Source organism: Pseudonocardia sp., assembly GCF_025965585.1.
In the GTDB taxonomy this organism is placed as follows: domain Bacteria; phylum Actinomycetota; class Actinomycetes; order Mycobacteriales; family Pseudonocardiaceae; genus Pseudonocardia.
The window spans coordinates 1-50,229 of sequence record NZ_JAOPWR010000078.1 but is presented as its reverse complement, the minus strand read 5'-3'; the positions used below and the strand labels follow the sequence as shown (position 1 = coordinate 50,229).

General features: G+C 74.2%; 43 protein-coding genes. 20 read left to right on the top strand and 23 right to left on the bottom strand.

The features are described 5' to 3' along the window. The coding region (locus JWR81_RS05145; protein ID WP_297647184.1) for a PucR family transcriptional regulator ligand-binding domain-containing protein at window positions 1-738 on the bottom strand (738 nt) is incomplete at its 3' end. A gap of 113 nt (window positions 739-851) precedes the next feature. On the opposite strand from JWR81_RS05145, the gene gabT reads away from it, so the two are divergent. After that, entirely contained in the window at window positions 852-2,213 is a 1,362-nt protein-coding gene (gene gabT, locus JWR81_RS05140; RefSeq protein ID WP_297647181.1) for a 4-aminobutyrate--2-oxoglutarate transaminase, read from the top strand. A 10-nt stretch (window positions 2,214-2,223) separates the two neighbouring features. On the opposite strand, the gene JWR81_RS05135 is transcribed toward gabT, so the two are convergent. Continuing rightward, window positions 2,224-2,616, bottom strand: a complete 393-nt coding sequence (locus JWR81_RS05135; RefSeq protein ID WP_297647178.1) for an STAS domain-containing protein — start codon at window positions 2,614-2,616, stop codon at window positions 2,224-2,226. Between the two features lie 10 nt (window positions 2,617-2,626). Then, on the bottom strand, window positions 2,627-7,675 hold the full coding sequence (locus tag JWR81_RS05130) for a SpoIIE family protein phosphatase (protein WP_297647175.1): 5,049 nt from the start codon (window positions 7,673-7,675) through the stop codon (window positions 2,627-2,629). A gap of 114 nt (window positions 7,676-7,789) precedes the next feature. On the opposite strand from JWR81_RS05130, the gene JWR81_RS05125 reads away from it, so the two are divergent. The 3 genes from JWR81_RS05125 to JWR81_RS05115 are packed head-to-tail and all read left to right on the top strand — an operon-like array spanning window position 7,790 to window position 10,877. Beyond that, window positions 7,790-8,773, top strand: coding sequence for an acyl-CoA dehydrogenase (locus tag JWR81_RS05125; RefSeq protein WP_297647172.1), 984 nt, complete (start codon window positions 7,790-7,792; stop codon window positions 8,771-8,773). Next, window positions 8,770-10,062: a bifunctional PIG-L family deacetylase/class I SAM-dependent methyltransferase gene (locus JWR81_RS05120; RefSeq protein ID WP_297647169.1), complete on the top strand. Its 1,293-nt coding sequence runs from the start codon at window positions 8,770-8,772 to the stop codon at window positions 10,060-10,062. Before JWR81_RS05125 ends, JWR81_RS05120 begins: the two co-directional genes overlap by 4 nt. Continuing rightward, complete coding sequence (locus JWR81_RS05115) at window positions 10,059-10,877, top strand: glycosyltransferase family 2 protein (protein ID WP_297647166.1); 819 nt, start codon at window positions 10,059-10,061, stop codon at window positions 10,875-10,877. The genes JWR81_RS05120 and JWR81_RS05115 overlap by 4 nt, the downstream gene beginning before the upstream one ends. 4 nt (window positions 10,878-10,881) lie before the next feature. On the opposite strand, the gene JWR81_RS05110 is transcribed toward JWR81_RS05115, so the two are convergent. Genes JWR81_RS05110 through JWR81_RS05100 form a run of 3 tightly spaced genes read right to left on the bottom strand, consistent with a single transcriptional unit; the run spans window position 10,882 to window position 12,864 of the window. After that, complete coding sequence (locus tag JWR81_RS05110) at window positions 10,882-11,376, bottom strand: peroxiredoxin (RefSeq protein ID WP_297647164.1); 495 nt, start codon at window positions 11,374-11,376, stop codon at window positions 10,882-10,884. A gap of 37 nt (window positions 11,377-11,413) precedes the next feature. Further along, window positions 11,414-12,211 (bottom strand): enoyl-CoA hydratase-related protein, encoded by a 798-nt coding sequence (locus tag JWR81_RS05105; protein WP_297647161.1) that lies wholly within the window; start codon window positions 12,209-12,211, stop codon window positions 11,414-11,416. Beyond that, window positions 12,208-12,864: a TetR/AcrR family transcriptional regulator gene (locus tag JWR81_RS05100; RefSeq protein WP_297647158.1), complete on the bottom strand. Its 657-nt coding sequence runs from the start codon at window positions 12,862-12,864 to the stop codon at window positions 12,208-12,210. Before JWR81_RS05100 ends, JWR81_RS05105 begins: the two co-directional genes overlap by 4 nt. A gap of 145 nt (window positions 12,865-13,009) precedes the next feature. On the opposite strand from JWR81_RS05100, the gene JWR81_RS05095 reads away from it, so the two are divergent. Next, entirely contained in the window at window positions 13,010-14,212 is a 1,203-nt protein-coding gene (locus JWR81_RS05095) for a CoA transferase (RefSeq protein ID WP_297647193.1), read from the top strand. A gap of 5 nt (window positions 14,213-14,217) precedes the next feature. Here JWR81_RS05095 and JWR81_RS05090 read toward each other — a convergent pair whose 3' ends face one another. Beyond that, on the bottom strand, window positions 14,218-15,645 hold the full coding sequence (locus tag JWR81_RS05090) for an MFS transporter (RefSeq protein ID WP_297647155.1): 1,428 nt from the start codon (window positions 15,643-15,645) through the stop codon (window positions 14,218-14,220). 206 nt (window positions 15,646-15,851) lie between these two features. Here JWR81_RS05090 and JWR81_RS05085 point away from each other — a divergent pair, with 206 nt between their 5' ends. The 3 genes from JWR81_RS05085 to JWR81_RS05075 all read left to right on the top strand — a co-directional run bounded on the left by JWR81_RS05085 (window position 15,852) and on the right by JWR81_RS05075 (window position 17,105). Beyond that, complete coding sequence (locus JWR81_RS05085; protein WP_297647153.1) at window positions 15,852-16,103, top strand: hypothetical protein; 252 nt, start codon at window positions 15,852-15,854, stop codon at window positions 16,101-16,103. A gap of 94 nt (window positions 16,104-16,197) precedes the next feature. Further along, window positions 16,198-16,794 (top strand): DUF5134 domain-containing protein, encoded by a 597-nt coding sequence (locus JWR81_RS05080; protein WP_297647151.1) that lies wholly within the window; start codon window positions 16,198-16,200, stop codon window positions 16,792-16,794. Window positions 16,795-16,898: 104 nt separating this feature from the next. Next, window positions 16,899-17,105 (top strand): hypothetical protein, encoded by a 207-nt coding sequence (locus JWR81_RS05075; protein WP_297647148.1) that lies wholly within the window; start codon window positions 16,899-16,901, stop codon window positions 17,103-17,105. 51 nt (window positions 17,106-17,156) lie between these two features. Here the strand turns inward: JWR81_RS05075 and JWR81_RS05070 are convergent, their stop codons facing one another. Further along, complete coding sequence (locus JWR81_RS05070; protein WP_297647146.1) at window positions 17,157-19,205, bottom strand: glycosyltransferase family 39 protein; 2,049 nt, start codon at window positions 19,203-19,205, stop codon at window positions 17,157-17,159. 208 nt (window positions 19,206-19,413) lie between these two features. On the opposite strand from JWR81_RS05070, the gene JWR81_RS05065 reads away from it, so the two are divergent. After that, a complete protein-coding gene (locus tag JWR81_RS05065) occupies window positions 19,414-20,133 on the top strand; it encodes a VIT family protein (RefSeq protein ID WP_297647190.1) in 720 nt (239 codons plus the stop codon). A 9-nt stretch (window positions 20,134-20,142) separates the two neighbouring features. Here the strand turns inward: JWR81_RS05065 and JWR81_RS05060 are convergent, their stop codons facing one another. The 4 genes from JWR81_RS05060 to JWR81_RS05045 form a co-directional block, all read right to left on the bottom strand. Continuing rightward, on the bottom strand, window positions 20,143-20,628 hold the full coding sequence (locus JWR81_RS05060; RefSeq protein ID WP_297647143.1) for a hypothetical protein: 486 nt from the start codon (window positions 20,626-20,628) through the stop codon (window positions 20,143-20,145). A gap of 64 nt (window positions 20,629-20,692) precedes the next feature. After that, the gene (locus tag JWR81_RS05055; RefSeq protein WP_297647140.1) at window positions 20,693-20,974 is read right to left on the bottom strand and encodes a YggT family protein; all 282 of its coding nucleotides are present in this window, start codon (window positions 20,972-20,974) and stop codon (window positions 20,693-20,695) included. 77 nt (window positions 20,975-21,051) lie between these two features. Beyond that, the gene (locus tag JWR81_RS05050) at window positions 21,052-23,583 is read right to left on the bottom strand and encodes an HAD-IC family P-type ATPase (protein WP_297647137.1); all 2,532 of its coding nucleotides are present in this window, start codon (window positions 23,581-23,583) and stop codon (window positions 21,052-21,054) included. A gap of 19 nt (window positions 23,584-23,602) precedes the next feature. Then, entirely contained in the window at window positions 23,603-24,832 is a 1,230-nt protein-coding gene (locus JWR81_RS05045) for an Ig-like domain-containing protein (protein ID WP_297647134.1), read from the bottom strand. Window positions 24,833-25,111: 279 nt separating this feature from the next. Here JWR81_RS05045 and JWR81_RS05040 point away from each other — a divergent pair, with 279 nt between their 5' ends. From JWR81_RS05040 to JWR81_RS05030, 3 genes are all read left to right on the top strand, one after another. Then, entirely contained in the window at window positions 25,112-26,461 is a 1,350-nt protein-coding gene (locus JWR81_RS05040; protein WP_297647131.1) for an MFS transporter, read from the top strand. A gap of 121 nt (window positions 26,462-26,582) precedes the next feature. Next, complete coding sequence (locus JWR81_RS05035) at window positions 26,583-27,326, top strand: dienelactone hydrolase family protein (protein WP_297647128.1); 744 nt, start codon at window positions 26,583-26,585, stop codon at window positions 27,324-27,326. 3 nt (window positions 27,327-27,329) lie between these two features. Further along, on the top strand, window positions 27,330-27,602 hold the full coding sequence (locus JWR81_RS05030; protein ID WP_297647125.1) for a DUF6295 family protein: 273 nt from the start codon (window positions 27,330-27,332) through the stop codon (window positions 27,600-27,602). Window positions 27,603-27,618: 16 nt separating this feature from the next. Here JWR81_RS05030 and JWR81_RS05025 read toward each other — a convergent pair whose 3' ends face one another. Further along, entirely contained in the window at window positions 27,619-28,557 is a 939-nt protein-coding gene (locus tag JWR81_RS05025; protein ID WP_297647122.1) for a PHB depolymerase family esterase, read from the bottom strand. A 157-nt stretch (window positions 28,558-28,714) separates the two neighbouring features. Between JWR81_RS05025 and JWR81_RS05020 the strand changes: the two genes are divergently transcribed. From JWR81_RS05020 to JWR81_RS04990, 7 genes are read left to right on the top strand one after another with little or no spacing between them, the layout of a single operon-like run. After that, window positions 28,715-30,130 carry an AMP-binding protein gene (locus tag JWR81_RS05020; RefSeq protein ID WP_297647120.1) on the top strand — a complete coding sequence of 472 codons (1,416 nt, stop codon included), beginning with the start codon at window positions 28,715-28,717 and terminating at the stop codon, window positions 30,128-30,130. Then, the gene (locus JWR81_RS05015) at window positions 30,130-31,323 is read left to right on the top strand and encodes an acyltransferase (protein ID WP_297647117.1); all 1,194 of its coding nucleotides are present in this window, start codon (window positions 30,130-30,132) and stop codon (window positions 31,321-31,323) included. The genes JWR81_RS05020 and JWR81_RS05015 overlap by 1 nt, the downstream gene beginning before the upstream one ends. Next, complete coding sequence (locus tag JWR81_RS05010; RefSeq protein WP_297647115.1) at window positions 31,320-32,093, top strand: phosphosulfolactate synthase; 774 nt, start codon at window positions 31,320-31,322, stop codon at window positions 32,091-32,093. The genes JWR81_RS05015 and JWR81_RS05010 overlap by 4 nt, the downstream gene beginning before the upstream one ends. Then, a complete protein-coding gene (locus JWR81_RS05005) occupies window positions 32,093-32,491 on the top strand; it encodes a VOC family protein (protein WP_297647112.1) in 399 nt (132 codons plus the stop codon). Before JWR81_RS05010 ends, JWR81_RS05005 begins: the two co-directional genes overlap by 1 nt. Then, the gene (locus tag JWR81_RS05000; RefSeq protein WP_297647110.1) at window positions 32,488-33,048 is read left to right on the top strand and encodes a histidine phosphatase family protein; all 561 of its coding nucleotides are present in this window, start codon (window positions 32,488-32,490) and stop codon (window positions 33,046-33,048) included. Before JWR81_RS05005 ends, JWR81_RS05000 begins: the two co-directional genes overlap by 4 nt. Window positions 33,049-33,106: 58 nt before the next feature. Next, window positions 33,107-34,804: an MFS transporter gene (locus JWR81_RS04995; RefSeq protein WP_297647108.1), complete on the top strand. Its 1,698-nt coding sequence runs from the start codon at window positions 33,107-33,109 to the stop codon at window positions 34,802-34,804. 45 nt (window positions 34,805-34,849) lie between these two features. Then, window positions 34,850-35,680, top strand: coding sequence for an alpha/beta fold hydrolase (locus JWR81_RS04990; RefSeq protein WP_297647106.1), 831 nt, complete (start codon window positions 34,850-34,852; stop codon window positions 35,678-35,680). 14 nt (window positions 35,681-35,694) lie between these two features. On the opposite strand, the gene JWR81_RS04985 is transcribed toward JWR81_RS04990, so the two are convergent. Genes JWR81_RS04985 through JWR81_RS04975 form a run of 3 tightly spaced genes read right to left on the bottom strand, consistent with a single transcriptional unit; the run spans window position 35,695 to window position 39,954 of the window. Continuing rightward, the gene (locus tag JWR81_RS04985) at window positions 35,695-36,420 is read right to left on the bottom strand and encodes an SDR family oxidoreductase (protein WP_297647104.1); all 726 of its coding nucleotides are present in this window, start codon (window positions 36,418-36,420) and stop codon (window positions 35,695-35,697) included. After that, entirely contained in the window at window positions 36,417-37,361 is a 945-nt protein-coding gene (locus JWR81_RS04980) for a DMT family transporter (RefSeq protein ID WP_297647101.1), read from the bottom strand. The genes JWR81_RS04985 and JWR81_RS04980 overlap by 4 nt, the downstream gene beginning before the upstream one ends. 37 nt (window positions 37,362-37,398) lie before the next feature. Then, entirely contained in the window at window positions 37,399-39,954 is a 2,556-nt protein-coding gene (locus JWR81_RS04975; protein ID WP_297647098.1) for a WS/DGAT domain-containing protein, read from the bottom strand. 266 nt (window positions 39,955-40,220) lie between these two features. On the opposite strand from JWR81_RS04975, the gene JWR81_RS04970 reads away from it, so the two are divergent. Continuing rightward, the gene (locus JWR81_RS04970; RefSeq protein WP_297647095.1) at window positions 40,221-41,357 is read left to right on the top strand and encodes a glycosyltransferase; all 1,137 of its coding nucleotides are present in this window, start codon (window positions 40,221-40,223) and stop codon (window positions 41,355-41,357) included. 98 nt (window positions 41,358-41,455) lie between these two features. Here the strand turns inward: JWR81_RS04970 and JWR81_RS04965 are convergent, their stop codons facing one another. The 7 genes from JWR81_RS04965 to JWR81_RS04935 all read right to left on the bottom strand — a co-directional run bounded on the left by JWR81_RS04965 (window position 41,456) and on the right by JWR81_RS04935 (window position 50,083). Then, window positions 41,456-42,109, bottom strand: a complete 654-nt coding sequence (locus tag JWR81_RS04965) for a VC0807 family protein (RefSeq protein WP_297647092.1) — start codon at window positions 42,107-42,109, stop codon at window positions 41,456-41,458. Between the two features lie 105 nt (window positions 42,110-42,214). Beyond that, a complete protein-coding gene (gene hpnH, locus JWR81_RS04960) occupies window positions 42,215-43,219 on the bottom strand; it encodes an adenosyl-hopene transferase HpnH (RefSeq protein WP_297647089.1) in 1,005 nt (334 codons plus the stop codon). 2 nt (window positions 43,220-43,221) lie between these two features. Beyond that, window positions 43,222-44,751, bottom strand: coding sequence for a 4-hydroxy-3-methylbut-2-enyl diphosphate reductase (gene ispH / locus JWR81_RS04955; RefSeq protein WP_297647086.1), 1,530 nt, complete (start codon window positions 44,749-44,751; stop codon window positions 43,222-43,224). Then, window positions 44,748-46,724 carry a squalene--hopene cyclase gene (gene shc / locus JWR81_RS04950; RefSeq protein ID WP_297647082.1) on the bottom strand — a complete coding sequence of 659 codons (1,977 nt, stop codon included), beginning with the start codon at window positions 46,722-46,724 and terminating at the stop codon, window positions 44,748-44,750. Before shc ends, ispH begins: the two co-directional genes overlap by 4 nt. Before the next feature lie 49 nt (window positions 46,725-46,773). Then, window positions 46,774-47,790, bottom strand: coding sequence for a polyprenyl synthetase family protein (locus JWR81_RS04945; RefSeq protein ID WP_297647079.1), 1,017 nt, complete (start codon window positions 47,788-47,790; stop codon window positions 46,774-46,776). Next, window positions 47,787-49,196, bottom strand: coding sequence for a hydroxysqualene dehydroxylase HpnE (gene hpnE / locus JWR81_RS04940; protein ID WP_297647076.1), 1,410 nt, complete (start codon window positions 49,194-49,196; stop codon window positions 47,787-47,789). The genes JWR81_RS04945 and hpnE overlap by 4 nt, the downstream gene beginning before the upstream one ends. Continuing rightward, entirely contained in the window at window positions 49,193-50,083 is an 891-nt protein-coding gene (locus JWR81_RS04935) for a squalene/phytoene synthase family protein (RefSeq protein ID WP_297647187.1), read from the bottom strand. The genes hpnE and JWR81_RS04935 overlap by 4 nt, the downstream gene beginning before the upstream one ends. Window positions 50,084-50,229 lie beyond the last annotated feature (146 nt).

Genomic DNA, 50,229 nt, shown 5'->3' with positions numbered 1-50,229 from the left:
GGCGACGGCGCCGCGGTTGCCGGCGCCCCACGGCCGTGACGCGGACACCACCAGGTAGGCCCGCGGCCGCCCGGTCAGCCCGAGCGGCTGGACGAGCGCCCCCGCGGGCGGCCCGGACGCGCTGTCGGACCCCCGCAGGCCGGCCGGGCGCAGCCGGGCGATGCGCTCCCGGATCTCCGCAGGCAGGACCGGTCCCGGCCGGTCGCGCAGCCGCACGGCGCCGTCCGGGTCACAGATCACGGCGTCACCGTCGACGACCGCGGCGAGGGTCCGCAGGATCTCGGCGGGCCCCTCGGGGGTGGCGGCGGCACGGGTCAGCCGCCGCTGCACGGTCAGGGCGTCGCGCAGCGCCCGCTGTTCCTCCTGCTCGACGAGCCGCCCCACCACCCTGGTCACGGCGACGAACGGCACCGCCCTGGGCACCGCGAACAGCGCCAGCCCGGCGCCGGCGGCCGCCCGCTCCAGGGCCGCGGGGACGTCGTGGTGGGTGAGCCCGATGCCGAGTCCGAGCGCGACGACGCCTGCTCGGGCCAGGCGACCGGCGAAGCCGTGCCACTCCGCGTCCCAGCCCGCGGTGGTGAGACCGGTGGTCAGCAGGATCTCGCCGCCCTCGAGGAACGGCGTCGGGTCGCTGAGCTCGCTCGCCGCCACCCAGCGCACCGGCCGGTCCGGGTCGCCCGGCACGAGCACGCTCAGGTCGAGCGACGGGGTCCGGAGCACCTCGGCAAGGGTGGGCACGGGTGTCAGTCTCGCACCATTGATCATCACAGATGGTGCACACGGGACCCTGTGCTCGGACCGGGACCGGCCTACCGTCGTCCCACCGCATCGGCCCGTCCCGAGGAGACACCATGTCCGCCACCGTCACCGCCCGCGTGTCGACGACCGGCGGTCCCACTCTCCCCCAGGAGCGACGGCTGGTGACCGAGATCCCCGGGCCGCGCTCCCGTGAGCTGGCCGCGCGCCGGTCGGCAGCGGTGCCGGCGGGCGTCAGCGTGACCATGCCGGTCTTCGCGGCCGCGGCGGGCGGGGGAGTGCTCGTCGACGTGGACGGCAACTCGTTCATCGACCTCGGGTCCGGCATCGCCGTGACCAGCGTGGGCAACAGCGCCCCCGCCGTGGTCGACGCCGTGCGTGACCAGGTGGGGCGGTTCACCCACACCTGCTTCATGATCACGCCCTACGAGGGCTACGTCGCCGTGGCCGAGGCGCTCAACGCGATCACGCCCGGCGACCACGAGAAGCGCAGCGCGCTGTTCAACAGCGGCGCCGAGGCGGTGGAGAACGCCGTCAAGATCGCCCGCTCGCACACCGGCCGCCAAGCCGTGGCCGTGTTCGACCACGCATACCACGGCCGCACGTCGCTGACGATGGCGATGACCGCGAAGAACATGCCCTACAAGGAGGGCTTCGGTCCGTTCTCGCCGGAGGTGCACCGCGCTCCGATGTCCTACCCGTTCCTGGACGGGCTGGACGGCCCGGCGGCCGCGGGGCGGGCGATCGAGATCCTCGACCGCCAGGTCGGGGCCCACAACCTCGCCGCGCTGGTGATCGAGCCGATCCAGGGCGAGGGCGGCTTCATCGTCCCCGCGCCCGGCTTCCTGCCCGCGCTGCGCGACTGGACCCGGGCGAACGGCATCGTCTTCGTCGCCGACGAGGTGCAGACCGGCTTCGCCCGCACCGGCGCGATGTTCGCCTGCGAGCACGAGGACGTCGTGCCGGACCTCATCGCCACCGCCAAGGGGATCGCCGGCGGGCTTCCGCTGGCCGCGGTCACCGGCACCGCCGAGATCATGGACGCCCCGCACGCGGGCGGGCTCGGGGGCACCTACGGCGGCAACCCGATCGCCTGCGCGGCCGCGCTGGCGACCCTGCGCACGATCCGCGACGACGACCTGGTCGGGCGGGCCCGGGCGATCGGCGAGATGCTCCTCGACCGCCTGCGCGCGCTGCAGGCGACCGACCCCCGCATCGGCGACGTGCGCGGGCGCGGGGCGATGGTCGCGGTCGAGGTCGTCGACCCGGCGACCGGTGGCCCCGACGCGGCCACCACTAAGGCGATCGCCGCCGGCGCCCACGCGGCCGGGCTGATCGTGCTCACCTGCGGCAGCCACGGCAACGTGCTGCGGCTGCTCCCGCCGCTCGCGATCCCGCAGCCCCTGCTCGCCGAGGCGCTCGACGTGCTGGCCGACGTCGTGGCGACCACCCGCTGAGGCGCGACGGTCAGCCCCGCCGTTCGGCCTCCGGCCCGATGAGAGCGTCCTCGACGTCGGTGTAGAGGCTCAGCAACCCGTCGAGCCCGGACGCCTCGATGGGCCGGACCACCGGACGGGTGTGGTCGACCACCACGCGCAGCGGCTCCCGGCGCGCCGCGGCGGTGCGGGCCGCGGCCACCAGGGCGGACAGGCCGGACGACCCGAGGAACGTGACGTGGGTCAGGTCCACCACCACCACGGCCGTCGGCTCGGCGAGCGCGGCCGCCGTGGCGTCCTGCAGCCTGCCTGCCGTGACCAGGTCCACCTCGCCGGTGGCGGTCACGACGGTGGCCTCGCCCTCGCGCCGGGTGGTGAGGGTCAGCAGCTGCTCCTGCTCGGGAGCCTGATCGGGATCGGACACGGTCGGCAACCTACCCAGCGAGCTCGGGGGCGGGTCCGATCGGTACGTGCCCGCCGATCCCGGTGAGCGCCAGGATGCGGTGCGGGGCGCCGTCCGGGTCGGTGAGCAGCCGGAGCCGCCCGCCCGCGGCGTGCGCCGCGCCGAGCACGAGCCCGGCGCCCGCGCTGCCGAGGAACGTCACCCCCCGCAGATCCAGCACCACCCCGGCGAGGGCCGTGCGCACCGTGTCGTCCACCTGCGCGGCGATCGGGGTCACGGTCGCGAGGTCGAGCGCGCCGGTCAGCTCGATCCGCAGGTCACCGCCGGGCTCGCGGTGGATGCGCAGCTCGCACGTGGCGGGAGGCTCTTCGCGACGGGCCGGCGTCGGCGCGGTGTCCCCGGCCCCCGCGGGAGCGGGCTCCGTGCGGCCGGGCACTGTGAAGCGGACGGTGGTGCCGCCGTCGTGGGTCTCGACCACCACGTCCTCTGTCAGGGCGCGGATCATCTCCAGCCCGCGTCCGCGGTGGCCGGGATCGGCGGGGACGGGACGCCACGTGCCCGTGTCCACGATCTCGCCCTTGACGTCGCCCGACGCGGTGCGTTCGAGGCGGTAGCGGACGGTGCCGGGAGCCTCGTCGCGGTAGGCGTGCTCGACGGCGTTGCTCACGGCCTCGCCGAGCGCGAACTGGAGGTCGTCCAGCTGCTCGTCGCCCAGCCCCGAGGCCACGCTCCACGCGCGGACCGCCCGTCGCATGCCCGGGAGCCCGGTCGCGAGGGCCGGCAGGTCCTCGACCAGGGCTCCCGGGCGCAGCCGCGCCACGAGCACGGCGATGTCGTCGGCGGGCCCGGCGCCGTCCACGACGTCGCGCAGCACCGCCGGGATGAGCATGGGTGTCGGATCGGACGCGTGGGCCCCGGCGGCGGCCGCGAGGCGGTCCAGCCCGTCGTCGATGATCTCGGTGCGCCGCTCGACGAGGCCGTCGGTGTAGAGCAGGACGCTCGCCCCGGGTCGCAGCACGGCCCCGCCCTCGGTGAAGGGCGGTGCCCCGGGCACACCGAGCACGCACCCCTCTGCGTCGTCGAGGTAGCGCGCGCCGGCCTCGTCGAGCACCAGCGGGGGCGGGTGCCCGGCCCGGGCCCAGCGCAGTACCCCGGTGCGGGTGTCGATCACCAGGCAGACCACCGAGCTGCCCCGGGCGCCGTCGATCCGCTGGGCGAACCGGTCGAGCAGCCGCAGCGCCGTGGCCGGCGGCTGCTCGTGGAGCAGGTGGGCGGCGAGCGCGCTGCGGAGCTGGCCCATGACGGCGGCCGCCGACGGGCCCTGGCCGACCACGTCCCCGACGACGACCGCCACGCGGTCGTCGTCGAGCTCCAGGACGTCGTACCAGTCGCCACCGGCCTTGCTGCCCCACGCGGCCGGCAGGTAGCGCGCGGCCAGATCGAGCCGGGACAGCACGGGCAGGGCGCTCGGCAGCAGGCTGCGCTGCAGGGTGTCGGCCACCTCGTCGCGCATGGCGGCCAGCGTGAGCCGTTCGAACGCCAGCGCCGCGCGGGAGGCCAGCGACCCCGCCAGCTCCCGCTCGTTCTCCTCGAAGCTCCGGCTCGTGGCGAAGGCGATCGACAACACTCCGACCACCCGCGTTCCGACGACGAGCGGCAGCGCCGCGTACCCGGCGAAGGCGATGCCGTCGTGCTCCGCGATCAGATGCGGGTACGCGGCGGCCCAGTCGTCGATGTCGTGCAGCCAGACGGCCGTGCCGGTGCGGGCGCAGTCGGCCAGCGGATGCGTCTCGTCGGCGCGCGAGAACTCGTACCGGGCGACGATCGAGGGGGAGAAGCCCACCTGGTGGACCAGCTCCAGCCCCCGGCCGGGCCGTTGGATCAGCGCGCCCACCGCCTCCGCGCCGAGCAGGTCGGCGATCCCGTGGACGAGCACGTGCGCGGCCTCGTCCACGGTGGCGGCCGTGCCCAGTTCGGCGACGATCCGGTGGACCTGGCGGTCCTGCGCCCGCGCCAGCTCGGTGTCGACCAGGCGGGAGACCCGGCGGCTGATCTCGGCGGCCAGCGCACGGTCGGCGGCGTCGAAGCGGTGCGATCCGGTGGCCGACAGGAAGGCGAGCGTGCCGAGCATCCGGCCGTCGGCCATCAGGGGGCTGAGCAGCGCGGTGCGGGTCGCGAGCGGCGCGTCGGGCGGCGCGTCCACGACGTACGGCTCGCCCTCGGCGAGGCGGGCCAGATCGTCGGCGGTCGCGCGCTGCGGCGGCAGCCCGAGCAGCTGCTCCTCGACCTCGGGGCGGTGCGGGTCGCCCGCCGCGAACGGTGTGAACGAGTCGTCGGGCCGGCGCAGGCCCAGGACGGCGGCGTCGGCCAGGACGGGTGCGGCGGCTCGCAGGATCGCACGGAGGCGGTCGGCCAACGTGCCCGCGTCGCCCTGCAGCCTGCCGATCTCCGCCAGCAGCTCGTTGGCCTGCTCGGCGCGCCGGGCCTCGGTGACGTCGCGCAGCGTCCCGACGCGCACGGAGCGTCCGGTGGAGGGGTCGGTGGCGACGTTGTGGACGGCCTCGACCCAGACGCGACGGCCGTCGCGATGGGCGAGAGGCGTGACGAAGCGGGTGCTGTACCGGCCGGCGGGCGCCTGCGCGGCGAGTGCGGCCGCCTCCGGGTCGACCTCGGACGACGGCACCCAGGGGTAGGGCATGCGGTAGGGCAGTCCCTCGGGGCCGTAGCCGAGGATCGCCCCGAAGGCGTCGTTGACCTCGATGACCGCGTCGTCGTCGTCGATCACGTAGAAGCCGTCCTGGAGTGCCGCCACCAGGGCGCGGCGCCACGACGTCTCGTGGTTGCGCAGCCGGGACAGGGCGATGTTGGACCGCACCCGCGCCAGTAGGTCGTGCGACGAGAACGGCTTGACGACGTAGTCGTCCGCCCCGGCGCCGAGGCCCTCGATCGCGGCCTCCTCGCCGGCGCGCGCCGACAGCACCACCACCGGCGTGGTGGCCGTCGCGGGGTCGGCGCGCATGGCCGTGAGCAGCGCGAAGCCGTCGACCCCGGGCATCATCACGTCGGTCAGCACGAGGTCGGGCACGGACTCGGCGATGCGGTCGAGCGCCGCGCGCCCGTCGGCGGCGAGGCGCACCGTGTAGTGCGGTTCGAGCAGCCGGGCGAGGAACGCGCGCAGGTCGGCGTTGTCCTCGACGACGAGCACCGTGGCCCCCGCGGCCGGTCCGGCGTCCACCGGCGAGAGCGGGAGCCGGTCCTCGACCGGCCCGCTCCACTGCAGCGCCTCCTCCCGGTAGAGCTGCGCCGAGGTGGAGGTGCGGTACGGCGCCGGCGCCTCGCCCGTCAGCAGCGACGGCGGGAGCGTGACGGTGAACGTCGAGCCCGTCCCGTGCTCGCTCTCCACGCCCGCGGTGCCCCCGTGCAGCGCGGCGAGCTCGGCGACCAGCGCCAGCCCGATCCCGGAGCCCTCGTGGCTGCGCCCCTCCGCGCCCCGGACCCGGTGGAAGCGCTGGAACAGCAGCGGCAGGTCGGCGGCGGGGATCCCGATGCCGGAGTCGGCGACCGCGAGCCGCACCCCGTCGGCCTCGCGGTGCAACGACAACCGGATGTGGCCCGCGAGCGTGTACTTCAGCGCGTTCGACAGCAGGTTGAGGACGATCTTCTCCCACATGTCCACGTCGACGGACACAGCCGATGGGAGCGGCGGGCAGTCGATGCTCAGTTCGAGACCCGCGCGGTGCACGGCGGGGGCGAAGGACTCCGCGAGATCGCGGGTGAGCCCGGGCAGGTCGACCGCGACCCGGTCGGAGGCGTCCGCGGCCCGCTCGAGGCGGGCGAAGTCGAGCATCACGTCGACGAGCCTGCGGAGCCGGCCGCTGTTGCGGTGGATGATCTCCATCCGGGTGCGCTGGCCCGGGGGGAGCGGCTCGTCGGTGTCGGCGAGCCCGTCCTCGGCGGGACCGGCGATCAGCGTCAGCGGGGTGCGGAGCTCGTGGCTGACCCCCGTGAAGAACTCCGTCTTGGCCCGGTCCAGCGCGGCGAGGTCCTCGTTGCGGCGCCGCTGCACCTCGAAGGCCCGCGCGTCGGCGATCGCGGTGCTGATCTGGCCTGCGATGAGGTCGAGGAAGCGCCGGTACTCGGTGTCCGGCGCCCGGAACGGGCTCAGGCCGGCGAACAGCACCCCGGCCCGGCCGCCGGCCGCCCCACCGGGAAGCGGGACGACGACGAGCGAGTCGGGCAGGTCGTCGCGCGGTGGCGGTGCGGTTGGCGCGTACAGGCCCGGGTGTGCGGCGGCGAGGCCGGTGAGCGTCCGGGTCCGCCCGGTGTCGAGCACGTTCCACGCCGGGGAGCCGGGATCGGTGGCGCGGTCGAGCCGTTCGGGGACCACCGAGGAGTCGTCGGCGACGCCGTAGTGGGCCGTGCGCAGCAGGACGCTCCCCGTGCCGTCGGACTCGGCGAGGTGGATCGCCGCGAACGGGACGTCTGCCCGACCGCGCTCGAGCGCGGCCAGCGCGGCCTCGCAGGCCGCCTCCACGGTCGGGGCGGTGACCGCGGAGATGTCGCCGAGCTCGCTGAGCGTGCGCAGCCTGCGCTCGCCGAGCACCCGCTCGGTGTCCTCGCTGACGACGCAGAGCATGCCCGTGACGTGGCCCGATCCGTCGTCGAGCGGGCTGTAGGAGAACGTGTGGTAGGTCTCCTCGGGGTACCCGCTGCGCTCCAGGAACAGCTGCAGGCCCTCGTCCCAGGTGGCGATGCCGGTGTCCATCACCGTGCGGATCCGCGGGCCGATGTCGGGCCAGATCTCGGCCCACACCTCGTGGGCGGGCCTGCCAAGCGCCCACGGGTGCTTCGCGCGGAGCGTGTCGCGGCGGTAGGCGTCGTTGTAGAGGACGGCCAGCTCGTCGCCCCAGCCCATCCACATCGCGAACTGCGAGGTCAGGAGGATGCGCACGACGCTGCGGAGGCCCTGCGGCCAGGTGTCGGGCGGGCCGAGGGGGGTGGCGGCCCAGTCGTGGTCGGCCATCACGCGGCCCATCTCGCCGCCGCCTGCGAAGAGTGACTCCGATGCTCTCTCGCTCACCGGCGGGACCTCCGTGGCATGACGGGCGACGGCGCACCGTACATCGGGTCCGTCGTCCACCGCACGCCGTGGAACGGGGGAGATTGAGATCTTCAGGACCGGGAACCCGGGACAGTGCCCCTGACGCGAGACACCGCTCACGCGCCCCTGCGCCACGCGGTCGAGGACGAGCTGCGCGCCCTGTTCGGCGCCGGCCGGCTCGACCTGCCCCTGCCCGGAGGTGGGGCGACCCCGCAGCGCTGGGACGCCCTGGCCGCGTTGGGTCGCGTCGACCTCGCGCTCGCCCGCCTCGCGGAGGGCCACGCCGACGCGGTGGCGATCCTCGCCGAGGCGGGGCGGACCCCTGATCCGGCCGCCCTGTACGGGGTGTGGGCGGCCCGCCCCGGCGACGTGGGCGCAGACCTGGGGGCCGGCCTCCTCCTCGACGGCACGGTCCGGTTCTGCTCCGGTGCCCACGCCGTGGACCGGGCACTGGTCGTGGCCGGGGACCCGGCCGGGCGGCGGCTGGTCGACGTAGCGGTCCGGCGGGAGGGGGTCCGTCCCGATCCCACGTCCTGGCGCAGCGCGGCGATGGCGGCGGCCGACACCCTCGACGTCCGGTTCGACGCGGTGGCCGTCGGCCGGGAGGACCTGGTCGGCCGACCAGGGTGGTACGTCGACCGACCGGGGTTCGCGATCGGGGGCGGCGGCGTGGCCGCCGTGTGGTGGGGCGGCGCCGCCGGGCTGCTGGACCGGGCCGTGACACACCTGCCGGCGTCCCCGGACGCGCACCAGCTGGCGCATCTCGGCGAGCTCGACGCGCTGCTCGACGCCACCGGCGCGCAGCTGTCGCGGGCGGCCGCGGGGGTCGACGCCGACCCCGCCGCCGACCACGCCCTGCGGGTGGCCCGCGTGCGGTGCGCCGTCGAGCGGGTGGTGCGGGAGGTGCTGGACCGGGTGCCGCGGATGCTCGGCCCAGGCCCACTGAGTACCGACGCCGACCTGGCCCGGACGCTCGCCGACCTGGGCATGTACGTTCGCCAGCACCACGGCGAGCGTGACCACGCCGGTCTGGGCGCGGCCCGCCTGGCCGCCGCGGGGCGCGGGGACGCGTCGTGAGCGCTACCCGCCCGATCACCTCGCCGCAGGCCTGGATGCCCGCACTGGACGGGCTCCCGGCGTTCGACGCCGCCGCGCACCGCCGGGTGGTGGTCGTCGCGGCCCACCCCGACGACGAGACGCTCGGCGCCGCCGGTGTGCTGCGGGCGCTGCACCGGGCCGGGGCGCAGCTCGCGCTGGTGGTCGCGACCGACGGGGAGGCCGCCTACCCCGGCCTCGACGCCCCGGCCCGCCGCGAGCTGGCCACCGTCCGGCGCGCGGAACTGGCCGCGGCGATGCGTGCGCAGGGGCTGGACGGCGTGCCGGTGACGTGGCTGGGCCTTCCCGACTCCGGGCTCGCCGACCGCGCCGACGCGCTCTGCACAGCCCTCGCGCCGCTGCTGGCCGGGGCCGACGCCGTCCTCGCCCCGTGGCCGGGCGACCCGCATCCCGACCACCGCGCCGCCGGTCTGGCCGCGATCGCGGCCGCCCCGGTGACCGCGCACGCGTGGTCGTACCCGATCTGGATGTGGGCGTGGACCGAGCCGGGTGACACGGGCATCCCGTGGGACCGCGCCCGGGCCGTCCCGCTCGACACCGCCGCGCGCCGGGCCCGCCGCGCGGCCGTGGACTGCTACGTGTCGCAGGTCGGGCCCGGCCCGGACGGCTCGCCCGCCGTGCTGGCGGCGGGCCTGCTCGACCACGTCGACCGCGCGGCCGACGTGGTCTTCCGCGAGCCGCGCACCGCCTCGGCACCGGTCGACCGGTTCGCCGATCTCTACGCGGGCGGCCGCGACCCGTGGGCTGCCGACTCCTGGTACGAGCGTCGCAAGCGGGCCGTCGTCGTCGCGTCGCTGCCGCGGGAGCGCTACGCGTCGGCGTTCGAGCCGGGATGCGGGGCCGGTGAGCTGACCGTCGAGCTGGCGGGGCGCTGCGACCGGCTCCTGGCGTCCGACCCGGTGGACGCAGTCGTCGAGCGCGCCCGGACGGCCACGGCGGGCCGGCCCGGCGTCGTGGTGCAACGCGCGGCGCTGCCGGACGGGGTACCGCTCGGCCCGCTCGACCTCGCGGTGTTCAGTGAGGTCCTCTACTACCTCGACGACGACACGGTGGCGGCCGTGCTCGACCGCACCCTCGCCGCCCTCGAGCCGGGCGGCGACGTCGTGGCGGTGCACTGGCGCGGGTGGCCCCCCGAGGCCCCGCGCGACGCCGCGGCCACCCACCGGATGCTGGCGGAGCGGCGTGAGCTGGAGCCGGTCATGGCCCACGTCGACGAGGAGTTCCTGCTGCAGGTGCTGAGGCGGCGGTGACTGCCACACCGATCGGCGCCGCCCGGATGAGCGCCGTCGCTGTGGTGGTCCCCGCGCGGGACGAGGAGCAGGACATCGAGGCGTGCCTGACCAGCATCCGGACCGCGCTGGGCCGGCTGCCGTCCGGGGTCGCGACCGCGGTGACGGTGGTGCTGGACCGGTGCACCGACCGCACGCCGCAGCAGGTGGACGCGATCCTGACCGGCTGGGCGGGCGCCGTCGCGCTCCACGTGGCGGCCGTCGGCGGTCACCGCGGGCCGGCCCGGGGCGCGGTGACCGCGCACATCGTCGCCGGCTCCGGGGTGGGCGCGCTGCGCGACCTCGGCGTGCGTGACGCCCTGCGCCGGCTGCGCCCGCACCCGCCGCGGTCGGTCTGGGTGCTGACCACCGACGCCGACACCACGGTGCCACCGGACTGGGCGCTGGCCCACCTCGCCCGCGCCGGTCGCGGAGCTGTCGGCGTGGCCGGCATGGCCGACCCGGTGGCCCCGGTCGGCGCGGACGGCCCGTCGCCGCGGGCGGCGCTGCGGCACGAGATGATCGTGCGCAACGGCATCGACCACGCCGACGGTGAGCGGCATCGCCACGTCTACGGCGCCAACCTCGGCGTGCGCGGCGACGCCTATCTCGCCGTCGGCGGGTTCCCGCCGGACGGCCCGGGGGAGGACCACGGCCTGTGGTCCCGGCTGCGGGCGACGGGCCACCGGTTGGAGCAGCCCACCGCCGTGCGGGTCCGCACGAGCGCCCGGACCGTCGGCCGCGCCACCGGCGGCCTGGCCGACCTGCTGCGCGACCTCGACGAGCCCGGCGCGTGAGGGGTCAGACCTTGAGCAGCAGGTTCGAGCAGGTGGAAAGGTCGATGCCTGTCTCGTCGACGTCGATGCTGGTCACGACGCCGTCCTGGAGGACGGCCGCGTAGCGCTTCGAGCGCTGGCCGAGACCGAAGCCGCTGCCGTCGAGCAGCAGGCCCATGGCGGTGGTGAACTCCGCGTTGCCGTCGGCGAGCATGAGGATTCCGTCCCCGACGCCGTGGGCCTTGCCCCAGGCATCCATGACGAAGGGGTCGTTGACGGCGACGCAGGCGATGGTGTCCACGCCCTTGGCGCGGAGCTCGTCCCCGCCCTCGACGAACCCGGGCAGGTGGACGTTGGAGCAGCCGGGGGTGAAGGCGCCGGGCACGGCGAAGAGCACGACCTTGCCCTTTCCGAGGATCTCCGAGGAGCGCACGGTGGTCGGACCGTCCGCGGTCATGACCCGCAGGTCGGTGTCGGGGATGGTGTCGCCGACGGTGATGGGTCCAGCAGTGATCGTCATGCCCGGGAATCTATCCCGGCGCCCCGCGACCGGGTGGCTAGCGGCCCCGGAACGCGGCGGGGCGCTTCTCGACGAACGCGGCGCGTCCCTCGGCGTAGTCGTGGGTGGGCCCGTGCTCCTGCTGGAGGGTGGCCTCCAGCTCGAGCTGGTCGGCGAGCCGGGCCTGCGCCGCGGCGTTCAGGGCGCGCTTGGTGTTGCCCAGCGCCACGGTCGGGCCCGCCGCGAGACGTTCGGCGAGGGCCCGAGCGGCGGACGGCAGCTCGGCGCGCGGGTGCACGGCGTTGACCAGGCCCCAGTCGAGCGCCTGCGCCGCGGGCAGCCGGTCGCCGAGCATGCACAGCTGGGTGGCCCGGGCCAGCCCGACGCGTTCGGTCAGGAACGCGGTGGTGCCGCCGTCGGGCATCACGGCGATGCGCACGAACGCCAGCAGGAGGTAGGCGTCGTCGGCGGCCAGGATCAGGTCGCAGGCCAGCGCGAGCGACACGCCCAGCCCCGCGCACGCCCCCTGCACGGCCGCGACGAACGGTTTCGGCGCCGCCCGGATCGCCAGGACGATCGGGTTGTAGATCTCGCGCAGCCGCGTGGAGAGGTCGGGATGGCCCTCGGGGGTGGTCTCGCGCGGGTTCTTCACGTCGGCGCCCGCGCTGAACGCCCGGCCCGCACCGGTGACGAGGACGGCGCGCACGGCCGCGTCGTCCGAGACGCGGCGCACCGCGTCGAGTAGCTCCCGGCCCATCGCGGGCGTCCACGCGTTGAGGGCGTCGGGCCGGTGCAGCTCGATGTGGGCGACGCCGCCCTCGACCTCGTAGCGGATGTCCTGGTAGGTGTCGGTCACGGGCGCAGGGAGTGCAGCACCATCGACTGCGCCGTGCGGATGACCTCGTCGAGCGGGCCACCCTCGGGGTCCCACCACTCCGCCGCCCAGTTGAGCGCGCCGAGCACCATCATCCGGCCGACCGCGGGATCGACGTCGGGGCGGAGCTCGCCGGCCGCGTCGAGATCGGCCACCAGCACGCGCCACACGTCGTTGTAGGCGGCGATCTCGGCGAGCGCGCGGCGGCTGACCTGCTCCGGGAGCTGGTTGGCGTTGCGGATGATCGCCGTGGAGTAGTCGGAGATCTCGAGCTCGTGGCGCAGGTGCGCCTCGACGGCGGCGGCGATCCGGTCGGCGGGCGTCGCGGTGGGCGGCAGCGCGTCGAGCGCGGCGGCGAGGTGGGTACGCATCGCTGCGGCCCCGACGTACATGACCTCCTCGATGAGGTCCTCGCGCGACGGGTAGTAGTAGTAGATCGCCGGGGCCTGCACGTGGGCCTGCTCGGCGATGTCGGCGAGCCGGGTGCCCGCGAAGCCCTTGCGGCTCAGGACCTTGGCGGCCGCGTCGAGGAGCCGGCCCCGCGTGCGGGCGGACTTCGACGTGGCGGTGTCGGCGCCACCAGGGACGTCGGGCCCGGGGACGGGCATGGGGTGGTCAGGAGTGCTGCGGGGCACGTCGGGAAGCCTAGGGGACCTCGTCACGGCCGGTGCCGCTTCGCCCCGTCGCGTCCGATGAGCTCCTTCACGATCTCCATGCCGCACCGGCCTTCCTCGCCCACCATGTTTTGAACTCGGCGTAGATTATCAGGGAGCGGTCATGATGGGGCGCGTGAACCCACTCGCAGGCCTGCAGGTCGTCGAGTGCGCGAGCTTCGTGGCCGGCCCGACCGGCGGCATGACCCTCGCGCAGCTCGGCGCCGACGTGATCCGGATCGACCCCATCGGCGGTGGCAGCGACCACCTGCGCTGGCCCGTGGCGCCGGACGGGGAGAGCTACTACTGGGCGTCGCTGAACAAGGGCAAGCGGTCGGTGGCCGTGGACATGCGCTCGGACGAGGGCAAGGAGCTGATCACGGCACTGATCACCGCGCCGGGCCCGGAGCGCGGGGTGCTCGTCGACAACGTGGTGGGGCGGCGCTGGATGGCCCACGACGCGCTCGCGGCCCGGCGCGCCGATCTCGTGCACGTGCGCGTGCAGGGCTACCCGGACGGGCGCCCGGCCGTCGACTACACGGTGAACGCCGAGGTCGGGCTGCCCGGCATCACCGGCACCGAGGAGGGCGGGGCTCCGGTCAACCACGTGCTGCCGGCCTGGGACCTGGTCACGGGCCTGAGCGTGTCGACGGCGGTGCTGGCGGCGCTGCGCGACCGCGACCGGTCGGGCCGCGGCGCGTTCGTGGAGCTGGCGCTGTCGGACGTCGCGCTGGCCGGGGTGGCGAACCTGGGTTGGCTGTCGGAGGCGTCGTCGCGCGGGGTGGAGCGGCCGCGGCACGGCAACCACGTCTACGGCAGCTTCGGCGTCGACTTCGCGTGCAGCGACGGGCACCGGGTGATGGTGGTGGCGCTGACCGAGGGGCAGTGGGCGGCGCTGTGCTCGGTGACGGGCACGCGGCAGGTGTTCGACGCGCTCGAGGTGGCGATGGACGCCGACCTGACGAAGGAGGCGGACCGCTACCGGTTGCGCGAGACGATCGCGGCGATCCTGCGCCCGTGGTTCGCGGCGCGCGACCGCAAGCAGGTCAGCGACGAGCTGGACGCCGCGCGCGTGCTGTGGGGTCGCTACCAGGGCATGACCGAGGTGGTGGACGCGCACCGCCGCGGCGACCACGCGGTGCTCGCCGACATCACGCTGCCCGGCGAGGCCGACGCGATCACCGCCCGCTCGCCGCTGCGGTGGAACGGCCGGTACTCCGAGGCGGGCCTTCCGCCCGCGCTGGGGCGGGACACGGCCGAGGTGCTCACCGAGGTCCTGGGCCTGAGCGACGCCGAGATCGGCCGGCTCGTCTCGGCGGGGGTGGTCTGAACCGGTCAGCCCGTCCGGCCGGTCACCACGTTCCCGGCGGAACGGGGGAGCCGCAGCCCCTCGATCGCCGGGCCCAGCAGGACGACGGCGAGCAGCACGAACGCCACCCGGAACGGCCGGTCGGCGCCGCCGCCCAGGCCGACGGCAGCGGCCACCGGATCGCCCAGCCGCACCAGCAGCGCTCCGACCGCCACACCGAGCCCCGCGCCGAGCTCCTGGAGCGTGGACATCAGCGTGTTGGCCGGCGTCATCTGCGCGGCCTCGACGTCGGCGAACGCCACGCTGTTGTACGCGGTGAACCCGATCGACCGGAACACCCCGCTCAGCACGAGCAGGGCGAGCAGGGCCGGCAGCGGGGTGGTCGGCTGGACCGTGGCGATGCCCACGAGGCACGCCGACGACGCCACGACCGCCCCGACCATGACGGTCCGGATCCCGAGACGGCGCATCAGCGGCGTGGTGGCCGGCTTGATCGCCACGTTGCCGGCGAACAGCGCGACCACCACCAGGCCGGCCTGCGCCGCGGTCCACCCGAAGCCCAGCTGGAAGAACAGCGGCAGCAGGAACGGGATGGCGCTGATCACGGCCCGGAACACCGAACCGCCCGACGCCGTCACGCGGTAGGTGGCGACGCGCAGGATCCGGAGGTCGAGCAGCGGACGCGGGGTCCGCAGCAGGTAGAGCACGGCCGCGACGAGTGCCACGGCCGCGACGCCGAGCCCGACCGCGACCACGGCCCACTCGGGGTCGGTGCCGCCGAGGCTCTCCATCCCCACGACGAGCGCGGCCACCCCCAGTGCGCTGAGCGCGAACCCCCGGACGTCGAGGCCGCGGGCGGGCCCGCGCACGTCCGGCACGATCCGGCGCGCCAGGACCAGGGCCACGAGCCCCAGCGGGATGTTGATCACGAAGATCCAGCGCCACGACGCGTAGGTGCTGAGCACACCCCCGAGCGCGGGGGCGATCACGGGCGCGACGAGTGCGGGCCACGTGAGGTAGGCGATGGCCGTGACCAGCGCGGACTTCGCCGTGGTGCGCAGCACCACCAGCCGCCCGACGGGCACCATCATCGCCCCGCCGACGCCCTGCAGCACGCGCGTGGCCGTCAGCATCGGCAGGTTCACCGCGAGTGCGCAGCCCGCGGACGCCAGCGTGAACAGCGCGATCGCCACCACGAAGACCCGGCGCGCGCCGAACCGGTCGGCCAGCCAGCCGCTGATCGGGATGAGCACCGCGAGCGTCAGCACGTAGGCCGTGATCGCGACGTTGACGCCGACGGCCGGCATGCCGAAGTCGGCCGCGATGCGCGGGGCCGCGGGCGCGATCATCGTGCCGTCGAGGATCTCCATGAAGAACGCGCCCGCCACGAGCAGGGCGAGCCCGCGGGAGACCGGGCCGGTCGGCTCGGCGGCGTCGTTCCCCGCTCCCGCCATCCGATCCCCCCTGTACCGCCGTCACCGTGCTGACGACCCGGAGCTTGCCACGGCCCGGTCTGCCGGTTCACCATGGTCGGATGGACGTGACTCCGTCGTCCCTCGAGCGCTTCTGGCCGTCGCGCCGGGGTCTGGCGTTCGACGAGTTCTGTCGCTGAACCGCCCCGGTTCGCCTGCTCGTCCACCCCTTCCTGCCTGGAGTCACCATGACCGCACGCCTGTCCCTGCCCCTGTTCCCGCCCGCCGACGTCCGCCCCACCCGGGACCAGCGCCGCGCCGCTGCGGCCGAGCGGTTGCTGTCCGCGCTGGAGAACCTCGTCCGGCGCCACCGGGCACTCGCGCTCGACGGTGAGTACGACGGCCTGCACGCCGAGCTGATCGCCGCCGAGGTCGCCCACGAGCTCGCTGTGACCCGCAGCGCGCTGCAGCGCCACCCGGCGGTGCCGCCGCCCCGTTGAGGAGCCGCCCACGGGTGCCCCTACCCCGTCACGGTATGGATTCGGGGCGCTCCGTCCGGTTAGCGTGATACCGACCGGGCGAGGGGAGCAGGCCGTGGGGCTGGGTGTGATGTGGCTCGACGTCCCCTTCGGGGTCGCCTGCCTGCTGGCCGGCCTGCACCACCTCGGGCTGGCGGTGGGCGGGCGCGCCCCCGCGGTGTCGGCCCTGGCGTACGCGCTCATGGGGCTCGGGATGGCGTCGATGTTCCTTCCCGCCGCCGATCCCGTGCCGCCGCCGGTGTGGGTCGCGGTGTTCGCGGCGTCGCTCGTGTGGTTCGGGGTCGGCGTGGTCCGCCGCGGCGGGGGATCGCTGTTCGGCGACGCCGGCCACCACGTCGTCGGCGCCGCCGCGATGCTGTTCATGCTGCTCGCCGACCCGCACGCGACGATGGGCACGAGCGGCTCGGGGCTGCTCACCTCGGCCGTCGCTCTCGCCCTCGCGGCCTGGTTCCTCTCCGACGTCGTCCGGCTGCTGGCCCACCCCGTCACCGCGAACGTGCCGGCTGCCGAGCCCGCCGTCGCCGCGGCGATGGGGGGCCCGGGCGCGGCGTCGCCCGCTGCACCCGCGTCCCACGCCCTCGTGCGGGGCGTGCCCGTCGCGTGCCTGGCGATGGACACGGCGATGGTGCTGATGCTCGTCGTGATGGCCTGAGGCTGGCCCGCCGGCGGCCGATCTGTCTACGCTTGATCCGCGTGACCGTCCGACCACTGTAAGTGACCCAACAGATGTAAGTGACCCAACAGAGAGGCTCGTCCATGCGCCACATCGCCACCTTCTGCGGCAACTGCAACTGCGGGTGCCCCGAGCTCTACGTCGACGACGCCGCGGCACCCGAGCGCCGCGTGGTGATCACCGACGACTTCGGGCAGCGCATCCAGATGAGCCTGGAGCAGCTGGCCGACCTCGTGGCCGACGTGCGCAAGGGCGTGCTCGACGAGGTGCTCGCCCCCGCCGGGAGCTGATCCGGGTCCCAGTGTCGACGCCATCGGGCCGGCTCCGGGCCGCCCGACCGCTCAGGCGGTCGGGCGGCTCAGGTCGTAGACGGTCTGGCCGCCCACCGTGGTCGCCGTGAAGTGCTGCTGCACCCACGTTGCGATCTGTCCGCCTGTGCCCCGCCCGCCGCGTCCGCCCGTGGACCCGAGGAAGTACCGCACGTCGCCCGCCGCGACGTACTGCTCGAACTCCTGCAGCGTCGGCGCCGGGTCGCTGCCGCTGAACCCGCCGATGGCCATCACCGGGCCGGCTCCGGCCAGCTCCAGCGCTGCGGCCCCCTGGGAGCCGACGGTAGCGGCGCTCCAGCGCGTGCCCGCCGCCTTCAGCATGCTGACGAGCGCGGGGGATGCGGTGGGCCGGTCGCCGAAGCCACCCCCGAACCAGCCCGCGCCGAAGCCGCTCGCCCCGGCCGCGAGGGCGCCCGTGGTGCCCGCCGTGGTGCTGCCGTCGCGCGCCCGTCCGGTGCCGCTGAACGTGCCACCGGCTGTGCCGCCCGTACCGCTCCGGGACATGGCCCGCCCGCTCGTCGCGCCGAAGCCGGCTCGACCCGTGGCCGCGGGTCCGGCGCTGACCCCGCCGCCCGTGTGGGCCGTGCCCACCGTCTCCGCGGCGTACGCGGCCGGCCCCGCCAGCCCGGTGGCCATCGCGACCGCGACGACCACCGCCCCGGCCCGCCGCCCTCCCGCCGGCACGATCAGCCCGAGCACCGCCACCACCCCGACGACGAGCACCGCCCACCGCAGCCACGGCAGGAACGTCGGTGTGCGGTCCAGCAGGACGAACGCCCACACCGCGGTCAGCGCGACCGCCACCGCGAGCGTGATCCGCCCCGCCGTGCGCTGCCGCCACGCCACGGCCCCGCCGATGCCGATCAGCGCGGCGATCCCGGGGGCCATCTCGATCGTGTAGTACGGGTGGAAGATGCCCTGCATGAAGCTGAACACCACGGCGCAGGCCACCGTCCAGCCGCCCCAGAGCAGCAGCGATGCACGCGTCGGGTCGGTACGCGGGGCGCGCCGGGTCGCCCACAGCGCCGCCACGAGCAGCAGTACGGCCGCCGGCAGCAACCACGCCACCTGACCACCCACGGCGTCGCCGAGCATGCGGGTGGCCCCGGCCTGGCCGCCGAGACCCCCGAACCCGCCCGTGGCGAACCCCGCGACCGGCCGGGCGGCATCGGCGAGCCGGCCGCCTGCGGCTCCGCCCGCGAACCCGCCCCCGTGTCCGCCGCCCAGGATCCGGCCGAATCCGTTGTAGCCGAACGCCAGCTCCAGCGAGCTGTTGTCGGTGGAGCCGCCGATGTAGGGACGGTCGGCCACCGGCCAGAGCCATTCGACCACCAGCCACCATCCGGCGGCGACGACGAGCGCGACGCCCGCGAGGAGCACCTGCCGGATCCGGCGGCCGAGCCCGCCGGGCGCGGCCCAGACGTAGGCGAGCAGCAGCCCCGGCGCCACCACGAACGCCTGCAGCATCTTGCTCAGGAAGCCGAACCCGAGCAGCACCCCGGCCAGCACGAGCCACCGGGTGCTCCCGCCCTCGATCGCCCGCACCGTGGCGTATGCGGCCGCGACGACGAGCAGCACCAGCATGGCGTCGGGGTTGTCGAAGCGGAACATCAGCACCGCGGTGGGCGTCAGCGCGAGCACCACACCCGCCACGAGCCCGGGCACGGGCCCGGCCACGCGTCGCACGGCGCCGTACAGCAGGCCGACGGACGCCACGCCCATCAGTGCGTCGGGCACGAGCATGCTCCACGGCAAGAAGCCGAAGATCCGGCCCGACAGCGCCATCATCCACAGCGACGCGGGCGGCTTGTCCACGGTGATGAAGTTGCTCGGGTCGAGGCTGCCGAACAGGAACGCCGTCCAGTTCTGGGTGCCGGCTTGGACCGCGGCGGCGTAGAAGGCGTTGCCGTCGCCGTTGATGCCCAGGTCCCACAGGTACAGCGCGGCGGTGGCGGCCAGCAGCAGGCCCAGTGCGGGCCATTCCCACCGGGCTCGCGTCGAACGGGCAGGCGGGGTTGCCGCCGCGGGCGACGGGCACGCGGGGCCGAGCGTGATGGTCATGCGGGGAGTCTCCGTGCTGGGTCGGACGGGGGGAGCGTGCCGACCCTGACGCAGCGGACTGTCCCGGCGCTGTGGCGCACCTGTGCCTGGGCTGTGTGGTGGACGCGATCGAGTGACGCGGTGCACCCAGGTGAGGCTCAGTTATCTGGAATCATTCCAGAAAACGTGCTTGGCTGGTCCCATGCCCGAGAACGAGATGCTCGACGACATGGCGACCGCGCTGCCCGACCAGGCCTTCGAGCCGCACGGCCGGGCCCTGGGGGGGCGGCTGAACTGGCTGCGCGCCGGCGTGCTCGGGGCCAACGACGGCATCGTGTCGGTCGCGGGCCTCGTGGTCGGCGTGGCGGGCGCCACCCTCGAACGGGGCCCGATCCTCACCGCGGGCATCGCCGGCCTCGTCGCCGGTGCCGTCTCGATGGCGCTGGGCGAGTACGTGTCGGTGAGCAGCCAGCGCGACACCGAGCTGGCCCAGCTCGCCCAGGAGAAGCGGGAGCTGACCGAGGATCCCGAGGCCGAGCTCGCGGAGCTCGCGGCGATCTACCGCGCCAAGGGCCTCAGTGCGGCGACGGCGCAGACCGTCGCCGTGGAGCTGACCGCCCACGACCCGCTCGCGGCGCACCTCGACGCCGAGCTCAACCTCGACCCCGACGAGCTGACGAGCCCGTGGCAGGCGGCCTTCGCCTCCGCGCTGTCGTTCACGCTCGGCGCGCTCCTGCCGCTGCTGGCGGTCCTGCTGCCCCCGCCCGGGCTCCGGGTGCCGGTCACGGTGGTGGCGGTGCTGGTAGCGCTGGCGCTCACTGGCCTGCTGAGCGTCCGCATCGGGGGCGGCGGCGCCCGCCGTGCCGTGCTCCGCGTGGTGATCGGTGGTGCGCTCGGTCTTGCGGTCACCTACGGCATCGGGCACCTGGTCGGCACCGCGATCGGCTGACCGCCGCCCTCAGGGCGTGGGGGTCGGCGTGGCGGGCGTGACCGCCGACCTCGCGACGGCCGACCTGAGCGTGCGCAGTGCGGACTGGATCCTCTCCAGGGCCGGCCCGCACGTCGCCGCCGACGGTGGGACCTGGCTGGGCGAGGCGACGCACCCGTCGCCGGTGAAGGCCGACGCGGCGTCACCCAGGGTGGTGGCGGCGGCCTCGAGCTGCGCCGCCCCCGGGCGCCCGGGGGCAGCGCCCTTCGCCGCGATCGCCGCGTTGCTCACCTCGGCGATGAAACGGGGGCAGTTCGGGAACACCGAGGCCGCGGGCTTGATGGCGCAGTCGTCCTCCGCGATGAGATCGATCTTGTTCTGGATGTCCGACAGCGAGCCGTTCACGCCTGCGCGGACCGGGGTGTTCGATGGTGCCGACGTGCCACACCCCGCGAGCGGGACGGCGAGCGCCGCGAGCACGGCGAGGGGGGCGAGTCGGCGGGTCAATGGTGGCACCGCGCCACCGTATGCCCGCCGCCCGCGCGTCTCGCGACCGCCCGCCGCGCCGGTCGCCGGCGGCTCAGAAGCCCCCGACGATCGCCCGCAGCACGAGCACGAGGATGAACACGACCGGCAGCGCGAGGTCGAAGCCCATCGACCCGGCCCGCACCGGCGGCAGCACGCGCCGGACGGGCGCCAGTGCCCACTCCGTAGCCCCGTGGGTCACGCGCCGCGCCTGCTGACGCCACGCCGGTGCGGGACCGGGCGAGAGCACGTCCACCCAGTCGACGACGACGCGAACGATCAGTACGAGCTCGAACAGCAGCAGCAGGACCCCGAGCACCGATCCGATGGCACCCATGTAGCACTCCTCAGGTAGCGGCCGGTGTCCCCGCGCCGTGACCGGGCAACGCGCGAGGGACGCCGGACGTGCCCGGGTCAGGAGCGAGAGGCGACCCCGTGCGGCAGCTCGCCGATGCCGAGCAGCCGGTCCAGCACGCGCCAGCGGTACGCGGCGCTCAGCGCCACGAACCAGAGGACCAGGGCCGGGATCACGGCCACCACCATCGGCCGCGCCGGCCCGGTGAGCCCGAAGTAGTCCGACAGGAACGGCGTGTAGAGCACGCCGACGAACGCCACGAGCAGCGCGGTCACCAGGATCGACGGGCGCCGGTCCGGGTTGGGCGCCGTCCAGGCGGCGAAGAAGCGGGTGCGCGGCTCGAGGAACAGGATGAGCCCGAACGACGCGAGCGTCACGAACGTCGACAGGCCGGTCTGCGCCCCGATGGTGGCCGAGGCGGTCGTGAAGTCGGCGTCGGTGTAGGTGAGGCCGGTGTAGCGCTGGAAGTCCTCGATCACCCCCTCGGGCACGCTCGAGCTCGACAGGCCCTGCATCACCCGCGTGTAGATGAACGTGTAGACGCCGACGCCGCACGCCGCCGTGATCACGGCCGCCGGGATCACGAACCGCGCGAGCGAGGCAAGCAGGTTGTGGTCGGGCTCGCGGGGCTGCGCCCAGAACGTGAGGAACAGCGTCGGGACACCGACCGTGAGCAGCGTCAGCCCGACCTGCGTCGGCTCGTAGGGGAACCCGAGCCCGAGCAGCGTCACGGTGAGGATCACCAGGGCCTGCGTGCCGACGCGCGCCAGGAACACGTACATCGAGGTGGCGATGCCGTCGATGATCCGGCGGCCCTCCCGCCGTGCCGGCAGCAGCGCGGCGAACGAGTCGTCCACCAGGACGACGTCGGCCACGTCGCGGGTGACGGGGCTGCCGCTGCGCATCGCGACACCCACCTGCGCGTGCTTGAGCGCGCGGGCGTCGTTGACGCCGTCGCCGATCATGGCGACGTAGCGGCCCTGCCGGCGCAGCGACTCGACCACGCGCTCCTTGTCCTCCGGCGACACCCGCCCGAACACCGTGGTCCGCGCGACGAGCTCGTCGAGCGCTGCGTCGTCGATGCCGCCGAGGGCACTGCCCGCGACCGGCACGCCCACGGCCAGGCCGGCCCGTGCGGCGAGCACCGCCACGGTGCGCGGGTCGTCCCCGGAGAGGACCTTGACCTCCACGCCCGCGCCGAGCAGCCCCGCCATCGTCTCCTCGACATCGTCGCGCAGCTCGTCGGCCATGGCGACCAGGGCCAGCGGCTCCAGCGCGGGCAGCTGCGGGCGCCCGGCGGCGTCGTGCAGCGCGGCCTCGGGGTCGACGGCGCGGGCGAACACCAGCGCGCGCAGCCCGGCGCCGGCGCGCTCGGCCACCACGGTCTCGAGCTCGGGGTCGTCGATGCCCAGTGCTTCGGCGGAGCCCAGTACCCAGACGCCGTCGGCGGTGGCCAGCGCGCTCCACCGCAGCGACGAGGTGAAGGCCACCTCCTCGCGCACCGCCCACGCCTCGCCGGGCAGCGCCGCGACGATCGCGCGGACGGTGGTGTTCGGGTCCGCCGTGCTGCGGGCCGTGGAGCCGAGGAGGCGCTCGACGTCGGCCGCCTCGTTCCCGTCCAGTACGTCGACGTGCTGGACGCTCATCCGCCCGCTGGTGAGCGTGCCGGTCTTGTCGGTGCACAGCACGTCGACGTTGCTGATCGACTCGACGGCGTTGACCTGCTGGATCAGTGCGCCGCGGGTGGCGATGCGGGTGGCGCCGACGGTGTAGGCCACGGCGATGAGGAAGAAGAGGCCGTAGGGCACCAGGCCCGACAGCACCGCCGAGATCTGCACGATCCGCAGCAGCGTGACGCCCTCGAGCGCCGCCTGCGCCACGATCGCGGCGCTCATCAGCCCTACGAGCACCATCACCAGCCGGATGACGAACTCGATGCGCCGCTGCAGCGGGGTCTTGTCCACCGCGGGGCGGCGCGCTTCGGCGGTCAGGCGCTGCGCGTAGCTCGCCTCGCCGACGTCGCGGGCGAGCTGGAGGCCGCGCCCGGAGATGCAGAAGCTGCCCGAGAGCATGTCGTCGCCCGGCTGCTTGGGCACGCCGTCGGGCTCCCCGGTGAGCAGCGACTCGTCGATCACGAGGGGGCCGCCGCCGTCACCGACCACCGGGCCGTCCACGACGATCTGGTCACCGGGTCGGATCACCAGCACATCGCCGAGCACCACGTCCTCGGGGAAGACCCCGGCCTCGCGGCCGTCGCGCAGCACCAGCACCTCGGTGCGGCCGAGCAGCTGCAGGTGGTCGAGCTTGCGTTTCGCCCGGATCACCTGCACCGAGCTGATCACGGCGTTGACCAGGCCGAGCCCCACGCTGACGAACGCGTCGTTGTAGCGGCCCAGCGCCAGCAGCGAGACGCCGATGACGAACAGGATGTTGTTGTAGAAGTTGAAGACCTGCACACGCAGGATGCGGAGGTAGCCGGGGGTGCCCCCGGACGCCTCGGCGTTGGACTCCCCGCGCCGGCGGCGGGCGTCAGCCTCGGCCTGTGTCAGCCCGATCGGCGCGGCCCTGTGGTCGACGACGGTCGGTTCCATGGCGACAGCCTAGGAGCAGCTAGAGCGCGCTGCCCTTCTGCCACTGCGCCCACGTGAGCTCCCAGTCCCCGTAGGTGTCGCTCAGCGGCAGCTGCGGGCCGCCCGAGTTGGTGATCTCCACGACGTCACCGATGCCGAAGTGGTCGAAGAACCACTGCGCGTTGGCGGGGGAGAGGTTCACGCAGCCGTGGGAGACGTTCTGGCCGCCCTGGGAGCCCACCGACCACGGCGCGGAGTGCACGAACTCGCCGTCGTCGGAGATGCGCTCGTCGAGGTTGACCTGCTCCTTGTAGTAGCCGGGCTGACCCTGGCAGACGCCGTAGGTGCAGGAGTCCATGATGATGCTCGGCTGCTTGTCGGAGATCACGTGCGGCCCGACGTGCGACGGGTGGCCGGGCGAGCCGAGGCTGATCGGCATCGTCTTGACCAGCGTGCCGTTGTCGAAGATCTGCATCTGCTCGGAGGCGCCGTCGGCCTTGGCCACCCAGGCGTCGTGCACGTGGATGGTCTCGGTGCGGTTCGTCTCGCCGAACGTGCCGCCGCCGAGGTCGACGCCGAACATGTCGGCCTTGAGCGTGATCGTGGAGTTCGCCGTCCAGTAGGTCGGCGGCCGGTAGTGCACCTCGGTGCTCGACAGCCAGTACCAGGAGCCGGGCTGCGGCGGGTTCGACGTGACGCTGAGCGCCTTCTGTGCCGCGGCGCGGTCCTTCACCGGGTGGTTGAACTGCACCACGATGGGCTGGCCGACGCCGACCGTGGCCTGCCCGGGCGGCGGGATGAACGACGGGTAGGCCTGGGCCTTCGGGTCGAGCGTGGACACGGTCACGTCCTGGTGGCCCGGCGTGCCGTGGGCGTCGAGCGTGTCGACGCCCACGTCGTAGGTGGTGCCGTACTCGAGCTCGCCCGTGGAGGTCCACGTCGTGCCGGCGCCGTCGAGAGTGCCCGTAACCCTGGTCCCGTCGGAGTCGTTCTTCACGGTGACGGCCCTGGCGGTGCCCCTGTCGACCTTCACGACGATCGGCTGCGTCGGGTTGAGTGTGCCGTCGGCGGGGCTGACGGAGACGACGGGCTGCACGGCCGCCGTGGTGGTGGGGGTCGCGCCGGAGGCGAGCCGGTCGCCGCCGGTGGTCTGGGCGTCGGCGACCGAGGGGTGTGTCGCGACGGCCACGCCCAGCCCGAGCCCGACCAGTACGGCCAGGCCGAGTCCCAGCGAGGTCCACTGCCGCGCTCGCCCGTTGGGCCACCCCATCCGCCCGCTCCGTCCCGCCGAGGCGCTACCGGCCGCTCTGACCGGGTCCCCCTGCGCACTGTGATTCTGGACCTGTCCGATTGATCGGCGGAACGGTGGGGTCCTTTTTTGTAGCGGACCGTGACCGGCAAAGGGACGTCTTCTTCGGTGGTCGTCCCGATTAGTATGTGTGGGCGCATTGTCCGGTTTTCTCGTGCTCCATTCTGAGAACGGCGGAAATGGGGGATACGATGCCGCGCCGTGGATGTGAGCGGAATCACGATCACTGACGAGAAGACGATGAGAAAGGCCGTTGCGGCAGCCGCCATCGGCAATGTGACCGAGTGGTACGACTTCGGCGTCTACTCGTACCTGGTGCCCGTCATCACGCGGGTGTTCTTCTCGAACCTCCCGCCCGCGACGGCGACGGTCTACGCGTTCGGCGTTTTCGCGGTGTCGTTCATCGTCCGCCCGATCGGCGGCCTGATCTTCGGGCCCCTGGGTGACCGGATCGGGCGCACGAGGGTGCTGTCGGTCACCGTGATCATGATGGCGGCGGGCACGACGGTGCTCGGCCTCATCCCGGGCTACGCCTCGATCGGCATCGCGGCGCCTCTGCTGGTGCTGCTGGTCCGCGTCGTGCAGGGCCTGTCGACGGGCGGTGAGTACGCCGGCGCCATGACGTTCATCGCCGAGTACGCCGCCGACCGGCGCCGCGGCTTCTACGGCAGCTGGCTGGAGTTCGGCACGCTCACCGGCTACGCGCTGGGCGCCTCGATCGTGACCGTACTGGGCACCCTGCTCCCGATGGACCAGATGGACAGCTGGGGCTGGCGGATCCCGTTCCTGCTCGCGCTCCCGCTCGGCGTCGTGGGGCTCTACCTGCGCGCGCGGCTCGAGGAGACCCCGGCGTTCCGGGTGATGGTCGCGAAGTCGGCGCAGAAGCAGGGCACCCCCACCAAGGACGCGTTCCGGCTCATCTTCACCAAGCACTGGCGCGCGATGCTGCTCGCCGGCGGCATCGTGGTGGCCTGGAACGTCACGAACTACGTGCTGACCGCGTACATCCCGACCTACCTGACCGAAACGCTGCCGGCGGCGGGCGAGAGGGGTACGAGCGCGTCGGCGTCCAACATCCTGCAGATCGTGGTGCTGCTGGTCCTCATGGTGATCATCACCTTCATCGGCCGGCTCTCGGACCGGATCGGGCGCAAGCCGATCCTGCTCGTCGGCTCGGTCGCACTGGTGGTGCTGGGGCTGCCGTCGGTGCTGCTGCTGCGCGCGGGTGGCCTCCCCGCCACCTTCTCCGGTCTGATGATCATGGGTCTGGCGCTGGTGTGCTTCTCGGCGGTGGCCCCGTCGACGCTGCCGGCGCTGTTCCCCACCGAGGTCCGCTACACCGGTCTGTCGGTCGCGTTCAACATCTTCGTCTCGGCGTTCGGCGGGACGGCGGCCACGGTGATAGGGGCGCTGGTGCTCGCCACCGGCGACCTCGACTGGCCCGGCTACTACCTCATCGGTGCCGGCGTGATCGGGCTGATCAGCGTCTACTTCCTGCGCGAGAGCGCGCGCCGCCAGCTGCTGGGATCGCAGCCGGCGGTGGCCACGGAGCAGGAGGCGCGCGACCTCATCGCGCGGAGAGAGAGCTGATCCGGCCGGTGTGGCGGACGAACGGCACAATCGTCGCAGAGTTCCCGCGAAAGGCACGCCCGACGTGTGGGAACGGCCACCCCGAGGGCGGGACGGCGGCCGCCGGTATAGAACTCCAGGCATGACCGATGCGATCACGGCGGAGACGATCACGATCTCCGGCCACGGTGACGACCAGATCGAGGCCTACCTCGCCCGCCCGCTGGACCCCACCCCGCGGGGCGGCGTGGTGGTGATCCACCACATGCCCGGCTACGACCAGGCGACCAAGGAGATGGTGCGGAAGTTCGCCGTCAACGGGTACGCGGCGCTGTGCCCGAACCTCTACTCGCGCGAGGCTCCCGGCGCGAGCCCGGACGACGCCGCCGCGTTCGTGCGGGCCAACGGGGGCGTGCCGGACGAGCGGCTCGTCGGTGACGTCGCGGGTGCCGCGGCGCACCTGAGGTCCCTGGACGGCGCGAACGGCAAGATCGGCGTCATCGGGCACTGCTCTGGCGGGCGCCAGACGTTCCTCTCGGCCTGCTCCCTGGAGGTCGACGCGGCGGTGGACTGCTACGGAGCGTTCATCGTCAACGAGGTGCCGCCCGCGTTCCCGATCAGCATGAAGCCGATCATCGGGCTGGCGCCGGACCTGTCCTGCCCGTTGCTGGGGCTGTTCGGCGAGGATGACAAGAACCCGGCGCCGGACGAGACGGCGGCCCTGTCGGCCGAGCTCGAGCGCCTCGGCAAGCCCCACGAGTTCCACACCTACCCCGGTGCCGGGCACTCGTTCTTCGCCGTGGACCGGCCCGCCTACAGGGTCGAGGCGGCCGTCGACGGCTGGCAGAAGATCTTCACCTTCTTCGGCACGCACCTGGCGGCGTAGACCATGTGCACCTACCAGACCGAGAAGGTCGAGATCGTCGGCAGCGGCAAGGGCGCGCAGGGGTGGTTCGCGCTGAGCGACGCCACCGTCTACGTCGACCATCCCGTGCACGCGCCGTTCGGCCACACCGTGAACATCGACTTCCTCAACCCGGGCCGGGGGCCGTCGGCGCGCGTCGCCGTGGAGCTGACGGAGGAGGCCGCGGTCGCGCTGGCCGAGGCGATCATGAAGTCCGTCGCCTCCGCGCCGGCCGGGATCGCGTCGGTGCACCAGTAGGACCTGCCCGCACCGATCAGGCCAGGGGGCCGGCGAGCCGGTGCCCGTCGAGGAACGACCACATCAGGGTGGCCGCCGCGGCGGGCGTGCCGACCACGCCGGTCCCCGGCCACGTGTGGCCGTCGTGGCGGTAGAGCACGAACGTCACCTCGGAGCCGGGACGGCACCGCGTCCAGTGCTCCACGACCGCCGGCCCGACCGTCACGGACTTCGGGGTGCCGCTGCACCCGTCCTGGGTGCGCAGCCAGCCGACGGCGGTGGGCACCGGCGGCAGCGGCGGGTGGGCCCGGGTGGCGCCGCGGTAGGGGAGGATCGGGTCCAGCGCCCCGGCCCCGAGCAGGAACGGCATCGCGGTGCCGTGCACGCACGGCGTCAGGGGCACCGAGCCGTACGTGGCGACGCCCGCGAACAGCCCGGGATAGGCGCAGGCCTCGCCGTAGGCGAGCTTGCCGCCGTTGCTGTAGCCCACGAGGTAGATCCGCGACGGGTCCACGGGCAGATCGTGCACCGACGCCGCCACCACCGCCGTCACGAACTGCAGGTCGGGGGTGCGCCGGGCCCCCGCGATGCCGCAGCACCCGCCCTCGGCGTTCCAGGAGCGTCCGATGCCGTCGGGGAAGACCAGCGCCGCGTGCCCCTGCTGCACCAGCCCGAGGAAGCCCGTCTGCGTGATCGCGGTCCGGGACGACTGCCCGCGCCCGTGCAGCACCACCAGCAGCGGCAGGTCGTGCCCGTTCGCGGGCGCGAACGTGCGGAACGTGCGGGTCAGACCGGCGACGACCATCGAGTGCTCGACGCCGCCCGACGGCGGCGCGGTCGTCTGCGCGGCGGCCAGCACGGGCTTGCCTGGGGTGTCGAACCCGCCCCACGCGGCGACGCCGACGACGACCGCGGCCACCACGAGGAGCGCGAGCTGCACTGCGCGCGGCCCGCGCGCCCGGGCCCAGAGCTTCACGGAGGTGAGTATGCGCGCCGCGGCGGCGCGGCCGAACGGAGGCGCAGGGGGCCTCTCAGCGAGTCCACAGGTCGATGGTCCACCCTAGGTGCACATGGGCCGTCGATTGCGTGAGTTCGTTCTTTCCGGCTGCTCAGAGGCCCGAGAAGTCCGATTCGTGTCCGACGCGCGCAGTGCCCGATTCGTCGGCCGGGCGGCTCTCGCGGCGGCCGCACGGACGTGGGCCCGCGAGCTCGACGCCCGCGCGGTGCCGGCCGGGGCACGTGTGCTGATCGACGTCGACGACCCCCTCGCGTTCGCCGTCGTCCACCTCGCGGTGATGGCGGCGGGCCGCTGCTCGGCCCCCGTCGACCCGTCGGCGCCGCCGGCCGAGGCCACCCGGGTCCGCGACGCACTGCGCCCCGCGCTGGTGGTCACCGACCGTGCCGACCGCGCCGGGATCCTCGTGGCACCGGGCACCGGGCTGCCGGAGGAGCCGTCGGACGGGCCGGGGGGTGGGTGGGGGAACGGCCCCGAGCCGGGACCGGGCTCGGTGGTGCTGCTGACGTCGGGCTCCACGGGCGAGCCCAAGGCCGTCGAGCTCGGCGAGGCGCAGCTGCTGCACGTGGCGGGCGCCGTTGCGCGCCACCATCGGCTCACCGCCTCCGACCGCGGCTACAACGCGCTGCCGCTGTTCCACATCAACGCGCAGGTGGTTGCCCTGCTCGCCACCCTGGTGGCGGGCGGCGAGCTCGTGCTCGACCGGCGCTTCCACCGCACCGGGTTCTGGCCGCTGCTCGTCGAGCAGGACGTGACGTGGATCAACGCGGTGCCCTCGATCCTCACCATCCTGTCCCGCGACGCCGGAACCGATGATCACAGCCCGGTCGTGCCGCCCGGCCTGCGGTTCTTCCGCTCGGCGTCGGCACCGCTCCCGCTGGTGGTGCGCGAGCTGATCACCGCGCGCACCGGAGTGCCGGTGGTGGAGAGCTACGGGATGACCGAGGCCGCCAGCCAGATCACCGCCACCCCGCTCGACGGGCCCGTGCGTCCGGGCTCGGTCGGGCGGCCGGTGGACGTCGAGCTGCAGGTCGTCGACGCCGACGGCGACCCGTGCCCGCCGGACGTGGCCGGGCGCGTGCTCATCCGCGGCGCCGGCGTGATCAGCGGCTACGCCGGTGGGCGGGCCGCCGACCGGTTCGACGCCGACGGCTGGCTCGACACGTCCGACCTCGGGCGGCTCGACGCCGACGGCTTCCTGTACCTCGTCGGCCGCGCCGACGACGTCGTCAACCGCGGTGGCGAGCTCGTGTACCCGCGGGAGGTCGAGGAGGTGCTGCTCGGCGACGGCGACGTCGTCGAGGCGGTGGTGCTCGGACGCTCGGACGACGTGCTGGGCGAGGTTCCGGTGGCCCTCGTGCGCACGGCCGCCGCCGATACCGCCGCGCTCGTCGAGCGGCTCGAGGCCCGCTGCGCCGAGCGCCTGGCCCGGTTCAAGCGGCCTGCGGAGATCCGCGTCATCGACGCCTTCCCGCTCGGCCCGACCGGCAAGGTCCGCCGGACGGTGTTGCGCGACCAGCTGGCGGGGGTCTGATGGCGGCCCGGTCGTCGCACGTCTACCCGGCCGACATGGTGCGCGTGCTGACGTTCGCGTGCGTGATCGCGGTGCACACCGTGTCGACGGTCAACCCGCTCGACAGCGTGCCCTTCGGCGCCCTGACGATGCTCCTGCACTTCACGCGCGAGGCGTTCTTCGTCCTCACCGCGTTCGTGCTGATGCACCGCTACCGTGACCGCGGGCCGCAGCCGCTGCCGTTCTGGCGCCGCCGGTTCCTGCTGGTGGGCGTGCCGTACGTGGTGTGGTCGGTGATCTACACCGGGCTGCAGCTGGTCACCGCGCCGCAGCCGCCCGACGCCGCCGCGTGGTTCCTGCTGGACAACCTGCTCACCGGCCGGGCCTGGTTCCACCTGTACTTCCTGCTGGTCTCGATGCAGTTCTACCTGCTGTTCCCGGTGTTCCGGTGGCTGCTGCGTGCCACCCGTCGCCACCACGGGTGGCTGATCGCCGCGAGTCTGGTGCTGCAGGTGCTCACCGACATCTGGCTGCACGACCCGGCCCCCGTCGGGTTCAAGGCCGCTGTCCTGCCCTACGCCGGGTCGATCTTCCTGAGCTACCAGTTCTTCCTCGTGCTCGGCGGGGTGGTGGCGATGCACCTCGACGAGGTCGACGCCTGGGTCCGCGGGCGCGTCGGCGTCGTCGTCGGCGCGTTCGTGGTCACCGGGGCGGCGGCCGAGGCGTGGTACCTCTGGACGGTGCCGGACGTGGGCGCGATCTTCGGCACCGACGTCTTCCAGTGGGTGATGATCCCCTGGGTGGTGGCCGTGGTCGCCGTTTTCTGGGCGATCGGCGCCGCCTGGTCCGACCGTCGCGACGGTGGTCCCGGGTCCCGGTTCCTCGACCGCGCCTCCGACCGTTCCTTCGGCGTGTTCCTGGTGCACCCGGTGATCCTCTGGGCGCTCACGATCGGCGGTCCCGGCTCGACGGCCGCGATGCTGCCCGTTCCGTGGTCGAGCGTCGTGACGTATGTGATCGCCGTCGTGGGGTCGTTGGCGATCCTCGAGGTGCTGCGCCTCACGCCGCTGAGCGTCGCGCTGACCGGAAAGTCCCGTTCGCGCCGATCTCCACAGCAAGCGCACAGCCTGGACACAGGGCCCACTCCACCTACATCCGCCACGGTGGGGACCGACCGGACACGAGGAGACGAGATGACGGAGATGCGGCGATGATCGACACCCGGCTGAACCTTCCTGAGCGCGAGTCCGCCCCGCGCCGCCGCGGCCTCACGGTGGTCATCGACCCGGGCCTGCACACCGGCCAGTTCGAGGACGCCATCGACAGCGTCGGCGAGTACGTCGACATGGTGAAGTTCGGATGGGGCACCGCGCTGGTCACGCACGACATCAAGCGCAAGATCGACATCCTGCGGTGGGCCGGCATCGACTTCTACTTCGGCGGCACCTTGTTCGAGCGGTTCGCCGTCGAGGGGATGGTGGACGACTGGAGGCAGCTCTGTCGCAGCCTCGGCGCCACGCACGTCGAGGTCTCCAACGGCACGATCAGCATGGGCAACGCGGAGAAGGCCCGGTGGGTGGCGAAGCTCGCCGACGACTTCACCGTGATCAGCGAGGTCGGGTTCAAGGACGCGGTCCGGTCGGAGGCGCTGTCGTCGCAGGAGTGGGTGTCGTCGATCCTCGAGGACCTCGACGCCGGCGCCCACCTCGTCACCGCGGAGGCGCGGGAGAGCGGCCGCAGCGGTTTCTGCACCGCCGACGGCATCCCGCGCGACGACCTCGTCGAGGAGATCCTCGGTTCGGGCGCGGACCTCGACAAGCTGCTGTTCGAGGCGCCCAACAAGGAGCTGCAGACCTACTTCGTGCGCCGGCTCGGCTCGGGGGTCAACCTCGGCAACATCCGCTCCGACGACGTGATCGGGTTGGAGACGCTGCGTCTGGGCCTGCGCTCGGACACGTTCAACATGCCGCTGGCCGGCGCCTGATGCGCACCACCGACGACGTCTTCCACCTGGCCATCCCGGCGCAGGACCTGGATCAGACTTACGAGTTCTACGTCGCGGGCCTGGGGTGCAAGCTCGCCCGCCGCTACGCAGACCGGATCACCCTGGACTTCTTCGGCGACCAGGTGGTCTGCCACCTCTCCGAGGAGGTCGACGAGTCGCCGGGGCTCTACCCGCGGCACTTCGGCGTCACGTTCCGGCACAAGGAGGACTGGGAGCGGCTGCTGCGGCTGGCCCGCAACCGCAAGCTGGAGTTCTTCGCGGAGCCGTTCCGCCGGTTCGAGGGCCGCTCGGAGGAGCACGAGACGTTCGTGCTGGCCGATCCCACGCACAACCTGCTGGAGTTCAAGTACTACGACGACCCCCGGATGATGTATTGATCACCGCCATCCGCCACGCCGAGACCGTCTGGAACCGCGAGCGCGTGTTCATGGGCGCGCTCGACATCGCGCCGACCGCCGAGAGCCTCGCCCGCGCGGCCAGGCTCCGGCTCGACGCCGACCACGTGCTCACCTCGCCGCTGGGGCGGGCCGCGCGCACCGCCGCGGCGATCTTCCCGGGCGCCCCCGTCACGGTGGACGAGCGGCTGCGCGAGCGGGGCATGGGGGTGTGGGAGGGCCGCCGCAAGGACGAGGTGCGCCGGGAGTACCCCGCCGACTTCCCGGGCGGCCACCTCGACGTCACGGTCACCCCGCCCGGCGGGGAGGATTTCGACGCCCTGCTCGCCCGGGTCGCGGCCGTGCTCGACGAGGTGGCCGGTCCCGCCCGCACCTCGCGGGTGGTGCTGGTCTCGCACAACGGCTGGATCCGCGCCGCCCAGTACCTCGCCGGGGAGGCGGAGCTGGCGGATTTCCACGTGCACCCGGTGCCGCAGCTGATGCCGACGCGGCTGCGCGTCCCGATGTCGGAGCGGATGAGCGGCACGGGCGTCGGCTAGGTTCTGCTCGTCGTTCCTGGTGGTCCCCGTGCGGTGATCAGGCGTACCTTAGTTGCTGATGCTAACTACCTCTGATCGCTACAAGTGGGTCGCGCTCTCGAACACCACCATCGGCGTGCTGATCGTGACGATCAACATGTCGATCCTGCTGATCGCGCTGCCCGACATCTTCCGCGGCATCGGGATCGACCCACTGGCGCCGGGGAACATCAGCTACCTGCTCTGGCTGATCATGGGTTACCTCGTGGTGACCGCGGTGCTGGTGGTGAGCTTCGGGCGGCTGGGCGACATGTTCGGGCGCACCCGCATGTACAACCTCGGCTTCGCCGTGTTCACGGTGTTCTCGATCCTGCTCGCCGCCACCTGGCTCCAGGGTGGCGCAGGGGCGCTGTGGCTCATCGTCATGCGTGTGCTGCAGGGGGTGGGCGGCGCGCTGCTGCTGGCCAACTCCACGGCGATCCTCACCGACGCCTTCCCCACCAACCAGCGCGGCCTCGCCCTGGGCATCAGCCAGGTCGCCGGCATCTCCGGCTCGTTCATCGGGCTCGTGGTGGGCGGTGTGCTCGCCCCGCTCGACTGGCGGCTGATCTTCCTGGTGTCCGTGCCGGTCGGGGTGTTCGGCACGATCTGGGCCTACCTGAAGCTGCGGGACACCGGCGTGCGGCGTCCCGCGCGGCTGGACTGGTGGGGCAACGTCACGTTCGCGGTCGGGCTCGTGGCCGTGCTCGTCGGCATCACCTACGGCATCCAGCCCTACGGCGGGCACACCATGGGCTGGACCAGCCCGACCGTGCTCGTGATGATCATCGGCGGGGTGCTGGTGCTGGCGCTGTTCGCGATGATCGAGTCGCGGGTCGCGGAGCCGATGTTCGACATGTCGCTGTTCCGGATCCGCGCGTTCACCGCCGGCAACATCGCGAGCCTGCTCGCGGCGCTGGGCCGTGGCGGGCTGCAGTTCGTGCTCATCATCTGGCTGCAGGGGATCTGGCTGCCCGAGCACGGCTACGCGTTCGAGCAGACGCCGCTGTGGGCCGGGATCTACATGGTGCCGCTGACGGTCGGGTTCCTCGTGGCGGGCCCGATCTCGGGGATCCTGTCGGACCGGTTCGGCGCCCGCGCGTTCTCCACCGGCGGAATGGTGCTCGCGGCCGTGAGCTTCGGGCTGCTGGCGTTCCTGCCCGTCGACTTCGACTACCGGATCTTCGCCGCGCTGCTCGCGGTGAACGGCCTGGCGATGGGGCTGTTCAGCTCGCCGAACCGCGCCGCGATCATGAACAGCCTCCCGGCCGCCGAGCGCGGCGTGGGCGCGGGCATGACGTCGACGTTCCAGAACTCGGCGACGGTGCTCTCGATCGGCGTGTTCTTCTCGATGCTGATCCTCGGCCTCGCCGGGACGCTGCCCGGTGCCATGTACTCCGGACTGGTCGGGCAGGGGGTGCCCGCGGCGGTCGCGACCCAGGTGTCGCAGCTGCCACCGGTCAGCACGCTGTTCGCGGCGCTGCTGGGCTACAACCCGATCCAGAACCTGCTCGGCCCGCAGGTGCTGGCCGGGGTGACGCCGCAGCAGGCGGAGTTCCTCACCGGGCGATCGTTCTTCCCGGAGCTGATCGCCGGCCCGTTCCAGTCGGGCCTCGGCCTCGCGCTCGGGTTCGCCGCGGCGGCGTGCCTGATCGCGGCGGTCGCGTCGGCGCTGCGCGGAGGCAAGTACCACCACGTGGAGGAACCGGCACCGGCCGCGGAGCCCGCTCGCGTCTAGACGTGGTTCCATCTGCGGTGACCCACGCACACCGAGAGGCACCGCATGAGCACTGCCGCCACTGGCACCACCGTCACTGCCACCACCGCCGCCACTGTCACCGCGTCCTTCGGAGGTCGCTCCGGCACCGTCCGCTACCACCGCTGGCGGCCCTCCGGCGCGCCCGTGGCAGCGGTGCTGCTCCTGCACGGGCTCGGCGAGCACGGGGGCCGGTACGCGGACCTGGCGGAGGCGGCCACGGCGGCGGGCATCGAGGTGTGGGCCCCCGACCAGGCCGGTCACGGCCGCAGCGATGGCGAGCGGGGACTCGTCGCGGACGTCGCTGACCTGGTCGCCGACGCCGAGACGATGCTGCGCGCGCTGCGCGGCGCCCGGCCCCGGCTGCCGGTGGTGGTCGCGGGGCACGCCCTCGGTGCCGCCGTCGCCACGCTGCTGGTGGGCGAGGTCCGCGACGGCTCCGACGCCGGGGGCCCGCCCGACGACCCCGCGGCGGACGTCGTCGGCCTGGTGCTGGCCGACTCGTCGCTGACGAGCGCCGCCGGCGTGCAGGCGCTCCCCGATGCGGGCGGCGACCCGCTGGGCTGGACGGGCCCGCTGCGGCCCGAGACGGTCCGCGCGCTCGGTGGCGCGGCCGCGCGCACGAGCCGGCTGGTGTCCGTCGGAGCGCTGGACCACCTGCCGGTACTGCTCCTGCACGCGCAGGACGACGCCGTGGCTCCGGTTGCCACCGCGCAGGCCGTCGCCGCGGTCCTCCCGCGTGGGCGCGTCTGCACCGTCCCGCACGGCGGGCACGACGTCCTCGACCAGGCCGAGGCCTGCGCTGAGCTCGTCCGGTTCGTGACCGCCGTGGCCGCGGTGTCGGCGGCCCGTTCCTGACGCTGCCCCCGGGGTCAGTGCGGGTCGGCGCGCCGGGAGAGGCGGGAGAACAGCGCCGGCGCAGCACCGTGGACGCGGGCGCCCAGGGTCAGCCAGCGGGGCACGAACACCTCGCCCCGGCGCCTGCGCACGCCGTCCAGGAGCGCGACGGCCACGCGGTCGGCGCTGACCGGCCGGGGGAAGCGGCGGTGGTAGGGCTGGTCGCGCCGGGTGAAGTAGGCGGTGGCGACGGCGCCGGGAAGCACGGTGGTGACGCCGATCGGGGCCTCGAGGCGCAGCGCGTCGGCGAAGCCCCGCAGGCCGGCCTTGGTGGCGGAGTACGCGACCTCCTCCGCCACGCCGATCGCGGCGATCGACGCCACGAACACCACGTGCCCGCGCCCGGCCACGAGGGTGGGCAGCAGCGCGCGGGTGAGCTGCACGGGTGCGACGAGGTTCACGGCCATCAGCTCGTCGACCGTGGTCGCGGGGGTCGCCTCGAGCGGGCCCGCGGCACCGAGGCCCGCGGCGTGCACGAGCAGCCGGACGCGGCCGTCGGCGGCGGCGCGCACGGCCTCGACACCGTCGGGGCAGGCGAGGTCTGCGGCCAGCCCGTGCCCCCCGGTGCGCGCGGCGACGGCCGCGAGCCGCGCCTCGTCGCGACCGACGAGCAGGAGGTCCCAGTCGTCGGCCAGCCGATCGGCCACCGCCGCCCCGATGCCCGAGGACGCCCCCGTCACGACGGCCAGCGGCCGGGTCATCCGGGGGCGGTGCGGGGACCGACCGGCACGGAGTCGCCCGCCTCGTCGAGGCGGTGGAGCAGCGTCGTACCCCGGAGGGTGATGAAGGCGATGCCGGCGATCACGAGCACCGCGGCGACGCACTCGCCCGCGAGCGCGGCGGGGGAGGTGTCGAGCTGCTCGCCCAGCCAGCTGACGCCGATCATGACCCCGACGACGGGGTCGACACTCGTGATCACCGCCACGGCGGGGGAGATGAGCCTGCCCTGCTGGAAGGTGTTCTGGCTGAGCAGGAAGCCCATCGGCCCGATGACGCACACGACGTAGAGCGTGGGGTGCAGGAACGGCTCGAGGAGGTCGACGCGGAGCTGGCCGGTGACCACCTTCATCAGCCCGGCCGTGACCCCGTACAGCACGCCGGTGGCCAGCGCGAGGGCCAGCACCCGCGAGGAGTGGTGCACGGTGGCCGCGTACACGAGGCAGGCCACCACCAGGACCACCAGCGAGATCGCGAGCGGCAGGCCGGAGCCGATGTCGATGTGTTCGTCGGTGCCCTGCGACACCGGCCGGGCCAGCAGCAGGAACGCCGACAGGCCCGCGGCGCACATCAGGCCGCCGAGCAGGATGAGCGGATCAGGGCGGCGGCGCGCCATCAGCGCGGAGAACCCCGCGGCGAACGCCACGCCCGTGACCAGTAGGGGCTGCACCACCGCGAGCGGGCCGAACGCGAGGGCGACCAGCTGCATGGCGAGCGCGAGCACCGTGGCCACCAGCCCGATCAGCCACATCGGCCGCGCGAGCAGCTCCACCAGCAGCCGGGGGCTCAGGGTCGGTGTGACCGCGACCTCCTTGGTGGCCCGCTGCTGCGCCGCCGAGGCCAGGCCGAAACCGGCCGCGCCCAGTACCGCCGCGGGCACGGCGATCAGCAGCGAAGCTTCCACGGCCACCCCCCGATACGTCACTCGATCTCGTCGTGCGAAGTCCTACTACACACAGTTCTTACATACGCTCCAACGACGCCTCGAGCCGACCGGGTATTCCCTCGATTCCGTGTACCAGCCCAGGATCTGCGGTGATGCCGACCGTCGTCGTCCGGCCCCAGTGCATGACACCGGCCGAGAGCCCGACGCCGTCGGCGAGCGGCAGCACCGGGTAGACCTCGCGCACCAGCCCGCCCCGGATGTGCAGCGTGCGCCGCGCTCCCGGCATGACCGAGGCCAGCATGTGGAAGAAGCGCCGCCCGTAGACGCGCCGGACCAGGAAGGCCTGCACCCGTCCGGGGAGCAGCCCGAGCAGGCCGAGCACCGCGGCGGCGCCCTCGGGCTCGCCCGTTGCGGCACCGGCCGTCAGCGCGGCGGACACGCGCGCCACCCGTTCGGCCTCGGGCATCGGCCCGATCGGCAGCGCCACCGACACCGCCGCCGTACGGTTGCCGGGCGCGTGGCTGCCCACGCCCGCGCTCGTGCGCGTGGTCATCGGCACCATCGTGCGCAGGTGCGCCGTGCGGTCCGTGACGGCCAGCACGTCGCCCAGCGAGCCGGCCAACACGGCGAGCATCAACGCCGTCGTGCCGACGCCATGGGCGCGGGCGGCGGCCCGGACGCGGGCGCCGTCGAGGCAGACGCCGACCCGGCGGTGGGCGGGTCCCTCGACCCGTCCCGTCAGGGGTGACGGTCCGGCGGTCCCGGCCACGGCGAGCGCGGCCACGCCCCGCACGACCGTCACGGCCCGGTGCAGGTGCTCGCGTGCGCCGCACTCCTGCGCCGCGGCCCGTCCCCGGGCCGGTGGTGGGACCTCGTCGGTGAGCAGGCGGATCAGCGCGTCGGTGACGGCCAGGCCGTCGCCGAGGGCGTGGTGCACCTTGACCAGCAGCGCCACCTCGCCGGCCGCCCGGTCGCGCACGACCTGCAGCTCCCAGCCGGTGTCCACGGGGTCGACCGGGACCGCGAAGAACGCCGTGGTCGCGTCGTCCCAGGTGCCGAGCGCCTCCCCGGGGCCGATCTCGACGACGTCGGGCTGCACGTGGCCCTCGGCGCGGTCGTCCACGGCCCAGCGCAGCGGCCCGCCCGTTCGCGGCCGGGCCAGGCGGCGCTGCAGCAGCCCGATCTGCGGCATCCGGGTGTACACGAGCCCGGTGACGTAGGCGGGCCAGCCCGCCTGCAGGCCCGGGTCCTCGACGAGCACGCGCGCACCGACCTGCTGTGGCACGGTCGGGGTCGCGGCGTAGTGGAACAGGGCGTCCTGCGCGCGGACCCGGGCCCCCCGCTCCCGCGGCGCGCCGGGGTGGTCCTGCGCGGCCGTGCGGTCGAGAGCGGCTGGGCGGTCGAGAGCGGCTGGGCGGGCCGGGGCGGCAGCCGGGGCGAGGAGCTGCGCGAGTCCGGCGACGTCCGCGGCGAAGGCGTCACCGGCGGCCTGACGGGCGCGCAGGCCGTCCACGAGCGTGGCGCGGCGGGCCGGGTCGAGCAGGTCCCCGACCGCCGCTCCCAGCTCGGCGGGCGTGGGGCAGACCGTCGCCAGGCCCTCGCGTTCCAGGACGGCGGCGTTGGCGCGGCCGTGGCCGGGGATCGGGGCGAACAGCAGCAGGGGCCGCGCGCACGCCAGCGCCTCGAGCGCCGTGGCGCCGCCCGCGTTGGTGACGACGGCGTCGGCGTCGCGGGTGGCGGCGGCCGGGTCGTCGACCCAGTCCACGACCCGCATGCGGGCGCCGTGGGGGCGGGGCAGGGCGTCGAGGCGGCGGCGCAGGGCCGGGTCGCGCCCACAGCTGACGAGCACGTCGGCCCCGGCGCTGAGGACCGCGGTGCAGGCGGCCGGCACGTCGCCGAACGCCAGCGACCCGCACGAGACGTACACGAGCGGGCGCTCACGGCCGGCGGTGGCCGCAGGCGGGGTGAACCGCCGGCCGACGGGAGGCGCGGCCACCCGGACAGCCGCCCCCGGGGCAGCGCGCCGCAGGAGGCCGGCGCCGGTCGGGGTGGAGACCAGGTGCAGGTCCAGGGCCGCGTCCGCCCACAGCGGGTGCGGCGCCGGATCAGCGACGAGCGCCACGGCCGGCACGGCCAGCCGTCCGCGGCGGCGGAGCCGGGCCAGGCCGGTGATGCCCTCGGGGAACGTGGCGACGACGAGGTCGGGGTCGTGGGCGGCCAGCGCCGGCGCGAGGCCGCGAGCGCTCCAGACCCCGATGACGGCCCGGGTCCCGGCGCGGAACGGGCGCACGTGCCACAGCAGCCGGAAGTAGAGCTCGTAGAGCCAGGGCAGGTACCGCACGCAGCCGGCGTAGATCGCTCTGAAGACCGGTCCCGTGCGGCGGCCCATGTGGTCGAGGGTCTCGGTCCAGGTCACCTCGACCCCCGGCCACACGGAGCGCGCCCGCTCCTCCACGGCGCGGGCGGCGGCGTGGTGGCCCTCGCCCATGCTGCCGGTGACCAGCAGCAGCCGGCGCGGAGCGGGATCGGGCCGGGGGACCGGACCGCCGTCCCGGACGGCCACGGTCTGCGGGAGAACGATCGGGGTCGGGCCGGTGGGGGGCGGCGTACGGGTGTCGCTGGAGATGCTCATGCCCGGGTCCTTGCTGGTCGTCGAGCACCCGCTCGGCCCGTCGGCGCCGAGGGTGCGGTGGTTCGTGCGGGGAGCCGGCCCGGGGTGCGCCCGCCGGCGGTGCGGGGCCCAGGTCGCCGTGGAGCGGTGGGAGCATCCCAGGAGAGGGCGGCCACGGCCCGGTCATCCGGGCCGTGGTCACCGGTTCGAGGCACGGACGGCCCGATCCCGCCGGGGCCGCGGCGAGCCGGTGATCGTCGCATCGTCGCGGGCGCTAGCGTGCGCGCGTGGATGGTCGTGACGCCGCCGGGCCGGCCCGGGTGCTGGTGCTCTCGGCCCCGGTGGGTGAGGGGCACGTCGCCGCGGCGCGGGTGCTGGCGGCCCGGATGCGGGCGCTGTGGCCGGCCGTGCAGGTGCACGAGGTGGAGGGCACCGGGCGCGGCGGACCGCGGCGCGACCGCCTGCTGCGGGCCTCCTACGCCGCCACGATGCGCGTCGCCCCGCGGCTGTACGGCCTGGGCTACGACCTGCTGGTGGCGTTCCCGCGGGTGGCGGCGTTCTTCAAGGGCGTCGCCGCGGCCCGGCTCGGCCGCGCCCTGGCCCCGCTGGTGGCCGCCGACCGGCCCGACCTGGTCGTCTCGACCTACCCGTTGACGTCCGGCGGGCTCGCCTGGCTGCGCCGTCGCGGCCGCCTGCCGGGGCGCACCGTCGCCGTCGTGACCGACGTGGCCGTGCACCCGTTCTGGGTGTGGCCGGACGTCGACGAGACCTGGACGCTGCTGCCGGCGTCCCGCGACCAGGCGCGGGCGATCGCCCCGGCCGCCGATGTACGGGTGGCGGCCGCGGCCGTCGACCCGCGGTTCCGTCCCGGTGACAGGGCCGCCGCGCGTGCCGCCACCGGGGCGCGCGAGGACGCGCTGGTCGTGCTCGTCACGGGCGGGTCGCTGGGGTTCGGCGGGCTCGACACGGTGGTGGCCGCGGTGCTGGCCGCCGGTACGGGCGTGCAGGCCGTGGTCCTCGCCGGCCGCAACGAGCGGCTGCGGGAGCGGCTCCTGGCCCGCGGGCTGCCGCCGGAGCGGCTGGTGGTGCACGGCTGGACCGACCGCGTGCCCGAGCTCGTCACCGCCGCCGACGTCGTGCTGACCACCGCGGGCGGCATGATCGCCACCGAGGCGCTGGCCGCAGGGCGTCCGGTGCTGTTCGCCACCCCGATCCCCGGCCACGGCCGGGCGGGGGCGGAGATGACGGCGGAGGCGGGCCTCGCGCTCGTCTGCCCGCGGCCGTGGGACGTGACGGCCACGGTGCGCCGGCTGCGCGACACGCCCGGTGAGCTCGAGAGGCTGGCCGCACGGGCCGAGGAGTTCGCCCGTCCCGACCTGGACGACGCGCTGCGCGCCCTCGCCGCACGCGCACCCCGGGGCTGATCGAGCCGGGGCGACCACGACCGCCGGTCCGGCGCATTCCCTGCCACGAGCGGCCGCACGCGCACCGAGACGGTGATCACGGACGTCGAGCGGGGGCCTCAGGCGGGGCTGGCGCCCATCCGCAGCTGGATGCCCTGCCCGGCCAGCGAGCGGTGGAACCACACCAGCGATGCCGCGATGGCCAGCGCCACCACCGAGTACGAGCCGGCCGTGGAGACCATCAGGTAGTTCCCGACGGTCTGCGTGGCCAGCACGATCAGCGTGGTGACGCCGTTGACGAGGAAGACCATCGCCCACAGCAGCGACACGCGCTTGAAGAACCGCTTCATCTGCGGGTGCCCGGTGAGCGACTCCGGGAACGCGCAGAAGTCGTCCGCGAGCTTGGCCAGCAGCGGCCGGTCCAGGCCCAGGGTGAGGAGCAGCGCGGCCGCGAACACGAAGTTCTGCACCGTGGGCTGCAGGAAGTACAGGAACGCGCTGCCGGTGAACAGGCCCACGACGGTCCGGACGAGCAGCAGCAGCGTGCTGATGACCAGGATGGCCGGCACCGGCTTGCGCATCACCAGCCGCCTGCCGATGGCCAGCCCCGACCAGCTCAGCGCCGCGATCAGCCCGGCGTCGAACCCGATCTGGGTGAACAGCACCCAGAACAGGCCCAGCGGGATGAGCGTGGATTCCAGCAACGGACGCCCGGCGTGCCGCAGCAACGACCCGATCGATGGGAGGTGGATCGTGGTGCGGTGCCTCAGCATGCGTAGGGGCTGCCTCTCCGGTCGCCTTCGGGGTGGAGGCACTGTATCGGGCTGTGTAACGCGGAGATAACGGGCCCAACGTCCGGAACATGCGGGTCGTTCGGCTCAGCTCCCCACCGCTGCGCGCAACGACTCGCGCAGTGAGCCCATCGTCGCGAACACCGCCGAGGGCTCGTAACCGCAGTGTGCCATGCAGTTCTCGCACCGTGGGTCGTTCCCGCGGCCGAATGCATTCCAATCGGTGTCCTCGATGAGCTCCTTGTAGGTCTGCACGTAGCCGTCGTCGAGCAGGTAGCAGGGCCGCTGCCAGCCCAGCAGCGAGTACGACGGGATGGCCCACGCGGTGCAGGCGAGGTCGACCTTGCCCTCGAGGAAGTCGAGGAAGACGGGCGAGTGGTTGAGCCGCCACTTCTTGCGCCGCCCGCCGTCGAACGCCTTGCGGAAAAGCTCGCGGGTCTGCTCGACGCCCAGCCAGTGCTCCTGGTCGGGGGCCTTCTCGTAGGCGTACCCGGGCGAGATCTGCATGTTGTCGACGCCGAGGTCGTCGTTGAGATAGTCGAGGACGTCGATGACGTCCTGTGGGGTGTCGGTGTCGAAGAACGTGGTGTTGGTGTTGACCCGGAATCCCGCCGTCTGCGCCTGCTTGATCGCGGCGACGGCCTGGTCGAACACGCCGTCCTTGCAGACGGACTGGTCGTGGCGCTCGCGCAGGCCGTCGATGTGCACCATCCACGCGAAGTTCTTGTGCGGGGTGAAGCGGTGCAGGTGCTTGGGCAACAGCACCGCGTTGGTGCACAGGAAGACGATCTTGCCGAGGTCCAGCAGGCGCTGGACGATGACGTCGATCTCCTTGTGCATGAGCGGCTCGCCGCCCGCGATGGAGACCATCGGCGCGCCGCTCTCGACGATGGCGTTCACGGCCTGCTCGACAGGCATCCGCTGCTTGAGCAGCGACGCGGGCTGCTCGATCTTGCCGCAGCCCGCGCACTTGAGGTTGCAGGCGAACAGCGGCTCGAGCTCGACGAGCAGCGGGAACTTGTCGACCCGCTTGATCTTCTGCTTCATCAGGTACGCGCCGAGACGGATGGACTGCCGCATGGGCATCGCCATGGCTAGCTCACTTCCTTGGGGAGGGTGAAGCGGATGTCCTCGGTGTCGGTGGTCGTCGTCGTGACCGTCACCGGGCCGAGGCCGGACAGGGTGGTCACCAGGTCGTCGACCAGGTGGCCGGGTGCGGATGCCCCGGCGCTCACCCCGACGCGGCGGGCGTCGGCGAGCCACCGCAGGTCGAGCTCCCCGGCGTCGTCGACGAGGTGGGCGGGGACGCCGCCGCGGGAGGCGACCTCGGCCAGCCGGACGGAGTTCGAGGAGTTGGGCGAGCCGACCACGAGCACCAGGTCGGCGTCGGCGGCCACCGCGCGGACGGCGCGCTGGCGGTTGGTGGTGGCGTAGCAGATGTCGTCGCGGCGCGGGGCGTTCACGGCGGGGAAGCGGCCGCGCAGCACGGCGGCGATCTCCTCGGCCTCGTCGACGGCGAGCGTGGTCTGCATGGCGTAGGCGACGCGGTCGGGGTCGCGGACGATGACGGTGGCCGCGGCCTCGGCGCTGTCGACGACGACGACCTCGCCCGAGATGTCGTCTCTCGCGGCCTCGCCGACCGTGCCCTCGACCTCCTCGTGGTCGGCGTGCCCGATGAGGAACACGGTGTCGCCGCGGCCCACGCGCCGCCTGACCTCGGTGTGCACCTTGGCCACGAGCGGGCAGGTCGCGTCGATCACCGACAGGCCGCGCGCGTCGGCCTCCGCGCGCACCGCGGGGGAGACGCCGTGCGCGGCCAGGACCGTGACCGAGCCGTGCGGGATCTCGTCCACCTCCTGCACGAACACCGCCCCGCGGCGTGTGAGCCCGCGCACGACGTGCGCGTTGTGCACGATCTGGCGCCGTACGTAGACGGGTGCGCCGTAGCGGTCCAGGGCGCGGTCGACGATCTCGATGGCCCGTTCCACCCCGGCGCAGAACGACCGCGGCTCGGCGAGGGCCACGGTGCGCGGGCCGGTGGCGGCGATCCAGTCGAGCAGCGCGGGCGCGGCGCGGCGCAGGCTGTGCAGCGCCGCGAGCCCGCGCACGGGTGTGCCGGGCCGGACCAGCGGGGCGTCGGGGCTGTCGACGACCGCGCGGACCACGGCGAACGGCCCGCCCGCCGCCGCGTCCGCCAGCCAGGCGGACTCCGTGTCCACCGCGAGCGCCCCGGTCGCGGCGAGGGCGGTGCGACCGGCACCGTCGACGACGACGGGGGAGGAGACGATCGGCCCCACGTGGACCCGCAGCCCCAGCCGGCGCAGCGCGGCGGCCAGCGGCCGGGCGGTGGGCACCGGGACGGCCTTCCTCCCCTCGCGGCGCACCTCGTCGGCGACCACGAGGTGACCGGCGTCGATCCCGGGCGCGAGGGCCCCGGCGACCCCCACCACGAGGACGGGCCGCGGGCCCTCCGACCCGAGCTCGGCGGCCGCGATGGCGGAGCGGTCCGGACCCATGCCCGTGTGCCGGACGAGGACCGGGGAGAGCGAGCGCCGCACGGCTGCCCACTCGAGCCCGAGCGGCGCGCAGACGACGGCCGCTCCGAGCGGCCCGGGTGGGCTCATCGTGCGGCCCCGGTGTTCTCGGTGAATGCGGTGTTCTCGGCGAATGCGGTGTTCTCGGTGAGCTCGGCGGGCGCGTGGCCAGCGGCGTGGCCCAGGTAGCGGCCGAGGGCGGAGATCGGGAAGACCATCCGGTAGAGTTGGTAGTTGATGTAGAACGCCCCGGGGAAACCGGTGCCGGTGTAGAAGTCCTCCTCCCACGAGCCGTCGGCGCACTGGGTGTCGACGAGGAACCGCACGCCGCGCTCGACGGCGTCGGACCGCTCGCCCGCGGCCAGCAGCGCGAGCAGCGCCCACGCCGTCTGGGACGCGGTGGAGGCGCCCCGGCCGATCCAGTCAGGGTCGGTGTAGGAGCGGAGGTCCTCGCCCCACCCGCCGTCGGGGTTCTGGTGGCGCTCCAGCCACGCCACGGCCCGGCGGATCGTCGCCGCGCGCGGCGACACCCCGGCCGCCACGAGCGCGGGCACCACGCCGCCCGTGCCGTAGACGTGGTTGGCGCCCCAGCGGCCGAACCACGAGCCGTCGGCCTCCTGCGCGTCGAGCAACCAGGCGACGCCGCGCCGGCAGGCCTCCGAGCCGGTGCGGCCCTCGGCGGCGAGCATCTCCACGACGTGCGCGGTGACGTCGGCGGACGGCGGGTCGATCACGGCGCCGAAGTCGCAGAACGGCAGCTTGGTGACGAGTAGGCGGGTGTTGTCGGCGTCGAACGCGCCCCAGCCGCCGTCGCGGCTCTGCATACCGATGTTCCAGGCGACGCCGCGGTCGACGGCGCCACGCAGCCGGTCGGGGTCGGGGTGGGCGACGCGACGCAGCGCGAGCACGACCTCGGCGGTGTCGTCGATGTCGGGGTAGCCGTCGTTGTCGAACTCGAACGCCCAGCCGCCGGGCGCGAGGTCGGGGCGCCGGACCGACCAGTCGCCCGTCACGGTGATCTCCTCGTCGAGCATCCAGTCGGCGGCGCGCAGCACGTCCGGGTCGTCGGGGGCGGCGCCGGCGTCGAGCAGGGCGGTGACGGCCAGGCAGGTGTCCCAGACCGGCGACTGGCAGGCCTCCAGCCGGCGGACGGTGCCGCCGGGGGTCTCCTCGCGGACGAGGAAGCGGTCGAGCCCCTCGATACCGGCGCGGACGGCCGGGTGGTCCATCGGGTAGCCGAGCAGGTGCAGCGCGAGCAGCGAGTACACCCAGGGCGGCTGGATGCCGCCCCACGAGCCGTCAGCCTCCTGGCGGGCCAGGATCCACTCGGCGGCGCGGCGCATCGCCAGCCTGCGCACCGCCCGCAGCGGCCGTCGGGAGTAGCGGTGCAGCACGACGTCGAGCCGCTCGAACGCGCCGGCCCAGCTCAGCAGCGGGGCCCGCCGCGGTGCCGGGCAGCCCGAGCGCAGCTCGTCGATCCCGAAGGACAGCGGGCAGGCGGGGCGCAGCGTGGCCACCACCGTCAGCGGGACGACGGTCTGCCGCGCCCAGCAGGCCCAGTCGTAGACGTTGAGGGGGAACCAGCGGGGCAGGAACACCAGCTCCGGAGGCATGTCGGGCAGGTCGTCCCACGACCACAGGCCGAACAGGGCGAGCCAGATCCGGGTGAACACCCGGCTCTTCTCGACCCCGCCCCAGGCCCGGACGAACGTCTGTGCGCGCCGCATGTGCTCGGCGTCGGGCTCGTCGCCCGCGAGCCGAAGGGCGACCCACGCCTCGATCGTCGTGGACAGGTCGCCGGGGCCGCCGTGGAAGGCGGCCCAGGTGCCGTCGGGGCGTTGCCGGGAGCGGATCCAGCGGGCGGCCTCGGCCGTCTCCTGCTCGGTGCGGATGCCGAGGAACTCCCGCAGCAGCAGGTCCTCGACGTCCATGGTCACGTTGGTCGCGAGCTCGCCCTTCCACCAGCCCGCTGGGTCCTGCTGCGAGCGGAGGAACCCGACGGCGGCGTCGAGGGCGTCCTGGGGGGTGGTGGTGGACTCCGTGTCGGGGACGGTGAGGGTCATGGAGAACTCCTGTTCTTGCGAGAACTCTCGGTCGGCCTGGAACTCCGGCCTAGAACTCCCTGTCGGCGAGGTGGCGCCCCAGCGCGACCAGCTCGGCTCGGGTCGTGTCGGGCATCTCGGCGCCGGCCAGCGCCTTCTCCGCCAGCGCGAGGCGCCTGCGGGCCTCGGCGGCGGCCCAGCCGCGGCCACCACCGTCGGCGACCAGCGCGGCGGCGCGGTGCAGCTCGGGCTCGGTGGACTCGTCGGTGCCGGCGAGCCAGTCCGCGAGCTCCCGGCCCGCGGCGCCGCCGTGGTGCAGCGCGTAGGTCACCGGCAGCGACTTCTTCCGCGAGCGCAGGTCCGACAGCACCGGCTTGCCCGTGACGGCGGGGTCGCCCCAGATCCCGAGCAGGTCGTCCACCAGCTGGAACGCCGCGCCCAGCTCGAGCCCGAACGTGGCGAGCGCCGCCGTGACGGGAGCGGGCGCCCCGGCCAGGACGGACCCGATCGACGCGCTGGTGGCCAGCAACGACCCGGTCTTGCCCGCGGCCATCGCCAGGCACTCCTCGACACCGACGTCGCTGCGCCCCTCGAACTCCACGTCCTCGGCCTGGCCGCGCACGAGCTCGCGGACCGTCACCGACAACAGGTGGGTGGCCACGGCCGCGTACGGCGAGTCCGCCTCCAGCAGCACCTCGACGGCGACGGCCAGCATCGCGTCGCCCGCGAGGATCGCCGCGGGCGCACCCCAGCGGGCCCAGACGGTGGGTCGGTGGCGGCGCTCGGTGTCGCCGTCCATGAGGTCGTCGTGCAGCAGCGAGAAGTTGTGGACGAGCTCGACGGCGACCGCGCCGGGTAGCCCCGTCCCGGCGGGTGCCCCCGCGGCCTCCGCGGACAGCAGGGCGAGCGCGGGCCGGACGGCCTTGCCCGCGCCTTTGCCGGGCGATCCGTCCAGCTCGGTCCATCCCAGGTGGTAGGAGGACTGCTCGCGGCTCGCCCGGTCGAGCCGGTCGACGGCCTCCTGGAGAGCGGGTGTGACGAGGTCGCGGCAGCGCGCGAGAGTCGCCGGGATGTCCGGGGCGCTCATGCCGCACCTCGCACGGTGGTGCGCGGAGAACGTCGCCCCGGGCTCGTCATCCGGGTACGGGCGGCGGAGCCGCACAGGACGTCGGCCGCGGCCTCCCCGCTGCGCACGGCCCCCTCCATCGTCGCGGGCCAGCCGGTGGCGGTCCACGCCCCCGCGACAGCGAGACCGGGCAGTGCCGTCCGGGCCGGGGGGCGCAGGGCCGCGGTGCCCGGGGCGGGACGGAAGGTGGCGTGCGGCTCGCGCGTCACGAAGAACTCCAGGACCTCCGCGTCCCGCGCGGCGGGCAGCAGCGCCACGAGCGCGGGCAGCATCCGCTCGCGCAGGACGGCCACCGGCTCGCCGATCACGTCGTCGGCGGCCGAGAGCGACACCGCCAGGTACTGGGCGGGCGCGGGGTGGACGCGGTGCAGCCCGGACTGGCCGGTGCGGTCGAACACCCACTGCACCGGGGTGTCGATCCCCGCGGCGAACGGGGTGTTCAGCACGGTGCGGTCGTAGACCACGTGCACGTTGACGATGGGTGAGCTGCCCAGGCCCTCGACCCAGCCCGGGGGCAGGTCGAGTGCCCCGTCGGGCAGCAGCGTGTGCGCCGCCGGCGGCGGCACGGCGCAGATGACCCCGTCCATCACGAGCTCCTCCTCCTCGACCTCGATCTGCCAGCCCTGGTCGGCCGGGTGCAGGCTGCGGACCTTCGTGGACGTGCGCACCGCGACGCCGGCCTCCCGCAGCGCGCGCCGTGCCGCCTCGTCGTGCAGGCGCCCCAGCGGCACCCGCGCCCAGCCGATGTCGCCGGCCGCCGCGTCGGTGAGCAGTCCGAGCTGGAAGACGGTTGCGGCCAGCGCCAGCGACGCACCGCGGGCGCGCTCGTTGAGCGTCGCGATCCCGACCAGGTCCCACAGCGTGTCGACGGCGCGCGGGCTCTGGCCGTGGGCGCCGAGCCAGGCGCCGAAGCTCTGCGCGTCGGTGGCCGGGTCGGCGGCGTCCACACCGCGCAGGGCCAGGGCGGCCACACCCAGCCTCAGCCGGTCGCGCAGCGGCAGCGGCCGGTGGCCCAGCAGCGCAGCGCCCATGTGCAGCGGCGCGGGCAGCCCGGTGCGGCGCAGCCGTCCGGGTCGCGCGCCCGGGCCGTGGACCGGGATGTCGAGGCGGTCCTGCAGCGTCACGAGATCGGCGACGCCCAGCCGGTCCAGCAGCCCGCGGTAGGCGCTGCAGCAGCGCAGGAACACGTGCTGGCCGGTGTCGACGTCGAGCACTCCGTCGCCGGCGGCGCGCCGGAACGACCCCGCCACCCCGCCGAGGCGCGACCGCCCCTCGAACAGCGTCACCTCGGCCCCCGCGTCGGCGCAGCGCAGGGCCGCGGTGATGCCGGCGAGCCCGCCTCCGACCACGCCGATCCGTGTTCTCACGCGCGACCGGCCAGCGACCGCGCCGCGACGCCCAGCTTCTGCGCCCCGCTGAGCGAGCGGCGCCGGCTGTAGACCGATGGCGGGTCGGCGGCGATATCGTCCTGCAGCCGGCGGTAGATGCCCGCCATGGCCGTGGCGCAGGCGGCGCTGCGGCGGTCCAGCAGCGGGACGAGCCGCAGCCCGTCGGCGTACCAGCCGCGGGCCCGCTGGGCGCTGAACGTGATCAGCTCGGCGAGCCCGCCGGTCTTGTCCACCAGCACCCCGTGCTCGTCGAGCACGAGCTCGGCACCGAACCGGTCGAGGTCCTCGCGGGGCAGGTAGACCCGGCCGTTGGTCAGGTCCTCGCGGATGTCGCGCAGGATGTTGGTCTGCTGCAGTGCGATCCCCAACTGGTCGGCGTAGAGCGACGCGTCAGGGTGCGGCGTGGAGCCGAAGATGCCCAGGCACAGCCGCCCGACCGCACCCGCGACGCAGCGGCAGTAGCCGACCATGTCGTCGAACGTGGCGTAGTACGGGCTGCTCGTGTCGGGGCGGGCGTCCATCGTGACGTCGGCTTCCACCCCGTCGACGAGCTCGTCGAACGCCCCCATCGGGATCGGGAAGCGGCGCGCCGCGTCGTGGACGGCGAGCACCACCGGGTCGGAGCCGTCGGCCGCGCTGCGCAGCGACGTCCGCACCTCGGTGAGCGCGATGGCCTTGTCCGAGGTGGGCAGGTCACCGTCGCCGATGTCGTCGATGCGCCGGGCCAGCGCGTACACGGCGCAGAGCGCCGAGCGCTTGGCGGGGGGCAGCAGCCGGATGCCCCAGTAGAAGTTGCGGGCCTCGGTGCGGGTGATCGTCTCGCAGGCGGTGTAGGCCTCGCCCAGCGTGGTCCCTGCAATGGTCATGGGGTTGCGCTCCCGTCGCGGTAGGGGTGCCGGCGCGAGTCCCCGCACCAGGTGCCGGGCCACGTCGCGCTTGCGGGCGGACGGCGAGCCGGTGAGGACGTCGCCGCCGCTGCGGCGCAGCGCGTCGGCCGCGGCCCGGCCGCCGG

What these genes read in the sequence shown, in the direction of transcription:
- gabT (WP_297647181.1), top strand. Translation starts at nt 852, where the DNA reads ATGTCCGCCACCGTCACCGCCCGCGTGTCGACGACCGGCGGTCCCACT.
- JWR81_RS05110 (WP_297647164.1), bottom strand. Translation starts at nt 11,376, where the DNA reads ATGACGATCACTGCTGGACCCATCACCGTCGGCGACACCATCCCCGAC.
- JWR81_RS05095 (WP_297647193.1), top strand. Translation starts at nt 13,010, where the DNA reads ATGGGGCGCGTGAACCCACTCGCAGGCCTGCAGGTCGTCGAGTGCGCG.
- JWR81_RS05090 (WP_297647155.1), bottom strand. Translation starts at nt 15,645, where the DNA reads ATGGCGGGAGCGGGGAACGACGCCGCCGAGCCGACCGGCCCGGTCTCC.
- JWR81_RS05085 (WP_297647153.1), top strand. Translation starts at nt 15,852, where the DNA reads ATGACCGCACGCCTGTCCCTGCCCCTGTTCCCGCCCGCCGACGTCCGC.
- JWR81_RS05075 (WP_297647148.1), top strand. Translation starts at nt 16,899, where the DNA reads ATGCGCCACATCGCCACCTTCTGCGGCAACTGCAACTGCGGGTGCCCC.
- JWR81_RS05070 (WP_297647146.1), bottom strand. Translation starts at nt 19,205, where the DNA reads ATGACCATCACGCTCGGCCCCGCGTGCCCGTCGCCCGCGGCGGCAACC.
- JWR81_RS05065 (WP_297647190.1), top strand. Translation starts at nt 19,414, where the DNA reads ATGGCGACCGCGCTGCCCGACCAGGCCTTCGAGCCGCACGGCCGGGCC.
- JWR81_RS05055 (WP_297647140.1), bottom strand. Translation starts at nt 20,974, where the DNA reads ATGGGTGCCATCGGATCGGTGCTCGGGGTCCTGCTGCTGCTGTTCGAG.
- JWR81_RS05050 (WP_297647137.1), bottom strand. Translation starts at nt 23,583, where the DNA reads ATGGAACCGACCGTCGTCGACCACAGGGCCGCGCCGATCGGGCTGACA.
- JWR81_RS05045 (WP_297647134.1), bottom strand. Translation starts at nt 24,832, where the DNA reads ATGGGGTGGCCCAACGGGCGAGCGCGGCAGTGGACCTCGCTGGGACTC.
- JWR81_RS05040 (WP_297647131.1), top strand. Translation starts at nt 25,112, where the DNA reads ATGAGAAAGGCCGTTGCGGCAGCCGCCATCGGCAATGTGACCGAGTGG.
- JWR81_RS05035 (WP_297647128.1), top strand. Translation starts at nt 26,583, where the DNA reads ATGACCGATGCGATCACGGCGGAGACGATCACGATCTCCGGCCACGGT.
- JWR81_RS05030 (WP_297647125.1), top strand. Translation starts at nt 27,330, where the DNA reads ATGTGCACCTACCAGACCGAGAAGGTCGAGATCGTCGGCAGCGGCAAG.
- JWR81_RS05015 (WP_297647117.1), top strand. Translation starts at nt 30,130, where the DNA reads ATGGCGGCCCGGTCGTCGCACGTCTACCCGGCCGACATGGTGCGCGTG.
- JWR81_RS05010 (WP_297647115.1), top strand. Translation starts at nt 31,320, where the DNA reads ATGATCGACACCCGGCTGAACCTTCCTGAGCGCGAGTCCGCCCCGCGC.
- JWR81_RS05005 (WP_297647112.1), top strand. Translation starts at nt 32,093, where the DNA reads ATGCGCACCACCGACGACGTCTTCCACCTGGCCATCCCGGCGCAGGAC.
- JWR81_RS04995 (WP_297647108.1), top strand. Translation starts at nt 33,107, where the DNA reads ATGCTAACTACCTCTGATCGCTACAAGTGGGTCGCGCTCTCGAACACC.
- JWR81_RS04990 (WP_297647106.1), top strand. Translation starts at nt 34,850, where the DNA reads ATGAGCACTGCCGCCACTGGCACCACCGTCACTGCCACCACCGCCGCC.
- JWR81_RS04985 (WP_297647104.1), bottom strand. Translation starts at nt 36,420, where the DNA reads ATGACCCGGCCGCTGGCCGTCGTGACGGGGGCGTCCTCGGGCATCGGG.
- JWR81_RS04975 (WP_297647098.1), bottom strand. Translation starts at nt 39,954, where the DNA reads ATGAGCATCTCCAGCGACACCCGTACGCCGCCCCCCACCGGCCCGACC.
- JWR81_RS04965 (WP_297647092.1), bottom strand. Translation starts at nt 42,109, where the DNA reads ATGCTGAGGCACCGCACCACGATCCACCTCCCATCGATCGGGTCGTTG.
- hpnH (WP_297647089.1), bottom strand. Translation starts at nt 43,219, where the DNA reads ATGGCGATGCCCATGCGGCAGTCCATCCGTCTCGGCGCGTACCTGATG.
- ispH (WP_297647086.1), bottom strand. Translation starts at nt 44,751, where the DNA reads ATGAGCCCACCCGGGCCGCTCGGAGCGGCCGTCGTCTGCGCGCCGCTC.
- shc (WP_297647082.1), bottom strand. Translation starts at nt 46,724, where the DNA reads ATGACCCTCACCGTCCCCGACACGGAGTCCACCACCACCCCCCAGGAC.
- JWR81_RS04945 (WP_297647079.1), bottom strand. Translation starts at nt 47,790, where the DNA reads ATGAGCGCCCCGGACATCCCGGCGACTCTCGCGCGCTGCCGCGACCTC.
- JWR81_RS04935 (WP_297647187.1), bottom strand. Translation starts at nt 50,083, where the DNA reads ATGACCATTGCAGGGACCACGCTGGGCGAGGCCTACACCGCCTGCGAG.